Origin of the sequence: Nocardioides sp. 31GB23 (assembly GCF_040012395.1) — a bacterium.
Classification (GTDB): domain Bacteria; phylum Actinomycetota; class Actinomycetes; order Propionibacteriales; family Nocardioidaceae; genus Nocardioides; species Nocardioides salarius.
This window is the reverse complement of sequence record NZ_JBDYKJ010000025.1, coordinates 1-56,135: the sequence shown is the minus strand read 5'-3', so window position 1 is coordinate 56,135 and position 56,135 is coordinate 1. Positions and strand designations below refer to the sequence as shown.

The window sequence follows — 56,135 nt, the reverse complement described above, 5'->3', positions numbered from 1 at the left end:
CCGCGGTCGCGCAGCGAGCGCACCCGGTAGGCGCAGGTCGACTCGGCAACCCCCAGCCGCGAGGCGAGCGCCTTGTTGGTCAGGCGGCCGTCGGCGCCCAGGGCGCGCAGGATGTCGAGGTCGAGGGAGTCCAGGCCGGCGGCGGCCCGGTCGACGGGTTGTGATCCAGGCAACGCGGAGTCCTCATCTGGGCGGTGATCCTGCTGCTTCTGCAAGAGATCATCACCCAGGCTACGTCTTCGACAACGGCGCATGGATCAAGGTGACTTCTCAGCGAGGATCACGGCATGCGCCTCGACTCCCTCGCCGTGCACAGCGGCCGTGACGACCTGACCGCCCTGGGCGTGCACGCCCTGCCGCTCGACCTCTCCTCGACGAACCCGCTGCCCGACCTCGACACCGGCGGCGAGTCCTACGAGTCGATGGCCACCGGCGGTCACCCCACCGAGGGCGGCCACGTCTACCAGCGGCTGTGGAACCCGACCGTGGCCCGCTTCGAGACCGCGCTCGCCACGCTGGAGCACGCCGAGTCGGCGGTGGCCTTCGCCTCCGGCATGGCCGCGATGTCGGCCGCGGTGCTCTCGCGCACGATGCTGACCGGCAAGCGCCACGTCGTCGCGGTCCGCCCGATGTACGGCGGCTCCGACCACCTGCTCTCGACCGGGCTGCTCGGCACCGAGGTCACCTGGTGCACCGAGGCCGAGATCGCCGCCTCCGTGCGCCCCGACACCGCGCTGGTGGTCGTGGAGACCCCGGCCAACCCGACGCTGGAGCTGCTCGACATCCGCGCCGCGGTGGCCGCCGCCGGCGACGTGCCGGTGCTGGTCGACAACACCTTCGCCACCCCGGTGCTCCAGAACCCGCTCGACCACGGCGCCGCGATGGCGCTGCACAGCGCCACCAAGTACCTCGGCGGGCACGGCGACGTCGTGGGCGGCGTCATCGCCTGCGACGAGGAGACCGCCAACGGGCTGCGCCAGGTGCGCGCGGTGACCGGCGGCATCCTGCACCCGCTGGGCGCCTACCTCCTGCACCGCGGCCTGGCCACCCTGCCGCTGCGGGTGCGCGCCCAGCAGGACGGCGCGCACCGCCTGGTCGAGTTCCTCCAGGGCCGCGACGAGGTCGCCACCGTGCACCACCCCGGCCTCGACGACCCCCGCGGGCTGGTCGGCACCCAGATGCGTGGCTCGGGCGCGATGGTCGCCATCACCCTGCACGACGGGTACGACGCCGCCGCGCGGCTGACCTCGGCGGTGCGGCTGTTCACCCACGCGGTCTCGCTGGGCGGGGTCGACTCGCTGGTCCAGCACCCCGCCGCGCTGACCCACCGCCCGGTCGCGCCCCACGCGCGGCCCGGCGCGGGCGTCGTACGGTTCTCGGTCGGGCTGGAGGACCCGCTCGACCTGCTCGACGACCTCGCCGCGGCGCTGGACGCCAGCCGGGTGGCCCCCTCGGGCAGCCCCTCGGTGGCACAGTGGCGCCCCAGCACCCAGGCGCCCCAGCCCGCCGGCGTCTGACCGACCCCCTCCGGAGGAGAACCGTGACCACGCCCGACCCCGCCCTGCTCCGCGAGGTCTCGCGCCGCGTGCTGTGGCTGGCGACCTCCATCGTCGACGCCGCCAACGCCGGACGCCCCAACGACAGCGGGGTCAAGGTCGGCGGCCACCAGGCCTCCTCGGCCTCGATGGTCGACATCATGGTGGCGCTGTGGTTCGCCGAGCTCGAGCGCGACGACCGGGTCTCGGTCAAGCCGCACGCCTCGCCGGTGCTGCACGCACTCAACTACCTGCTCGGCGACCTCGACGAGGCCTACCTGGCGACGCTGCGGGCCAAGGGCGGGCTGCAGTCCTACCCCTCGCGGCTCAAGGACCCCGACACCGTCGACTTCTCCACCGGATCGGTCGGCATCGGCGCGACCGCGGCGCTGTGGGCGGCGATGTCGCACCGCTACGTCACCTCCCGCTTCGCCGACGCTCCCCCGGCCGGCCGCTTCGTCAGCCTGCTCGGCGACGCCGAGCTCGACGAGGGCGCGATCTGGGAGGCCGTGGCCGACCCCGCGGTGGCCCGGCTCGGCGAGGTGCTGTGGGTGGTCGACGTCAACCGGCAGTCGCTCGACCGGGTCGTGCCCGAGCTGCAGATCGCCCGGCTGGCCGGCATGTTCGAGGCGGCCGGCTGGCAGGTCGTGACGATCAAGTGGGGTCGTCGCATCAGCGAGCTCTTCGAGCGCCCGGGCGGTGCCGAGCTGCGCGCCCGCCTGGAGCAGATGCCCAACGAGGAGTACCAGCGGATGCTGCGCGCCGGCAGCGACGAGCTCGCGACCCGGCTGCTCGCCGAGTCGGAGGCGTGGTCGCCCTCGACCGAGCTGCGCGGCCTCGTGGACTCCCTCGACGCCGACGACCTGGCCGGCCTGGTGCGCGACCTCGGCGGCCACGACCTCGGGCTGCTCGTCGACACCTTCGCCGACGTCGCCGACGACCGGCCCACCGTCGTGTTCGCCTACACGATCAAGGGCCGCGGGCTGCCCACCGAGGGCCACCCCAACAACCACTCCGCACTCCTGACCGGTGAGCAGATGGACGCCCTGGCCGAGCGGACCGGCGGCGACCGCTCCGCGCCGTGGTCACGCTTCCCCGCGGGCAGCGTCGCCGCCGAGCTGTGCGAGCAGCGCGCCGCGACCCTGCGTCGTACGCCGCAGCCGCCGACGACCCCGCTCCCGGTGCCCGTCGCGCTGGGCCACGCCCACAAGCGCCCGGTCTCGACCCAGGCGGCCCTGGGCCGGCTGCTGGCCGACCTGCACCGCGACGCGCCGGCGGTGGCCGCGCGGTTGGTCACCTGCAGCCCCGACGTGGCCTCCTCGACCAACCTCGGCGGGTGGATCAACAAGGCCGGGGTGTGGTCGGTGGAGGACCGGCGCGACTGGTTCGCCGACGACACCGAGCGGCTGCTGCGCTGGTCGGAGCGACAGAACGGCCAGCACATCGAGCTCGGCATCGCCGAGGTCAACCTGGTCTCGCTGCTCGGCGAGCTGGGCGCGACCTGGTCGCGGTGGGGAGAGCGGCTGATCCCGATCGCGACCATCTACGACCCGTTCGTCTCGCGTGCGCTGGAGCCGTGGTCCTACGGCATCTACTCCGGCGGCCAGTCGATCCTGGTCGGCACCCCGTCGGGCGTCACGCTGGCGCCCGAGGGCGGGGCGCACCAGTCGATCACCACGCCGTCGATCGGCCTCGAGCAGCCGGGCTGCACCGCCTGGGAGCCGGCGTTCGCGCAGGACCTGGAGTGGTGCTTCCTGGCCGCGATGGAGTCGGTCGGCGTGCCGGGCGGCACGTCGTCGTACTTCCGGCTCTCCACGCGACCGCTCGACCCCACTCTCGCCGAGCTGCCCGACGACCCGGCGCTCGTCGAGCGGCGCCGCCGACAGGCGGTGGCCGGCGGCTACCGGCTGCCCGCCGAGCACGCGCTCGACCAGGAGCAGGTGACGCTGGTCGGCGTCGGCGCGCTCATGCCCGAGGTGCTCGCGGCGGCCGAGAGCCTGCGCGGGCAGGGCGTGCGGGCCGGGGTGGTCTGCCTGACCAGCCCCGACCTGGTCTTCCGCTCGTTCCAGCAGCGCGGCCGCCGCGGCGGCGGCACCGGCGGCGACGTCCTCGCCGAGCTGCTCCCCGCCTCGGCACCGGCGCCCCTGGTGACCGTGCTCGACGGCCACCCGCACACGCTGTCGTTCCTCGCCGGCGCCCGCGGCGACCGCATCCGCTGCCTGGGCGTCGAGGAGTTCGGGCAGTCCTCCGGGCTCGCCGACGCCTACCGCCTGCACGGGCTCGACGTCGCCGCGATCGTCGACGCGGCGCTGGGCCTGGTGGAGTGACGACCCTCGGCCCGCTGGCGCTGGCTCCGCTCACCCGGGACCAGGCGGCCGACGTCCGCACCTGGCGCTACCCGGCGCCGTACGACGTCTACGACATGACCGACGCCGACCCCGGTGCCCTGGCCGACCCCGCGTCGGGCTTCCACGCGCTCACGGCGGGCGGGCGCCTGGTCGGCTTCCGCTCGTTCGGCCCTGACGGGCAGGTGCCGGGCTGGGCGTACGACGACGCCGCCCTCGACACCGGCGGCGGACTGCACCCCGAGCTGGTCGGCCAGGGCCTCGGCCGCGAGGCCGTCCGGGCCGGGCTGGCGCACGGCCGCGCGCGCTTCGCCCCGGCGGCGTACCGGATGACGGTCGCGAGCTTCAACACGCGCGCGCTGCGGGTGGTGGAGTCGCTCGGCTTCGAGCGGGTCGGGCACTTCCGGGCGCCGACCGGGGTGGACTACGAGGTCCTGGTGCGCCCCGAGCGCTGAGTCAGGTCGTGGTCCGGATCGTGGCTCGGGTCGTGGCTCGGGTCGTGGCTCGGGTCGTGGCTCGGGTCGTGGCTCGGGTCGTGTGCCTCAGGACGCGCCATGGAGCGTCCAGGGACCACGACCCGGACCACGACCCGGCGTGCGGCTGCGGGGCCGACGTGGCGACCACACGGACCTGCCCAGGAGACCCGGCTGCCCCTGGGGCGGAGAGGAGGCCTCAGCGGCGAGTGCCACGGGACAGCGACTCCACCAGGAGCCGGTAGGTGTCCTCCGGTGCCCCCTCGATGCTCGGGACGACCTGTGCCGACGGGCGTCGCGCCTGCAGCTCCTCGAGCGCCACCCAGCAACGCACCAAGGCGGTCTCACCACCCTGGCGCTCGACGATCACGCGCACCTGGTCGTGCCAGGGGTCCTCTGGACGAGAGGCGCCGCGCCGACCGAATCGCTGCACGCTGGCTTCCTGCTCGTCCATCAGGAACCGCTCGACGTACGTCGCCCCGGCCGCGACAGCGCGGCTCTCGAAGAGCTCCACCTGCGCAGGGTCGATCAGCATCTGGGGCAGGACCACGTCGTGACCGTGCCCCAGGTAGGCCTCGATCATCGCCAGGGCTGCGGGGCGGATCAGGGCACCAGCCCCGGCGAAGTCCTCTGACCACCCCCCGATGAGAGTGCGGAGCAGGTCGATGTCGCAGTTCAGCACTCCCGGGTGCTCAGCGACGTAGCGCCGGGCGATCGTCGACTTGCCGATGCCCGGCGGGCCGTTGAGGTGGATGAGGCGCGCCACGCGAGCACGGTAGCGCCACGGCGCCGACCACCCCGGGACCACGACCCGGGACCCCGCCTGGGGACGACCGACCAGGCACCCACGTCTGGGGAAGCCCCGTCCCAGGTCGCGGTCCGGGGTGTCTAGCTGCTCGGAGTCGCGCGCAGGTCGGTCTCGACCAGGATGTCACCGTGGCCGCGTCGCCAGCCGACGTCGTACGCCGCGCGATGACCACTGATGATGGTCCGACCCGGCCGCGTGGCCGTGATGCCGACCAGCAGCTCCCGGCGGACACCCGGCTCGGCGACCAGGCGCGCGCCCAGGGCCGGCGAGGTGGTGGCGCAGGAACGGCGTACGGCCATGTCCCGGAGCCCGTAGCCGAAGCTGCCGACCCCGTCCTCGGCCAGTGCTTCTTCGTCGAGGGCGCAGACCAGGTACTCCACGTCCACCGCAGCCCCGTCGCGCTCGATGACGGGCTCGAGCTCGGTGAAGGTGATCGCGGACGAGCCGATGCTCTGGGAGTCGGCCAACGTCGTCCACACCGTCTCGCCGACGGCCCGCTTCGACCCGATGCCGTAGCCGTAGTCGAAGGCGACGTCGGGGTGGCTCCGCTCCCACGCCAGCACGCCGGCCCCGACGACCAGGGCGAGCACCGCGGCGAGCAGTCCCCACCGCCGCCACCGCTGGGCGGGAGTCGCCGGGACCTCGTCGCTCTTCATGACGGCAAGCTATACCGACGCCAGGGCACTCGCGCCGCGAGCTCCACCACGCCGGGCTGGCTCAGGTCGTGGTTCCGGTCGTGGTTCGAGTCGTGGTCCGGGTCGTGTGCCCCTGGACGCGCCATGGCGCGTCCAGGAACCACGACCCAAGCCACGACCCAGACCACGACCCAGGCCACGACCCAGGCCACGACCCGGACGAACCTCAGAGCAGCGAGTTCGGCTCGAACGTCGGCCGCCGGTCGGCCGCACCAGCGACCGGCCGCACGAACTCGAACCCCGCGGTCAGCACCACCCGCCAGTCCGGCGAGCCGGCAGCCAGACCCCGAGCGCACTCCTCGTGCAGCGGCGGGGCGTGGAAGGCGTTGCGCGCGACCTCGTCGGCGTCGCCCACGAACGCGATCGGGCGACCCAGCGACTCGGCGCACGCCCCGCAGATCCGGCTCAGCGCGCACTGGGTGACCCGCGCCCCCATGAGCGCGGGTCGACCCTGCTCGTCGGGCTCCCACGCGAAGGGCGCCGTACGCGCGTCGACGTCGCGGCCCAGGCCGCGGATCACGAGGCCCGCCCGATGCCGGAGCGCGACCACCCGCCGAGCTCGGAGCGGCGCGGGGGCAGCTCGGCGTCGGACTTGCGGCCCTTGTCGACCGGCGGCGCCTCGACGGCGTCGGGGCGGTTCGGCGGCTCCGGCGGGGAGTCGGAGGAGGTGAAGCGGTTGGGCAGCGAGAGCTTCATGATCGTGCGCAGCGTCTGCCCGTACTGCCGGTGCAGCGGGCCGGTGGTGTACGGCAGGTCGTACTTGTCGCAGAGCGCGCGCACCCGCTCCGAGATCTCGGCGTAGCGGTTGCTGGGCAGGTCGGGGAAGAGGTGGTGCTCGATCTGGAAGCCGAGGTTGCCCGAGAGGACGTGCAGCAGCGGGCCGCCCTCGAAGTTGGCCGCACCCAGGATCTGGCGCAGGTACCACTCCGAGCGGGTCTCGTCCTCGAGCTCCTCCTCGGTGAAGTGCATCGCCCCGTCGGGGAAGTGCCCGCAGAAGATGATCATGTAGGACCACAGGTTGCGCGCCAGGTTGGCCGTGGCGTTGGCCTTGATGGTCGTGCGCCAGTGCGGCCCCGACAACGCCGGGTAGACGACGTAGTCCTTGAGCGCCTGGTTGCGGCCCTTGCGCCAGATCTGCTTGAGCTGGCGCTTCATCTCCTTCGGGTCCTTCTCGCCCTTGCGGATCTTCTCGAGGTCGAGGTCGTGCAGCGCCACGCCCCACTGGAACAGCGAGGCCAGCAGCGCGTTGTAGACCGGCTGGCCGAGGTTGGCGGGGTTCCAGCGCTGTTCGCGGGCCATCCGCAGGACGCCGTAGCCGATGTCGTTGTCGTAGCCGAGCACGTTGGTGAACTGGTGGTGGATGTAGTTGTGCGAGTGCTTCCACTGCTCGGCGGGCTGGGCGGTGTCCCACTCCCAGTTGGAGGAGTGGATCTCGGGGTCGTTCATCCAGTCCCACTGCCCGTGCATGACGTTGTGGCCGATCTCCATGTTCTCGAGGATCTTGGCCAGGCCGAGCATGGTCGCGCCGGCGACCGCGCCCGGCACCCGCGCCTTCCTCGAGTGGCAGGTCGTCATCAGGGTGACCCGGCCCGCCGCCGCGAGACCGCGCTGCACCTTGATCATCCGGTTGATGTACGCCGCGTCCGCGGCGCCGCGCGACTCCTCGACGTCGGCGCGGATGCGGTCGAGCTCGCGGCCGATCTGCTCGACCTCGTCGTCGGTGAGGTGGGTGTACTCCTGGACGTCGGCGATCGCCATGTCGTCTCCTCGGTGCTCGTGGATCGGTGCTCGTGGATCGTGCTCGTGGATCGGTGCTCGTGGGTCGTGCTCGTGGGTCGGTGCTGGGTGGTTCAGATGTCGATGACGCAGTCGCCGACGGCGGCGGTGACGCAGGTCTGCACCTGCTCGTTGGGCTGGGCGAACTCCTCGCCGTTGCGCAGGTCGCGCACGGTGCCCGAGACCAGCGTCAGCGTGCAGGTGTGGCAGATGCCCATCCGGCAGCCGTAGGGCATCCCGACGCCGGCCTGCTCGCCGGCCTCCAGGACGGTCGTGGCGCCGTCGACCTCGACCTGCTTGCCGGAGTTGCGGAAGCTGATCGCCCCGCCCTCGCCGCCGTCGCCGCCCAGCTGCAGGGTGAAGCGTTCGAGGTGCAGCCGGTCGTCGACGCCCTGGGCCTCGAAGTGCTCGGCGACCGCGTCGAGCATCGGGCCCGGACCGCAGGCCCAGGTCTCGCGCTCGCGCCAGTCGGGGCACACCGCGTCGAGCCCGCGCTCGCGGTCACCGACCTCGAGGAGCCCGTCGGTGTCGGTGTGGAGCCGGTGCACGGTGAGGCCCTCGTGCGCCTCCTCGAGCCGCGCCAGCTCGTCGCGGAAGATCATCCGCTCGGGCGTCGGCGAGGAGTAGTGCAGGACGACGTCGGGCATGCTGGCGCGCCGGTCGAGGGTGCGCAGCATCGCCATCACGGGGGTGATGCCCGAGCCGCCGACCAGGAAGAGCATCCGCGGCGGCGGCGGGTCGGGCAGCACGAAGTCGCCCTCGGGCTTGGCCAGCCGCACGATCGTGCCCGGCGCGAGCCCCTTGACCAGGTGGCTGGACAGCAGTCCCTCGGGCATCGCCCGCACCGTGATCGCGATGTGGCGTCCCGAGCGCCGCGGGGGCGAGCTGACGGAGTAGGAGCGCCACTGGAAGCGGCCCTCGACCTGCACCCCGATGCCGACGTACTGGCCGGGGCGGTGGTCGAAGCGCCAGCCCCAGCCGGGCCGGATCACCAGGGTCGCGGCGTCCTCGGTCTCCTGCACGACCTTCTCGACCCGCCCGCGCAGCTCGCGCTGGCTCCACAGCGGGTTGATCAGGGAGAGGTAGTCGTCAGGGTGCAGCGGTGTCGTCAGCTTCGCGCCTGCGCGGCGCACGCGCTCCCACGGGATCGTCGCGCTCAACCGGTGCCTCCTCGGACGGGGATCTTTACCGAGCACAGTGAACAGCCGTGCACCGACGCTCGTCAACGCCCTGGAGGGATGAGGTGGCCCACGTAGGCTGGAGGCATGGGCTACGACGTGGAGAAGACCGACGCCGAGTGGCGCGAGCAGCTCTCACCCGAGGAGTACGCCGTGCTGCGCCAGGCGGGCACCGAGCGCGCCGGCGTGGGGCGGCTGACCGACACCGAGACGACCGGCGTCTACCGCTGCAAGGCGTGCCAGGCCAAGCTGTTCGAGTCCGACACCAAGTTCCACTCGGGCTGCGGCTGGCCGTCGTTCTACCAGCCGATCAGCGAGACGATCGAGTACATCGAGGACACCTCGCACGGCATGAAGCGGGTCGAGGTCCGCTGCGCCGGGTGCGGCTCGCACCTGGGCCACGTCTTCCCCGACGGCTACGGCACCCCGACCGGTGACCGCTACTGCATCAACTCGGTCAGCATGACCCTCGAGCCGGCCGACGGCTCCGGGCCCGTCGCGGGCTGAGCCCGCCAGGGCGGCCGGGCTCTGGGTCGCTCAGCCCGCGTCGACGAGCTGCGGGACGACCAGCACCGCGTTGGCGCCGTGCTGCTCGTCGAGGCGCTGCTGCAGCGCGCCGTCGTCGTAGGCCACCTCGGCGACGACCTGGTTGTCCTCGACGTAGGTGCCGACCACGCCCGGCAGCCCGCTCACCTCGCGGGCGATCTCGTTGATCGAGGCCTCGTCGCGCTGGCGCAGCGGCGGGGGCGGGTCCTGCTCGTCCTCGCGCACCGGGCTGTAGAGCGCCGCGGGGATCGCGTCGGAGACGGTGAAGGTGGTGCCGTCCCAGTCGCCGGTGAGCGCGAAGTAGCCCCAGCGCACGTCGCCGGCCTTGTCGAAGGCCTGCTGGTCGCGCCAGCGCCAGCCCTCGATGGCGGGGCCGCTGCACTGCGGCGGGTAGGACTCCGCCACCGGGCCCAGGCACATCTCGGGCCCCTCACCGGTGTCCATCACCATCACCAGGTCGCGGGTGCGCACCGAGCCGGGCGTCGGCTGCGGCTCCAGGGGCGCCGGCGAGCTCGCCGCGCCGTCGTCGACGGCCACCTCGTCCTCTCCCCCGCCGCACGCGGAGACCAGCAGCAGCGGGGCGACGAGCAGGGCGAGACCGGTCGTACGCCGGCGGGCTGGGGTGCGCATGGGGGTGGGACGGTTCCTCTCGGGCGGGGGTTCCATCATCGCCGACCCGGCCCAGATCTCCCGCTGACCCGGCCCAGACTTCGCGCCGAGCCGGCCCGTTCTTCGCATCGAGCCGGCCCGGACCTGCACCTCTCGCACGGGCGTAGGTCCAGGCCGGGTCGACGCGAGATATGGGCCGGGTCAGCGTGAGATTCAGGCCGGGTCAGCGCGCGATTCGGGCCGGGTCAGGGCAGACGGTGCAGGAGGTCGGGGACGGGAGTCAGGGCGCCGGTGTAGAACGGCACCTCCTCGCGCACGTGGCGGCGGGCGGTGGAGCCGCGCAGGTGCCGCATCAGGTCGACGATGCGGTAGAGCTCGTCGGCCTCGAAGGCCAGCATCCACTCGTAGTCGCCGAGGGCGAAGCTGGCCACGGTGTTGGCGCGCACGTCCTTGTAGTCGCGCGCCATCTTGCCGTGCTCGGCGAGCATCGCGCGGCGCTCGTCGTCCTCGAGCAGGTACCACTCGTAGGAGCGCACGAAGGGGTAGACGCAGATGTGCTGCTTGGGCTCCTCGTCGGCGAGGAAGGCCGGCACGTGGCTCTTGTTGAACTCGGCCGGGCGGTGCAGCGCCATCTGCGACCACACCGGCTCGAGCCGGGCGCCGAAGGCGGTGCGGCGGAAGCGGTGGTAGGCGTCCTGCAGCTGCACCGAGTCGACCGCGTGGGTCCAGACCATCACGTCGGCGTCGGCGCGCAGCCCGCTGACGTCGTAGACGCCGCGCACCACCACGTCGTCGCCCGCGAGCGCCTCGAGGAGCTCCTCGACCTCGGCCGCCTCGGCGGCACGGTCGGCGCCGTCGCCGAGCACGTCGCGCAGGCGGAAGACCGACCACATCGTGTAGCGGATCGAGTCGTTGATCTCCCGGACCCGGGAGGCGTTGCTCTGGGTGTCGCTCATGGGCTCATTGTGCCAACTGCCCCGAACGACCCGTCAGCCGCTCACCCGATCGACCGCCAGGCGCGCCGAGCCGATCACCGCCGGGATCCCCACGCCGTCGTACGCCGCCCCGCAGACGGCGAGCCCCGGCACCTCGCCCACCGCGGCGCGCACCCGCGCGACCAGCGCCAGGTGGCCCACGGCGTACTGCGGCAGCCCGCCGCCCCACCGCTGCACGTGGGTGTCGACGGGCCGGGCCCGCAGCCCCACAGCGGCGCTCAGGTCGGCCAGCGAGAGCTCGACGAGCCGCTCGTCGGGGGCCTGCAGGGCGGCCTCGTCGCCGTGCCGGCCGATCGAGGTGCGCAGGTGCACGACACCCTGGGCGGCGCCGGCCTCGCGCACCCACGCCCACTTCGTGCACGAGAAGGTCGAGGCCTTGATCGCGCGCCCCTCCACCGGCGGCACCAGGAACCCCGACGAGCCGCTGGTGACTAGGTCGGGCACGTCGTCGACCGCGAAGGCGAGCGTGACGACCCCGACCGAGGCGGCCTCGACGCCGGCCAGCGCCTCGGCCGCGACCGGGGCCACCTCGCCCAGCAGGCGCGCGGTCGCGGCGGCCGGGGTGGCCAGCACGACGGCGTCGGCGGTGATGGTCTCCGGCGCGGTCGTGGGCCCCACGGTCAGCCGGAAGCCGGCGCCGTCGCGGGCCAGCACCCGCACGGTCGCGCCGGTGCGCACCTCGCCGCCGGCCGCGCGCACCGCCTCGACCAGCACGCCGGGCAGCCGGCCCATGCCGCCGGCGATGCCCGCGAAGACCGGGGCGGCGTACGTCGCACCCGCGGGCGCCATCGCCGCGCCCTGCTCGACCAGCGAGCCGCGCTCGGCCATCGCCACCAGCTGGGGCACGGCCGCGCGCGCGGAGATCCGCCGGGCGCGACCGGCGTACACCCCGCCCAGCAGCGGCTCGACGAGCAGGTCGGTGACCGCGGGACCCAGCCGCGCGTCGACGAGGTCGCCGACGCTGAGGTCGTCGCCGACGTCGGTGGGCGGCAGCGACGGCTCGGCCCGCACCCGGGCCAGGGCCTCGTCGTCGAGGACGCCCGAGGCCTCGAGCTGGTCGAGGTCGAGCGGCACACCCATCAGCGAGCGCGGCAGCGGCCGCAGCGACCCCCCGGTCCAGATCCGGGACGACACCACGGCGGGGTGCTCGACCTCGAGACCGACCGCCCGGGCCAGGTCGACGCCCTCGGGGCGCCGGTTGAGCATCGCCTCGGCCCCCACGTCGACGCCCACGCCGGCCACCTCGCGGACCCGCAGCTTGCCGCCGGTCTCGGGCGAGCCCTCGAGCAGGAGCACGTCACGCCCGGCCAGGGCCAGCTGGTGGGCGGCCGCCAGCCCGGCGATCCCGCCCCCGACGACCACGACGTCCCTGCGCACGCCCCCCATGCTGGCACGCCCACCCGCCCCGGGAACCGGGCGGTCACGGGCGGCGTCCCACCCCCATGGACGCCACCTCGCCCCGGCTGCTGCTCGCCGGCACCTGCCTCGCCCTGCTCACCACGCTGAGCGCCTGCTCGGGCTCCGGCGGCGGGTCCGACTCCTCCTCCGGCGAGGCGGCGCCGATGTCGGGCGCCGACTCCGCGGTCGAGGACCGCGCCGGGCGCAACGCCTTCTCCTCGGCGGGCGGCTCGACCGACGAGTCCGTCGCCGAGGCGGGGGGCGCCGAGGCGGGGGCCGTCGACGCGGTGGAGGCCCAGCAGCCGGCGCTCATCTCCACCGGCACCGTCTCGCTGCGCAGCGACGACGTCGCCGACACCCGCTTCGACGTGCAGAAGGTCGCCGACCGCTACCGCGGGCAGGTCACCGACAGCGAGACCCGCACCGACCAGGAGGGCGAGGTGCGCGACGCGCGGCTGGTGCTGCGGGTGCCCAGCGCGGAGTTCACCGAGGCGATGGACGAGCTCGAGAAGGTCGCCGACCTCGATGCCTCCACCTCGACCAGCGAGGACGTCACCACCCAGGTCGTCGACACCCGGGTGCGCATCCGGGTGCAGCGCGCGAGCATCGCCCGCATCGAGGAGCTGCTGCAGCGCGCCGGCTCGATCCGCGACGTGGTCGCCGTCGAGCAGCAGCTGACCCAGCGCCAGGAGCGGCTCAACTCGCTGCTGCGCCAGCAGGCCTACCTGGCCGACCAGACGTCGATGTCGACGATCACCGTGCACGTCGAGCCCGCCGACGCCGCGCGCACCGAGCCCGAGCCCGTCGAGGCCGGCTTCCTCTCCGGCCTGCGGGCCGGCTGGGACGGCCTGACCACGGTGCTGCTGGGCCTGGCCACCGTCACCGGGGCGGTGCTGCCCTTCGTGGCGCTGGGGCTGCTGCTCGGGGCGCCGGCCTGGCTGCTGCTGCGTCCGGTCGTACGCCGCCGCCGTGCGGCCGCCTGAGCTGCGGGCCCAGCGGGGTCAGCGCTGCTCGAGCGGGTAGCCCTGCACGAACTCGGTCAGGCGCGCCAGCTGGTCGGGGTCGGTGGCGGGGATGACGCCGTGGCCGAGGTTGAAGATGTGCCCGCGGGCGGCGCGGCCGGCCTCGATGACCTGGGCGGCCCGGGCGGTCATCACGTCGGTGGGGGCGAAGACCAGGGTCGGGTCGAGGTTGCCCTGCACCGCCCGGTCGCCGACCAGCGGGATCGCGCGCTCGAGCGGGGTGCGCCAGTCGACGCCGACGACGTCGGCGCCGGCCTCGCCCATCAGGTCGAGCAGGTTGGCGGTGCCGACCCCGAAGTGGATGCGGGGCACGCCCAGGGCGCCCGCGCGCTCGAGCACCGCGGTGGAGTGCGGCGCGACGTGCTCGGCGTAGTCGGCGGGGGTCAGCGCCCCGGCCCAGGAGTCGAAGAGCTGCACGGCCGAGGCGCCGGCCGCGACCTGCACCTCCAGGTAGGAGGCCGCCATCCCGGCTATCTTGCGCATCAGCGCGTCCCACACCTCGGGGGCACCGAACATCATCGCCTTGGTCTTGGCGTGCTCCTTCGAGGGCCCGCCCTCGACGAGGTAGGAGGCGACGGTGAAGGGGGCGCCGGCGAAGCCGATCAGGGGGGTCGAGCCCAGCTCGCCGACCAGCCCGCGCACGGCCTCGGTGATGAACCCGACGTGCTCGGGGGTCAGGTCGGGGATCCGCTCGACGTCGGCCAGGGTGCGCACCGGCTCGGCGACCACGGGCCCGACACCGGGCACGATGTCGAGGTCGACGCCGACCGCCTTGAGCGGCAGCACGATGTCGGAGAAGAAGATGGCGGCGTCGACGCCGTAGCGGCGCACCGGCTGCATCGTGATCTCCACGACCAGCTCGGGGTCCATGCAGGCGTCGAGCATCGCGACGCCCTCGCGCACGCGCAGGTACTCGGGCAGCGAGCGCCCGGCCTGGCGCATGAACCACACCGGCGTGTGCGGCACGTCCTGCCCCCGGGCGGCACGCAGGAACGCGCTGTCGTGGGCGGGGCTGGTCTGACCGGACGGGTCGGCGGCAGTGCTCACAGGGCAAGGGTCGCAGGTGCCACGGCGTGTTCGCACATCGGTTCGACGCCCTCGCGCCTACCCTGGGGGCATGGTCGTCCGCCAGGAGACGCACCCCGGCGCCGGGGTGCCCGCTGCCCCCGCCGAGTTCACCGCGGCCGTCGCCGGGCTGCGCACGGCGCGCCTGCGACCCGAGGTGCTGTGCGAGGAGATGCCCGCCCCGCAGCGCATCGCGCCCTGGTCCTCGGCCCTCAGCGCCGACGTCACCGTCGACGACACCGACGTGGCCACCGGGCGGATCATCCTGCTGCACGACCCCGAGGGCAACGACGCCTGGGGCGGCACCTTCCGCTGCGTGGCCTACGCCCGCGCCGAGATCGAGGTCGACCTGGTCAGCGACCCGCTGCTGGCCGGCGTCGGCTGGAGCTGGCTGACCGACGCGCTCGACGCGCACGGCGCGGCGTACTCGCACCAGTCCGGCACCGTCACCCGGGTGGCCACCGAGGCCTTCGGCTCGATGTCCGAGGAGGGCGGGACCGCCCAGATCGAGGTCCGCGCGTCGTGGACCCCGGCGCTCGGCGACGACGGGGTGCCCGACACCGCCCCGCACGTCGAGGCCTGGGGCGAGCTGCTGTGCACCGCCGCCGGTCTCGAGCCGGTGCCCGACGGGGTCGCGGTGCTGCCGAGCCGGCGCGGTCAGCGCGGCGCGCGCTGATGGCGACCCGCTCCGAGGAGGTCGGGCCCACCGGCTCGGCCGAGCCCACCGACACCACCGAGACCACCGCCCCCACCCCGTCTGTCGAGCAGACCGAGCCGGTCGAGCCCGTCGAGGAGGTCGAGCCGGCCCCGCTGCTGACCCTGCGCGACGGGCTCGGCGAGGTCGTCGACACCGAGGCGGGGCTGCTGGCGCTGTGCGAGGCGATCGCCGGCGGCCAGGGGCCGGTGGCCATCGACGCCGAGCGGGCCTCGGGCTACCGCTACTCCAACCGGGCCTACCTGATCCAGCTGCGCCGCGAGGGCTCGGGCACCCACCTGCTCGACCCGATCGCCTTCGAGGGCCTGGCCCCGCTGCAGGAGGCCATCGGCGAGGCCGAGTGGATCCTGCACGCGGCCACCCAGGACCTGCCCTGCCTGCGCGCCGAGGGCCTGTGGCCCACCGAGCTCTTCGACACCGAGCTGGCCGGCCGGCTGCTGGGCTACCCCCGCGTCGGCCTGGCCACCCTCGTCGAGACCCTCATCGGGCGCCGGATGAAGAAGGAGCACTCGGCCGTCGACTGGTCGACGCGTCCGCTGCCGCGGCCCTGGCTCGAGTACGCCGCCCTCGACGTCGAGGTCCTCATCGAGCTGCGCGACCTGATCGCGGACGAGCTGGTCGCGACCGGCAAGGACGACTGGGCGCGCCAGGAGTTCGACGCCCTGCGCGGCTTCGAGCAGCCGGTGCGTGTCGATGCCTGGCGGCGTACGTCGGGCCTGCACAAGGTCCGCGGTCGTCGGGCCCTGGGCGCGGTGAAGGCGATGTGGGAGCTGCGCGACGAGATCGCCGAGCAGCGCGACGTGACCCCGGGCCGCATCGTGCCCGACTCCGCGTTGACCGCCGCCGCCACGGCTCCCACCCTGCCCACCGACCGCGCGACCCTGATGGCGCTCAAGGGCTTCCACGGGCGTGGCGCCGACCGCTACTCCGCGCGCTTCGCCGCCGTGCTGCGCGAGGTGGCCGAGCTGCCCGAGGCCGAGCTGCCGGCGCGCAACCCGCGCACCGACGGCCCCCCTCCCCCGCGCGCCTGGGCCGACCGCGACCCGGTCGCCGCCCGCCGCCTGGTGCTGGCCCGCGAGGCGATGAGCGCGCTGGCCGAGGAGCACGGCATGCCGCTGGAGAACCTGCTGACCCCCGACTCGCTGCGCCGCGTGCTGTGGGCGCCGCCGTCGACCCGCGATCCGCAGGAGCTGGCCGAGGCCGTCGCCGAGGCGCTCGCCGCGATGGGCGCGCGCCCCTGGCAGGTCGGCCTCGTCGGCCCCGTGGTGGTCGACGCCGTGCTCGGCGGCGACGTCGAGCCCGAGCCGCCCGCCGACCCGATCGAGCCCGGGGCTGCCGAGCCCGCGGGCGGATAGTCCCAGACGTTCCGCACCGCCCACCCGCGCGTCGCGGTGAGCAGGGTCAGGGACTATCCCTCGGAGTCGGTCTCCCCCGAGTCGGACTCCTCGGTCTCGTCGGCCTCCGGCTCCAGCACCTGGCGCGACAGCTCGTCGATCACCTCGGTGGCGGTCTCGAGGTCGAGCACGCCCGGCGCGTTGACCAGCTCGGCGATCGGCCCGTCCACCAGGCGCTGCAGCTGGGTCCAGGTGTCGAGCAGCGGGGGCACCCGCATCGAGCGCACGGCCGAGGTGAAGACGTCGGAGCGGTCCGGCTGCAGGGCGGGCTGGGTGAAGTCCTCGGTGAGCGCGACCTGCTGGTTGGCCGGCACCAGGTAGCCGGTGCGGGTCAGCTCGCTGACCACCTCGTCGGAGATCATGTGCACCAGCAGGTCGGCGGCGTCGGCGATCGACTCGGTGGCGGGGTTGAGGCACAGGCCGGTCAGGTCGCCGATGGTCGCCGAGGAGTCGAGCGTCGGCATCGGCAGCACGTCGAACTCCAGGCCCTCGACGTCGCGCAGCTCGGGCACCAGGTCGCGGTAGCCCGCGATCATCCCGAGCCGGCCGCGCTCGAACCACTCCTGGGCCGTGGCCTTGTCGAGCTGCTCCTCGGTGAGGGTCAGGCTCGGGCGGCGCAGCAGCTCGAGGGTGCGCTCGAGGGCGTCGCGCGACTCGTCGCTCGAGAGCGCCAACGAGGTCGGCGTGTCACCGTCGTCGAAGATCTCGCCGCCGCCGGAGTAGACGAACGGTGCCAGGCCGCGCAGGGACGGCTCGATGTAGACGCCCTTGCTGCGCCGGCGCGGCTTGGTGGCGAACTCGGCCGCGGCCGCGAACTCGTCGAAGGTGAAGCGGTTCGACTCGGGCGAGGGCGTGTCGAGCTCGAGCTCGACCATCCGCTCGAAGTCGACGAGGTCGGTGTTGCGGTAGATCACCATCGGTGAGACACCGAAGGGCATGCACTGCAGCCGGGTGTCGGCCGAGAACGCCTCGAGGGCGTCGCGCGAGTAGCCGTCCCCGAACTCGACCGAGCGCTCGTCGAGCAGCTCGTCGACCGGGGTCGCGTAGCCCTCCTCGCGCAGGAAGGTCAGGTCGCGCCGCGAGGCGAGGTAGACGTCGGGGCTGGCCTCACCGGCGCGCAGGGCGTCGTCGAGCTCGTCGCGGTCGGCCCACGACTCGAGGGTCACCGTGCTGGTGGTGGAGGTCTGGTTGTACTCGTCGACGACGCGCTGGTAGCCCGCGACCTCCGCCTCCTTGCCCCACACGGCCAGGGTCAGCTCCGTCTTGGCCTGCGGCGCCGGCACCGGGTCGGGCCCGGGCAGCGGCTCGCCGTTGCCGGCGTCGCTGTCGCACGCGGTGGCCACGAGCCCGAGGGACAGCAGGGCGACGATCGTGGCCGCACCCCGCCGGGCCTGCCTGCGCTTGCTCTCCACTGCCACCTCGTCCGTCGGGGATCTGCCGCGCCACCCTATCCAGCACCGCCGCGAGGCCGGGGCCGAGCACGGTCACGATCGCGCAACGTGAGCAGCCTCTCCCTCACCCCAGGCGGTGGAAGCGCCGGGCCCGGGCGACGACCGCGTCGAAGACCGGCCGGTCCAGCGCCGCACCCTCGCGGCGCACGTGGGCGGGGTCCAGGCGCAGCAGCCGGTCGAGCCGCACCTCGCTCGGGCGTCGCTCGCGGTCCCAGCCGCCCGAGCCGACGTCCATCCAGTGCCGGCCCCAGCGGGCCTCGTCGGCGGCGTCGCGGTCGTGGTCCTGGCTGGTGAGCATCAGCCCGTAGACGTGGGTGCGGTCGGAGGCCAGCAGCAGCACCGGGCGGTCCTTGCCCTGCGAGGCGTCCTCCTCGTAGGGCACCCACGCCCACACCACCTCGCCCGGGTCGGGCCGCCCGTCGCTCAGCGGCGCGTAGCGCACGCGGGGGACGCGTCGCAGCAGCCGCCCGCCCGCGCGGGGGGCGCTCGATCGGCGGGCCTTGGCGAACGCCTTCGACACGATGCTCATGAGGCACGTGATGGTACGCCGGACCGGGAGCGCCTCACGGCGCGTGGCCGCTCGTAGCGGCTATATGTGGGACCCGGGGCTGCCGCGGTCCGGCGCACCGTGGTCCAGCATAAACGCTGAGCCGCACGACTCAAGTCCGGTCTGCACAGGTGCGCCCAGGCGCCCGGCCAGCGCTCGGGCCGGCGCTCAGGCCAGGCGCCCGGCCAGCTCGGCGTGGCCCGCGGCCTCGAGCTGCTCGGCGACCGCGAGCATGCGGCGTACGTCGTCGTGGACGGTGTCGGCGCGACCCGCGCGGCCGGCGCTGACGACCCGCGCGAAGGCGGCGCCGCGGAAGAGCACGTCGGCGAAGTCACCGCTCGCGATCCCGCGCAGCACCTCGTCGACCATCGCCTTGAGCTCCTCGGGGCCCGGCGGCTCCGCGACCCCGGCGACCACGCGGGCGACGGGTGCCCGGCTGCGGCCCTCCTCGAACTCCCCCGCGGCACGCACCGGCTCGGCGTGCACCCAGGCGCGCAGCAGGTAGAGCCGCCACAGGCAGCCGGCCAGCGAGTCGGCGGGCGAGCCCGCCCAGACCTCGGCCACGGCCTCGATCCCCTCGGTGTCGGCCAGGTGCAGCAGCCGCTCGGCGACCGCCTCGTCGTCGCTCTCGCGGGCCCCGCGCACCAGGAGCTGGGCGGCGCGGTCGGCGGCCTCGGTGACCAGGGCGGGATCGACCCCGCCCTCGACGTCGTCGAAGAAGGCGCTGGTCATCTGCATCGGGCGGTGGTGGGGCCGTGGCTGCTCGCTGCTCACCTGTTCCACGCTACGCCGGGGGTGGCCGGGGGTGGGCTCAGCCCAGCACCTTGCGGATCCGCTGGTCGGAGACCGGCCCGTCGGTGCCCAGCTGCTGGGCCCACAGCGAGACGCGGTACTCCTCCAGCATCCAGCGCACCCGGCGCAGCGCCTCGCCCGGTGGGCGGCCCTCGGGCAGCGCGGCCAGGCGGTGCAGGTAGGACTCCTGCAGCTCGGCCACCGCGTCCATCAGCCGCCGGTCCTGGCTCACCGCCAGGTGTCCGCCGTCGAGCTTCTCGCGCCGGGCCAGCAGCGCGGCGAGGTAGGTGGGGTAGCGGCGCAGCCGCGCCGGGCCGGCCTGGGCGACGAAGCCGCGGTGCACCAGCCGCTCGAGCTGGGCGCGCATGTCGGTCAGCGCCGGCAGCACCATCATCTCCGCGCGCCCCGACAGCGTCTTCTCGGCGCGCCGCCACACCTCCAGCACCCGCACCACGTCGGCCAGCACGCCGCGCAGCCGGGCCTCCAGGTCGCCGCCCACGACCCCCAGCAGCGCGTCGTACGCCGCCCGGGTGCGCACCGCTGGCCGCGCGTCGACGGCGTCCTGCACGACCGCGGCCCGGCAGTCCTCGAGCAGCTCGGCCACCGAGGAGTAGGGCGAGCCGGCGAGGCCGAGCTTCTGGGCGTTGTCGAGGCTGTCGAGCACCCGCTTGACCGAGGCGTCGCCGCCGCGGTCGAGGTCGAGCAGCAGCAGGCGGCGCACCCCGAGCCGGTGCCGGGCGTCGCGCTCGTCCTCGGAGCCGGCGACCTGCAGCCCCACGGTGGCGCCCTCGTCGACGAGGCCGGGGAAGGCGGTGACCTCGTGGCCGGCGCGCTTCTGGGTGAAGGAGGACTCGAGGTCGCCGAAGACCCAGGTGGTCTCGCCGGTGCGGGCCAGGCCGGAGTCGGTGGCCACGTCGGCGAGCGCCTGGGTGAACTGCCCGCGCAGCGGCGCCTTGAGCGCCTCGAGATCCTTGCCGCGGGCCTGCTCGCGGCCGTGGTCGTCGACGACGCGGTAGGTGGGGCGCAGGTGCTCGGGCACCTTGGCCCAGTCCCACGCCTCGCGCGGCACCACGACGCCGGCGGTGGCCCGGCACCAGCGCTCGAGCGCGTCGAGCAGCGTCTCCTCGCCCGGCGGCGTGTCGCGCAGGAAGTCGCGGGCCCGGTCGGGGGCGGGCACGAAGCTGACCCGCAGGTTCTTGGGCAGGCTGCGGATCAGGCTGGTGACCAGCTCCTCGCGCAGGCCGGGCACGTTCCAGGAGAAGTCGTCGGCGGCGACCCGGTTGAGGGTGGCGACCGGCACGTCGATGGTCAGGCCGTCGTCGGCGGCGCCCGGCTCGAAGTGGTAGGCGATCGAGAAGGTCAGCCCCTCGCCCTCCCACTGCTCGGGGTAGTCGTCGGCGCGGACCTCCTCGGCGGTGTCGTGGGTCAGCATCGAGGGGTCGAGGTCGAGGAGCCGGCCGTTGCGCTGGCGCTCCTTCTTCCACCACTGGTCGAAGTGAGCGCCGCTGACGACCTCGGGGCCGACCCGGGCGTCGTAGAAGTCGAAGAGGGTCTCCTCGTCGACGACGATGTCGCGCCGGCGGGCCCGGTGCTCGAGCTCGGCGGCCTCCTCGAGACGGGCGCGGTTGCGCTCGAGGAACTTCTGGTTGGTGCGCCACTCCCCCTGCACCAGGGCGTGGCGGATGAACAGCTCACGAGCGACCTCGCGGTCGACCTTGCCGTAGGAGACGAGCCGGTCGGCGACCAGCGGGACGCCGTACAGGGTGGCGCGCTCGTAGGCCATCACCGCGGCGCGCTTGGTGCTCCAGTGCGGCTCCGACCAGGTGCGCTTGACCAGGTCGCCGCCCAGCCGCTCGGCCCACGCGGGGTCGATCGCCGCCACCTGGCGCGCCCACAGCCGGCTGGTCTCGACGAGCTCGCCGGCCATCACGTACGCGGGGTTCTTCCGCGACAGCGCGCTGCCGGGGAAGATCGCGAAGCGGGCGCCGCGGGCGCCCTGGTACTCGCGCATCGGGCGGCGGCCCTTGGGCTTGGCCCCCGGCGGCGGCTTCTCGCGCTCCTCCAGCAGCCCGATCTGGCTGAGCAGTCCCGAGAGCAGGGCCTGGTGGATGCCGTCGGCGTCGTACGCCGCGCCGCCCGACGAGCCGCTCCCGCCCAGGTCGAGGCCCATCTCCTTGCAGACCTGGCGCAGCTGGGACTCGAAGTCCTGCCACTCGCGCACGCGCAGGTAGTTGAGGTGCTCGCGCTTGCACATCCGCCGGAACGCGCTCGAGCTCAGCTCCTTCTGCTGCTCCTTGACGTAGCGCCACAGGTTGAGCCAGGTGAGGAAGTCGGACTCCTCGGCGTTGAAGCGGGCGTGCTGCTGGTCGGCCTGTGCGCGCTGCTCGGCCGGCCGCTCGCGGGGGTCCTGCAGGCTCAGCGCAGCGGTGATGACCAGCACGTCGCGCAGGCAGCCCAGGCGCTCGGCCTCGAGCACCATCCGGCCCAGGCGCGGGTCGAGGGGCATCCGGGCCAGCCGCTGGCCCACCCGGGTCAGCCGCGGCTCCTTCTCGCCGCCCACCTGCAGGGCGCCGAGCTCCTCGAGCAGCTGCACGCCGGAGGCGACGTTGCGCCGGTCGGGCGGCTCGACGAACGGGAAGCCGGCAACGTCGCCGAGGCCCAGGCTGGTCATCTGCAGGATGACGCTGGCCAGGTTGGTGCGCAGGATCTCGGGGTCGGTGAACTCGGGGCGGCCCTCGAAGTCCTCCTCGGAGTAGAGCCGGATCGCGATGCCGGCCGCGACGCGGCCGCAGCGCCCGGAGCGCTGGTTGGCCGAGGCCTGGCTGATCGGCTCGATCGGCAGCCGCTGCACCTTGGTGCGTGCGGAGTAGCGCGAGATCCGCGCGACGCCGGTGTCGACGACGTACCGGATGCCCGGCACGGTCAGCGAGGTCTCGGCGACGTTGGTGGCCAGCACGATGCGGCGCCCGGTGTGGGAGGAGAAGACGCGGTGCTGCTCGGCGGCCGAGAGCCGCGAGTAGAGCGGCACCACCTCGGTGCCGCCACCGCGGGTCGAGGTGGTCAGCTCGGCCAGGGCGTCGGCGGTGTCGCGGATCTCGCGCTCGCCGGGCAGGAAGACCAGCACGTCGCCCGGACCCTCGGCGCTCAGCTCGCGCACCGCGTCGACGATCGCCTCGGTCTGGTCGCGCTGCACCGGCTCGCCCTCGTCGTCGTCCTCGCCGAGGTCGAGGAGGGGCCGGTAGCGGACCTCGACGGGATAGGTGCGACCCGAGACCTCGACGACCGGCGCCGGGTTGCCGTCGCGGTCGGCGAAGTGGGAGGCGAAGCGCTCGACGTCGATGGTGGCCGAGGTGATGACCAGCTTGAGGTCGGGCCGGCGCGGCAGCAGCCGCTTGAGGTAGCCGAGCAGGAAGTCGATGTTGAGGGAGCGCTCGTGGGCCTCGTCGATGATGATCGTGTCGTACTTCCACAGCATCCGGTCGCGCTGCAGCTCGGCGAGCAGGATGCCGTCGGTCATCAGCTTGACCCGGGTGGAGCGCGAGGTGCGGTCGGTGAAGCGCACCTGGTAGCCGACCACCGACTCCTCGCCCAGCGGCCGGCCGAGCTCGTCGGCGATCCGCTCGGCGACCGAGCGGGCCGCGATCCGCCGGGGCTGGGTGTGCCCGATGAGCCCGCCGCGCTTGCGGGTCTTCCCGTCACGCGCGGTGTGCTCGGTGGAGCGCCCCCGGCCCAGCTCGAGGCAGATCTTCGGCAGCTGGGTGGTCTTGCCCGACCCGGTCTCGCCGGCGACCACGACGACCTGGTGGTCGCGGATCGCCTCGGCGATGTCCTCACGGCGCTGGGTGACCGGCAGCTCGGGCGGGTACGAGATCTCGAACGGGCTGCTGCTCGGCTCGGGTGCCGTCGTACCTGCCGCGTCCATGACCCGCCGATCCTCTCAAACACCCCCACACCCGGCCGACTCGGCTGGTTCGAACGAGCCGGGTCGGCGCTCAGCCGGTGGCGACGTCCACCAGCTCGCGGTAGCGACCGCGCACCCGGTACTCGTCGACGTCGTAGCGGCTGCCCTGGGTCAGGCCGACGTGCCAGATGATGTAGGGCCGATCCGTCTTGCGGTCGTGCACCATGTCGTCGCCGACCTCGTCGAGGCGCCACTCCTTGTAGCGGCTGCCCAGCTGGGTGCGCTCGACGAGCCGACCCTTCCGGTCCTCGAGGTGGACGACGAGGTAGGGCAGCGCGCCGTTGCGGTGCCGCTTGGAGCGGCCGCCCCTGACGCGCAGCTGGACCTTCTCGTAGCGGCCGCCCGCGGAGGGCGGGAGGTAGACGCCGTTCGCGGTGACGGCGTGCTCCTGGTCCGCCTTGTCGCAACGCAGCCCCGAGAACAGGCCGATCGATCCGGGGACCCGGCGCGAGGACGGGCTCTTCACCCGCGCGCACCGGCCCACGTCGCGGTCGATCTCCACGTCGGTCGGGCGCAACCGCAGGTCGATCTTGCGCTCCGCCATGCGCTGGGCCACCACCGAGACCGTGGTCTCCACGGGCGCGCTCCGGTTGCCCGCCCGGTCGACCAGGGTCGTGCGCACGAGGTAGTCGCCCGTGGGCAGGCTCCTGCCGTTGCGCTCGCCGCGCCAGCTCGTGACCCAGAGCCGCTTGCCCGGACGCTTGCCGAGCCCGCCGCGCGCGACGACCTCGCCGGCGGCGTCCTCGGCCACGTAGCTGCCGCCGGCCACGTCGGCGGGGCCCGAGACCTTGATGGTGGTGGTGTCCTGGTACTCGTCACGCGGCGGGTAGACCGTGTCGCGGGACAGGCTCAGCGAGCCGATGACCGGGGCGGTCCGGTCCACCACGACGGTGCCGCTCACCTCGCCCTCCAGGTCGCCGTACGTCGTGGAGGTGTGGGAGAGGCGGGCCCGCAGCACGTGCGCGCCCTCGGGGAGCCCTGCGGGGACGACCGGGTAGAAGGTCAGCCTCGAGCCCGCCGTGAGCCGGCGCGCCTCGTACCCGGTCTGCCCGCTGGCCAGCGGAGCTGCCGAGGGGTCGGGGCCCAGGACCTCCCAGGCGACACTGCCCTCCCCGGCCGGGAACGGGCTGTCGATGGTGGCGCGGGCGACCACCTTGCCCTCAGCCACCCGGACGGTGCGGCCCCACGACGCGTGCAGCGCGCGCAGCACGACGAGGCGCGGCGAGCGCGCGATCTCGGTGCAGGACCGCTTCACGCAACCCTCGACGCGGACGACGCTCTTGCCGTCCACGGGAAGCCCGACCACGGTGGGGCCGTCCAGGGCCAGCTCGGTCCGGTGCCCCTGCCAGGAGGCTCGTAGCCGGTCGTAGTCGTTGTCGGCGACCTCGACGACGTACTCGTCCCGGTCGGGGTTGATCCCCCTGACGTCGGGGAAGACGACCGTGGCGGACCGGGAGCCGACGTCGACACCGGCGGCGTCCTCGGCGGAGACGGGGGCCGTGACCCCCAGGAGGAGGGCGGCGAGGAGGAGAGCGGAGAGCACGGAGGCGTGCGCGCGCGGGAGGAGCATGGAACGGTCCAGACGGTCGGGCGGAGCGGCACCAGACCGCGTGTCAGGCGGCAGGGTATGCCGCGACGGCGCCCCGACGGTCAACGCCCCGGCCGCGGGGGCGGCTGGCGCCGCCGTACGATCGCGCGCGATCTTGGTTTTCGGGCTCCGATCTGCTCCCCTGGGAGTCGTAGCACCGCACGATCTCCCACGACCTGCACGCCGATGCCGTGCCGGCCACCTTCGACGCAGCAGGAGGAAGCCATGACGGCGTCCGCGACCGAGTCCCGCTCCAGCAGCGAGCTGTTCCAGCGCAGCGAGGCCCGCACGGCCCGCAACTACAAGCCGCTGCCGGTCGTGGTCGAGCACGCCGAGGGCGCGTGGATGACCGACGTCGAGGGCAACCGCTTCCTCGACCTGCTGGCCGGCTACTCCGCGCTCAACTTCGGCCACAGCCACCCCGAGCTGCTGCGCGTCGCGCACGAGCAGCTCGACCGGCTCACGCTGACCAGCCGCGCGTTCGTGCACGACCAGTTCGCCGACTTCTGCGCCGAGCTCGGCGACCTGTGCGGCAAGGAGCTGGTGCTGCCGATGAACACCGGCGCCGAGGCCGTCGAGACGGCCATCAAGGTGATGCGCAAGTGGGGCTACGAGGTCAAGGGCGTCACCCCCGGCCAGGCCAAGATCATCGTGGCCACCGGCAACTTCCACGGCCGCACCAGCACCATCGTCGGCTTCTCCGACGACCCCGACGCCCGTGACGGCTTCGGCCCCTTCGCCCCCGGCTTCGAGATGGTGGCCTACGGCGACATCGCCGCCGTGGAGGCCGCGATCGACGAGAACACCGTCGGCGTGCTGATGGAGCCGATCCAGGGCGAGGGCGGCGTCGTGCTGCCCCCCGACGGCTTCCTGCGCGACCTGCGCGAGCTGTGCACCCGCACCGACGTGCTGATGGCCATGGACGAGATCCAGGCCGGCCTGGGCCGCACCGGCAAGACCTTCGCCTCCGACCACGAGGACGTCGTGCCCGACCTCTACGTGCTCGGCAAGGCGCTCGGCGGCGGCATCGTGCCGGTCTCGGCCGTCGTCGCCGACCGCGACGTGCTCGGCGTCCTGCAGCCCGGCCAGCACGGCTCCACCTTCGGCGGCAACCCGCTGGCCTGCGCCGTGGGCCTGGCCGTGGTGCGGATGCTGGCCACCGGCGAGCACCAGGCCCGCGCGGCCGAGCTCGGCACCATCCTGCGCGAGCGCCTCGAGGCCCTGGTGGGCCACGGCGTGCTGGCGGTGCGGGTGCGCGGGCTGTGGGCCGGCATCGACATCGACCCGGCCGTCGGCACCGGGCGCGAGGTGTGCGAGGCCCTGATGGCCCGCGGCGTGCTCGCCAAGGACACCCACGGCTCGACCATCCGCCTGGCCCCGCCGCTGGTCATCTCCGCCGAGGACCTCGCCTGGGGCCTCGACCAGCTCGCCGAGGTCGTGCGCGGAGCCTGAGGGCCCGCGCCGGTCCGCTCCCGCGCCGGCCCTACTGCTGCTCGGGCAGCAGCTGGGCCAGCGCCGGCAGCGAGCCGGCGATCAGCGCCAGCAGCTCGTCGCGGGAGACCCCGTCGGGCTGCACCTTCCAGCGCAGCACCAGCTCCTCCACCATCGCCGCCCAGCCGCGCGCCAGCAGCCGGGCGGCGGGGGTGTCGGGCACCAGGTTGCCGTTCGGGTCCTCCTCGAAGATCCGGTCGGTCAGGGCCCGCCGGGCGTCCTCGTAGATCTCGCGCAGCGTCTCGTTGCCGCTGGCGGCGCCGCGCACCAGCGACAGGTAGCCCTCGTAGTTGGCGTCCACGTAGTCGACGTAAGCCGTGACCGAGACCAGCAGCCGGTGCACCGGGTCACCCTCCACCGGCGGCGCGGTCTGGCTGACCAGGTCGTCGGCCGCACGGCGCACGACCGCCTCGTGGAAGGCGTGCTTGTTGCCGAAGTAGTGGTAGAGCAGGCCTCGCGAGATGCCCGCCTCCTCCGCGAGCAGGTCGATGCTCAGCTCGTCGACCGAGCGGGTGGCCAGCAGCCGCACGCCGAGGTCGAGCAGCTGGGAGCGGCGCTGCTCGGGGCTCAGCCGGGTGCGGGGTGCAGGCGTGTGGGGACTCACGAGCACCATTCTATTGACACTCATTCAATAGCCGCAATAGCGTGCACGCATGTCCACTGCCGCTCCCTCCCGCACCCGGACCGTCGACCACCTCGTCGTCGGCGCCGGCTTCGCCGGCCTGTGCGCCGCGATCAAGCTCGCCGAGGACGGCGAGCACGACCTGGTGGTCGTCGAGAAGGGAGGCGACGTGGGTGGCACCTGGCGCGACAACAGCTACCCCGGCGCCGCCTGCGACGTGCCCAGCCAGCTCTACTCCTTCTCCTTCGCGCCCAACCCCGACTGGTCGATGTCCTTCTCGCCCCAGCCGGAGATCCAGGCCTACCTGCAGCGGGTGGCGCGCGAGTCGGGGGTCCTCGACCGCGTCGAGCTGCACAGCGCGTTCGTCGACGCGGCGTGGGACGACGCGACCCAGCGCTGGAGCGTCGTCACCCAGGGCCCCGAGGGCCGCACCACCTGGACCTCGCGCACCCTGCTGATGGGCGCCGGCAGCCTCTCCGAGCCGCGGCTGCCCGACATCGAGGGCATCGACGACTTCGCCGGCGAGGTCTTCCACTCCGCACGCTGGGACCACTCGGTCGACCTGCGCGGCAAGCGGGTGGCCGTCATCGGCACCGGCGCCTCGGCGATCCAGATCGTGCCCGAGCTGCAGGAGGTCGTCTCCCACCTCGACCTCTACCAGCGCACCGCGCCCTACGTGCTGCCGCGCCACGACCGGCGCTACACCGCCCTCGAGAAGGCCGCGCTGCGCCACGTGCCCGGCCTGCAGCGCGCCTACCGCTCGGCCATCTACTGGGGCCGCGAGACCTACGTGCCGGCCTTCACCGTCGACGCCCGGATCGCGCTGCCGGCCAAGAAGGCCGCGCTGGCCAACCTGCGCAAGGCCGTGGCCGACCCCGACCTGCGCGAGCGCCTCACCCCGACCTTCGAGCTGGGCTGCAAGCGGGTGCTGATCTCCAACCGCTACTACCCCGCCGTGGCCTCCGACAACGTCGAGCTCGTCACCGACCCCATCGCCCGGGTCAGCGCCACCGGCGTCGTGAGCGCCGACGGCACCGAGCGCCCGGTCGACGTGCTGGTGGTGGCCACCGGCTTCACCGCCACCGATCTGCCCTTCGCACACCACACCACCGGTCGCACCGGCCGCACGCTGGCGCAGCGGTGGGACGAGACCGGGATGGCCGCCTACAAGGGCACCACGGTGCCGGAGTTCCCCAACCTGTTCATGCTGGTGGGCCCCAACACCGGGCTGGGCCACTCCAGCATGGTCTTCATGATCGAGTCGCAGGTCGCCTACGTGCGCGACGCGATCGCCACGCTGCGCCGCGACCGCTACGCCAGCGTCGAGCCCACCGAGCAGGCCACCACCACCTTCAACGACGACCTGCAGCGCCGGATGCGCCGCACCGTGTGGTCCACCGGCGGCTGCTCGAGCTGGTACCTCGACGAGCACGGGCGCAACACCACGCTGTGGCCGCGCTCCACCTTCGCCTTCCGCCGGCTGCTGGCGCGCTTCGACGTGTCGGCGTACGCCGTCACCGCCGAGCCCGGCTCCCCCGGCTCGCCCACGACACCCCCGCACCCCAGCAGCACCGACCGAGAGGCAGTGACCGCATGAAGAACCTCCGCGACAAGGTCGTCGTGATCACCGGAGCGGCGTCCGGCATCGGCCGCGCGCTCGCGCTAGACCTGGCCGGCAAGGGCGCCCTCCTGGCCCTCAGCGACGTCGACGAGACCGGGCTGGCCGGCACCGTCGAGCTGGCCCGCGCCGCCGGCGCGCGCGAGGTCCGCGGCGACCGGCTCGACGTGGCCGACCGGGCCGCCTTCGAGGCCTACGCCGAGGCCGTGGTCGCGCACTTCGGGCGCGTCAACGTCGTGGTCAACAACGCCGGCGTCGCGCTGGCCGGCGACCTGCTCGACCTCGAGTACGACGACATCGACTGGATCATCGGCATCAACTTCTGGGGCGTCGTGCACGGCACCAAGGCGTTCCTGCCCCACCTGATCGCCTCGGGCGAGGGCCACGTCGTCAACATCTCCTCGCTCTTCGGGCTGATCTCGATGCCCGGCCAGAGCATGTACAACGCCGCCAAGTACGCCGTGCGCGGCATGACCGAGGCGCTGCGCGAGGAGATGCTGGTCGCCGGGCACCCCGTCGGGGTGACCTCGGTGCACCCCGGTGGCATCAAGACCGCCATCGCCCGCAACGCGCGGGTCTCCGCGCGCGAGGACAAGACCAGGACCGCCGAGCTGTTCGACAAGAAGCTGGCCCGGATGACCCCCGAGAAGGCCGCGCAGATCATCGTGCGCGGCATCACCCGCAACCAGGCGCGGGTGCTGGTCGGCATCGACGCGCACGCCCTGCACCACCTGGCCAAGCTCACCGGCTCGCGCTACCAGGACATCATCGCCAGGAGCGCCAAGAAGGTGCTGCCGCAGGACGCGACGGTCGTCTGAGCCGGCCGGTCCCACGGCTAGGGTCGGGCGGGTGAGCCTGCCCGACCCCCGCCCGGTCCGCGTCGAGATGAGCAAGTGGGGCGAGCGCCCGCACTGGTCCTTCGACGGGCTGCTGCTCGGCGAGGACGAGTGGGGCGACTGGATCGGGGTGCCCGCCGGGGTGCTGCACGAGCGACCCGGCGCGCGCTTCCACTCCGCCGTCGACACCGTCACCCTCGCCCCGCGCGAGGGCTGGTACGCCGCGACCTTCCACGCCCCGGGCATCTGGGCCTCGGTCTACGTCGACCTGGCCACGCCCCCGGTCTGGGACGGTGACGTGCTGCGCTCGGTCGACCTCGACCTCGACGTGGTGCGCACGTCGAAGGGGCGGGTCTACGTCGACGACGAGGACGAGTTCGAGGAGCACCGGGTCGCGTTCGGCTACCCGGACGAGGTCCAAGCCGCGGCCCGCGAGTGGTGCGGACGCGTGCACCGGCAGGTCGTGGCCGGCGCGACGCCGTACGACGGGCACGCCCAGCGGTGGCTGGACCACCTCGCGGCCACCACCGGCGCCGGCTGCCGGGACCGGGCCCGCTAGGAGCCGTCGGTCTCCTCGGCCTCGCGGGCGGCCTCGGCGCGCTTGCGCCGGCGCCGACGGGTGCTGCTCATGACGTGCACCGGGCCGACCAGGCGCGGGCCGGCCAGGCGGGCCTCGACGCGCTGCGCCTCGCGCTTGAGCGGCTGGGCGACGTACTCGCCGAGGATCACGCCGCTGGCCAGCGCGATCGCGACCGAGATCGCCGCGACCATGGCCAGCAGGCCCGGCGAGGTCGCGCTGCCACCCTCGCTGAGCAGGGTCAGGCCGCGGTAGATCGACAGGCCGGGCAGCATCGGCACGATCGCCGGCACCACCACGACCAGGGGCGGCACCCGCATCCGCCCCGAGACGGTGAAGCTGACCAGGCCCACGAAGAGGGCCGCGATCGCCACCGACCAGGCGCGCCCGACCTCGGCGAGCTCGATGACCCGGCTGATCGTGATGGCGGTGCCCGCCACCAGCGCGATCGGGACGAGGATGCGCCGCGGCGCGTAGGTCGAGTAGGCGAAGGCGGAGGCGGCGATGGCCGAGCCGAGCGCCAGCATGCCGGCCGACTGCAGGTTGGCCACGCCCGGCTCGAGCTGCGGGATGCGCACCCCCAGCGAGCTGGCCACGCTCAGGCCGCCCGTCACCCCGGCGATGATCCCGGCGGTGGCCAGGAACGCCTCGAGCAGGCGGGCCGAGGCGGTGACGTAGAAGCCGGTGAGGGCGTCCTGGAGCGCTCCCATGAAGCCGATGCCGGCCAGCAGCATGATGATGTTGGCGGTCACGACCAGCGACACGTTGACCGAGAGCGGGGTGGCGCCCACGCCCAGCGCCAGCAGCGTGGCGACGCCGCCGCCCACGACCTGCTGGTAGAACGACGGCATCCGGCGGCGCTGCATCCGGTCCTGCACCTTGTCGATGAGGATCGCCGAGACCACCGCCAGCGCGATCACCAGCAGCCCGCCGCCCAGCTGGATCGCGACGCCGCCGCACATCAGGCCCCAGCCGCCGGTCACGGCCCAGCGCCGGCGGTCGTGGCCGGTGGAGACGATCTGGGCGAGCTCGCTGCGCGCCTCGTGCACGTCGACCAGGCCGTCGAGGACCCGGCGCACCAGGTGGTCGACCTGGGTCAGGTGGTCGTAGTCGATGGCGCGGCGGGTCACCTGGCGGGCCGACGCGAGCGCCGGCTCCTCCGGGTTGGCCTGGTAGGACATCGCCAGCGAGGTGAAGGTGATGTCGACGTCGGCGTTGCGCATGCCGAGCTCGCGCGCCACGCCCTGCATGGTCGCGGTGACGTCGGCCGCCCCGGCGCCCGAGGAGAGCAGCAGCTCACCGACCCGCAGGCACAGGTCGATGGTGAGGTTCGCCTCGCGCGCTTCGAGCATGCTGCGATGGTGGCAGGTCGCCGCACGCGACTCGAATCCCCCACGACGTGGAGTCGCTCACGTCGACCAGAGCCTCAGCCCGGCGGTGGCGGCAGCGTGTCGGTGGCCTCCAGCTGGCCCATCCCGGTGAGCATCAGCAGGTCGACCACGATGGAGCGCAGCTGGGCCAGCACCACGTCGCCGGTCATCTCCGGGGAGCGCTCGACGCGGCCCGAGTCGAGCCCGACGCGCACCAGGAACGAGCGCGCCGCGACCGGCACCCGGTCGGTCGCCAGCTCGGCCGCCACGACGTCGACGGCGTGCGCGAGGTCGCGGGCCAGCTCGGCGTACGACGACGGGACGGGGCGGCGGTGGTAGGCCGCCACCGCGACCTGGCGCATCAGCACCCGGGTGCTGCGGATCGCGCGGTCCAACGGCGAGACGACGTCGACCATCCGCCGGATCTCGGGCCGGTGCCGCACCCGGAACGGCGAGGACGCCACCACCGCCATGCCCTCGTCGGCCGCCGCCTTGAGCTCGCGCAGCAGCGGGTCGGTCGAGCGGGCCTCGGCGAGCAGCTCGAGGCCGCGCTCGGCGTCGCCGTCGACGATCACCTCGGCGGCGCCGCGCAGCAGGTCGGCCTGCTTGCGCAGCACCACCGCGGCCTGCTCGCGAGGTCGGCGCAGCGGGGCGGCCGGCACCACGGTCGCGGCCAGCAGCGCCACCGCGCCCCCCACCAGCGCGTCGCTCCACCGGGTCAGCGACTCGCCGGTGCCGGGCAGCAGGGCGACCACGAAGACCGACTGGATCGCGGCCTGGTTGACCAGCAGGGTGCCGCCGTCGAGGAGCACGGCCACGGTCATCGCCAGCCCGACGATCACGCCCAGCTGCCACCAGCCCGCCCCCAGCCAGGCGACCAGCAGGTCGGCCAGGCCGACGCCCACCGCCACGCCCACGGTGACCTCCGCGACGCGGCGCAGGCGCTGGCCGTAGGAGGTGCCGAGGCTGACCACCGCGGCGATCGGGGCGAAGACCGGCACGCTGTGCCCGAGCAGCTCGGAGGCCACCAGCCACGCGACCGCGGCGGCCACTGCGCACTGGGCGATGTGCCAGCGCTTGGTCTTCCACCGGGCCACGCGGCCGCGGTAGGACGAGCGTCCGCGCGCCAGGCCACGGTTCCAGAGCTCGTCGATCGGGGCCGCTGCCATGGCTCGATCCTGCCACCGCCGGGCGGCACGGGCTCAGCCGACGCGACGGGCGTACTTGATCGCCTGCTTGAGGTCGGCGAGGTCGCGGTACCAGACCTTGACCTCCTTGCGGCAGCGCACCCGCCCGATCTTCTTGGGGTACTCCTGGCACTCGGCCATCGCCTCGCTCGTCGTGGGCGGGAACTGGGTCGAGCCGTCGTAGTGCTGGATGCCGAAGCCACCGTCGGCGTTGCCGGTCACGCGCATGATCGTGTCGGGCGCGGGAGCGCGGGTGTCGCGCGCGGACTCGGTGGCCTGCGCGGCGCCCACCACCAGGCCGGTGCAGACCGCGCCGGCGCCGAGGGCCACCACCAGTCGGCGCCCCGCGCCGGCTCGCGGGCCCGGGCGGGACTGGTGGGCGGGGCGGTGCTGGGTGGAGGTGGTCATGTCTGCTCCCGAGGGGTCCGGCACCGGCGGTTCCGGTGCTCGTCGGGAACGCTAGGAGCCGCTGCACCCCGCCGTCGGTGGGCGACAGGCCCCTGGGGACGGCCCCGCCCCGGACCCGCCCTGTGCACGCTGACCGGCCCGTACGCCGGCGCTCAGCGCGCCAGGGTCACCGTGATGGTGCTGTCGCTGCACCCGGAGGCCACCGACGACAGCGCCGACCGCTCGGCGGCGTCGACGCTCAGGCGCCAGCGGTGCTTGACCGCCACCCACTCGCGAACGTAGCGGCAGACCCGCTGGGCGGGCAACCAGTCCGCCGGGTCCTGGTCGCTCTTGGACTGGTTCACGTTGTCGGTCACGCCGACCAGGCTGCGGTAGTCGTCCAGGTCGTTGGCGAAGGCCTCGCGGGTGGTCGAGGACCACCCCGAGGCGCCCGAGTCCCAGGCCTCGGCGAGCGGCACCATGTGGTCGATGTCGACGTCCGAGGTGTCGGTCCACGAGACGCCGTCGTAGTAGGAGAACCAGCGTCCGCCGGTCAGCGAGCAGCCCGAGCCCACGGTGACCGGGTCGTCGGCCTCGGCGATCAGCACCTCGTTGCGGGTCGAGCAGCCGTCGCCGTCGGCATCGGTCCAGTGCTTGAAGAGGGTCCGGCTGTAGCCGGTGCGCACCTCGGAGGCAGCCACCAGGTCGCCGATCGCCACGCTCAGCGGGGCGGAGTACTGCTGGGCCGCTGCGGCGGCAGGAGCGGCGCCCACCGCCGGCAGCACCACCGCCGACCCGCTGGTAAGGAGGGTGAGGACCAGGGCGGTCACGAGTCGGCGCAGCACAAGAGCTCCCGGTGGGACGAGCACCGGCTCCCGAGCGAGCCGACGCGGTGCGCCCGATGCTGGCAGCACCGACGGGCGGCTGGGAAGGATCGTGATGAACTCGAGGCGGCGTGCCCGTGACTTCTCCGCCCGACATAGGTTCTCCTTGTGGCCCCCGTCACGTCACGGGGGCACGACGCCGTACGGCGCCCCGAGCGAAAGGCACATCGTGGTCTCAGCCATCGACCCCACCGCCACCGGCTTCCTGCTGGCGGAGAACCGCAACATGCCGATGCACGTGGGTGGGCTGCAGCTCTTCGAGAAGCCCGAGGGGGCCGGCCCGGAGTACATCCGAGAGATGTACGAGGCGATGCGCGACGTCGACGAGATCGCGCCGCTGTTCCTCAAGCACCCGCACCGCTCGGTGCGCACCGCGGGCCAGCTGGTCTGGAAGCCCGACCTGCAGTTCGACGCCCACCACCACGTGCGGCACAGCGCACTGCCGGCCCCGGGGCGCTACCGCGAGCTCTTCGAGCTGTGCTCGCGGCTGCACTCCACCCGTCTGGCCTGGGAGCGCCCCCTGTGGGAGGCGCACGTGATCGAGGGCCTCGAGGACGGCCGCGTCGCGCTCTACACCAAGACCCACCACGCGCTGGTCGACGGCGTCTCGGCGATGCGGCTGCTGCAGAGCGTGCTCACCACCGACCCCGACCTGCGCGGCATGCCCGCGCCGTGGGCCGCCGGCCCGCCGCGCAGCCGGTCGGGTCGGGGGGTCGAGGCGCCGTCGCTGCCACAGATCCCGGCGGCCGCGCTGCGCAGCGCGCTCGCGCTGACCGCCGAGGCGGCGGCGATGCCCGCCGCGCTCGTGCGCACCCTCAGCAAGGGCGTGCGCAACGAGACCTCGGCGGTCTCCTTCCACGCCCCCCGCACCATCTTCAACCAGAGCATCACCGGGGCCCGCCGCTTCGCCGCCGAGGACTGGCCCATCGAGCGGCTGCGCGCCATCGGCAAGGCCACCGGCACCACCATCAACGACGTGGTGATGGCCATGTGCAGCGGCGCGATCCGCTCCTACCTGCTCGAGCTCGACGCCCTGCCCGACACCCCGCTGGTGGCGATGGTGCCGGTGGGCCTCAACGCCAAGCAGTCGCAGATCGCCTCGGCCGAGGGTGGCAACGCGGTGGGCGCGGTGATGGTGCAGCTGGCCACCGAGCGCCCCGACCCCGCCGACCGGCTGCGCGCCATCCACGACTCGATGCAGGCCGGCAAGGAGGCCCTGTCGTCGATGACGCAGATGCAGATCCTGGCGATGAGCGCGCTGGGCCAGGCCCCGATGATCCTGGCGCCGCTGCTGCGGATGCAGGGCATCGTGCGACCGCCGTACAACCTGATCATCAGCAACGTGCCCGGGCCGCGCACCACCCACTACTGGAACGGCGCGCGCCTGGTGGGCACCTACCCGCTCTCGATCCCGATCAACGGGATGGCGCTCAACATCACCTGCACGTCGTACGACGGGCGCATCGCCTTCGGGCTGACCGGCTGCCGCCGCACGGTGCCGCACCTGCAGCGGCTGCTGGTGCACCTCGAGGACGAGGTCGCCGCGCTGGAGAAGGCGGCCGGGGTCGGCTGAGGCGGCGCCTCAGGACGGAGGCGCCGGCTGGGCGAGCTCGACCAGCCCGCCGCCGTGGCGCTCGGCGACCGCGCGCAGCCGCGCCCGGGTGATGTCCGCGACCGTGGCCAGGCCGGCCTGGGCGGCGTTGGAGCCGGGCCGGGTGGGCTCGGCCCGGTTGACGCTGAGGCAGGTGCGGGTGCCTCCGTCCTCCTCGTTGAGCAGGGCGACGGCGTGGCCGGTGGTGCCGCTGCCGGCGAAGAAGTCGAGCACCGCGACGTCGTCGGGCATGGTCTGCAGGATCCGGCGCAGCAGCCCGGTCGGCTTGGGCGACTCGAAGACGTGGCCCACCAGCTCCTTCAGCTCGGCCACGGCGGTGTCGGTGGAGCCGACCTCCTCGGCGAGCCAGATGGTGGTCAGCTTCTTGCGCCGGCCCGGGTGCAGCCAGTCGCGCTGGAAGACGTCGACCCGCTCGCCGGTGCGCCCCCGCACGGTGCGGCAGACCAGGTCGTCGGCGCGCTGCTCGATGAGGGGACGGCTCCACCGCCACACGGCGGGGCGGCCGTCGCCGAAGACGGGGCTGACCTCGACGCCGCCCTCGAAGGGCAGCGTCGACACCCGACCGGTGCCCGGGTCGCCCCACACGCTGAAGTGCAGGGTGCGCGCGGTGACGGGGTTGAACTTCTTGTTGGTGTTGCGCAGCGGCAGCTCGCGGTAGCGCCGGCCGCTCTCCTCGTGCAGCAGCGCGAAGTCGCGCTCGTCGACGGTCTCCGCGCTGGTCGCGCTCAGCGCGCAGCGCGCCGGGTCGAGGGCGTAGACCAGCAGGTACTCGTGGCTGGTGGCGAAGCCGCGGCCGAGCTGGCGGCCCTTGGGGTTGAGGTTGACCACGACCTGGGCCACGAACGACGCCTCGCCGAAGACCTCGTCGAGGAGCAGCCGCAGGTGGGCGGCCTCGTGGTCGTCGATGCTCACGAAGAGCGCCGCCCTCGCCGACATCACACCGCGCGCCAGCTCCAGGCGCGGACGCATCATCGCCACCCACGCCTGGTGCCGCGAGGCGCCGGCACCGCCGCGGATGTCGTCGCTGTAGGCGAAGTCGTTGCCGGTGTTGTAGGGCGGGTCGATGTAGACCAGGTCGAAGACCTGCTCCCGGGCGGCCAGGTCGGTGAGCACGTCGAGGTTGTCGCCCTCGACGAGGGTGTTCCAGGTGCCCACCAGCCGACCCTAGCCGCACTCCCCGCGCTCCGGCCGTCACCAGCGGTCGGGGACCATGGGCACCATGGGGTTCTGGCAACGACGGGCGCAGGCGCGGGCCCAGCGGCGGTGGGTGCGCGACATGGAGCGCCGCCTGGCCGAGCTCGACGGTCTCGACCCCTCCCTCCTCGACGACGCCCGGGGCCCCACGCACGGTGAGCTCTACCGCGCCGGCGGCCTCGGCTCGACCCCCGACCCGTCGCCGGGACGACGCGGGCGGCGCTCGCGCGGGCCGGTGCTGCCGGGCCTGCTGGTCGCCGCGGTGCTCGCCGGGCTGATCGTGGCTCGCGACCCCGGCGCCACCGGCACCCGGGTGCGCGAGCTGCTCGGCAGCAACGAGCGGCTCGGCGAGATCGTCGGCATCGGCGACGGGGACGGCGAGTACGCCTTCGTGCGCACCCAGCGCGGCAGCGACGAGCCGGTGACCTGGTCGCCCTGCGAGGAGATCCCCTACGTCGTGAACCCCGACGGCGCCCCGGTCGGCTGGGAGGAGCTGGTCGAGGAGTCGGTCGAGACCGTCGCCGGGGCCTCCGGCTTCGTCTTCGACGACGAGGGGCTCACCGACGACCGCGACTTCGACCGGCGCTCGGTGGCCGCCGGCTCGGCCAGCCCGGTGCTCATCGGCTGGGCCGACGAGGACGAGGTCCCGGGCCTCGAGGGCGAGGTCGCCGGCCTCGGCGGCAGCGCCTGGGAGACCCGCCAGATCGGGCCCGAGCGCTTCGTGACCGGCATGGTCGCCCTCGACACCGACACCTTCGACCGGCTCGCCGGCCAGCGCGGCGGCGAGCAGGCGATGCGCGCGATCCTCGTGCACGAGCTGGGCCACGTGCTGGGCCTGGCCCACGTCGACGACGACACCCAGCTCATGTACGGCGGCAACCTGGTGCGCACGGACCTCGGCGACGGCGACCTCGAGGGGCTCGCCCGCCTCGGTGCCGTCGGCTGCTGAGGCCGGCCGAGCAGTCAGTTTTCGCACCACCGACCGGTCAGTTTCGCACCATCGACCAGTCGGTTTCGCACCGGACAGATCGTCTCGAAAAAAGTTTCGATCTGCCTGTGGAAAACGGCTTCTGACCTGGTGTTTTGTCGGTGGGCCCTGAGATACTTCACTCATGGCCACCACCGCGGCGCACCTCATCGGAGGTGCTGTCGCGCGGGTGCACTCGGCCCTCGATGACGTGGCTGGTACGCCGTTGTGGTCGATGAGCCAGGAGGCCACCGCGCAGACGTTGGTCGAGATCTCGCGGGCCGAGGCCCGGTTGGTGGAGGTGCGCTCGCAGCTGTTGTCGCACGCCGAGACGGTGGCGGTGGCGGAGACGAATGCGTCGCCGTCGGTGGCGGTGTGGCACTCCAACGCCACCCGGTCGACGAAGCGGGAGTCGTTTCGCCAGGTGCGCCTGGCCGAGGGGTTGGATCGGTACGACCTGGTGCGGGAAGCACTCGGTCGCGGCGATGTCATCGCCGAGCAGGCGTCGGTGATCTGCACGGCTCTGGACGAGCTGCCCGACGACCTCGACGCCGGCGTGTTGGAACAGGCGACCAAGGCGCTGGTGGCCTTCGCGGAGGTCCATGACGCGAAGGCGCTGCGGGTGCTGGGGCGCCGCATCCTCGAAGTCGTCGCACCCGAGGTGGCCGAGGCGTGGGAGGCCGCACAGCTCGAGCGCGAGGAGCGCGAGGCGGAGAAGTCGGCGGCGTTCCGGATGCGCGAGGACGGGCACGGGCGGATCAAGGGGTCCTTCACGGTGCCGCTGCTGGTGGGTCAGATGCTGGAGCGAGCACTGCTCGCATTCGCGGCACCTAGGCACCAGATCGCCACCCGCGCCGCCGACGAGGGCGAGCACGAGGAGCAGGCGCCGGTGCCGGTACGCCGTCCGACGGCGCAGCGGTTGGGAGCGGCGTTCGTGGAGCTCGTCGAGCGCCTGGACCCCAAGGGGCTGCCGAAGGCCGGTGGCGTGAACGCCACGGTTGTAGTGACGATGACCCTCGACTCCCTCAAGGACGGCCTGGCGGCCGCCACGCTCGACACCGGTGATCGGATCAGCGCCGCCACCGCGAGGCGTCTGGCCTGCGAGGCGGGCGTCGTGCCGGTGGTGCTGGGCGGGAAGAGCCAGCCGCTCGACGTGGGCCGCGCGACGAGGTACTTCACCCCGGGCCAGCGGATCGCGATGGGCATCCGTGACGGTGGCTGCACCGCGAAGGGCTGCGACGCCCCGCCGGCGACGTGCCACGCCCACCACGACGACCCCTGGTCGTGCCACGGGCAGACCGACCTCGACCGCGGGCGGTTGTTGTGTCCCTATCACCACCGCCGGATCCATGACCCGGAGTACGAGGCCGATGTCAGTGCTGACAACCAAGTCAGCTTCCACCGACGAACCTAGGAGCACTCCGCTCCCGGCCTCGCTGCTCGACCAACCGCGCTGCCGCGCGCCCGTTGGTTGAGGAGGTTGCGCAGCAACCGTCTCGAAACCCGGCGAGCCCACGGCGTACGGCGAGTGGTTGCGGTGGGCCGGCCACTCACGGGGTCTCGGCGACGCTCGTCGCTGGCGCTCCTCCCTGCTCGACCAACGGCGGCCCGCCGTTGGTTGAGGAGGTTGCGCAGCAACCGTCTCGAAACCCGGCGACCCCACGGCGTACGGCGAGTGGTTGCGGCGGGCCGGCCACTCACGGGGTCTCGGCGTCGCTCGTCGCTGGCGCTCCTCCCTGCTCGACCAACGGGGCGGCGTACGCCGTGAACTGGTGCCGGGTCGCGTGACCCCGGGTCGGCGTGCTCGTTGTGCCGGGCGTCACCATCCACCCGGGAGCACACATGCGTCGAGTCACCGCCCTGGCCACCGCGGCCGCCACCCTGGCCACCCTGGGGCTCACCTCCCTGGGCCTCGGACCGGGCGGGACGGTCACCCCGTCGGCGTACGCCGCGCCGGCCGCGAAGCAGGTGCGGGTCAGCGACGGCTGCGTCAGCAGCGTGCCCGAGCCGGGCGAGAGCGACGCGGTCGACATCTGCTACTCGCTGTTCCGCCCGCCGGGCGCGAGCCGCAAGCGCCCCGTGCCCATGATCGTGCACAGCCACGGATGGGGCGGCTCGCGCACCACCGACCCGGCCGCGTTCGACACCTTCCTCGACGCGGGCTACGGCGTGCTCTCCTTCGACCAGCGCGGCTGGGGCGAGTCCGGCGGCCACGCGCACGTCGAGGACCCCGCCTTCGAGGGCCACGACGTACGCCGCCTGGTGCGGCTGGTCGGCCGGCTCCGGTGGGTGCAGCAGGACCGGCCCGGCGACCCGCGCCTGGGCGCGATCGGCGGGTCCTACGGCGGCGGCTACCAGCTCCTCGGCGCGTTCGAGTCGCTGCGCACCCAGGGCCGGCCCGTCTTCGACGCGCTCGCCCCGCAGATCACCTGGAACGACCTGTCCTCGAGCCTGGCTCCCGAGGGCGTGGTGCGCACCGAGTGGGCGCTGCTGCTGGCGGCCGCCTCGGTGCCTGCCGACGCCCTGCCCCCGACCGTCTACAAGGCCCTCCTCGAGGGTGCCGCGCTCGGCCAGTGGCCCGACGGCTCGGTGCCCGGCACCGAGGACATGGTCGCGTTCATGGAGAAGAACGGGCCCGCCTGGCACGTCGCCAACGGCCGCCGCCTCGACATCCCGGTGCTGCTCGGCCAGGGCACCACCGACGGGCTCTTCCCCCTGCAGGAGGGCCTGGAGAACTGGCGCACGGCCCTGACGAAGCGAGCCCGCCGCGACAGCATCTTCGTCGGCTACAACGGCGGTCACGTGCTGCCGGCGGTGCTGCCGATGGGGGTCTCCATCACCTCCGACCCGTGCAGCGCCGAGCTGGCCGGCGGCGACTTCGAGCAGCTCTCGCTGCGCTTCTTCGACGAGCAGCTGCGCGGGCGCCGCACCGGTCTGCGCGGCTACGGCCGCCTGCACATCGCGACCCCGACCGACGAGTGCCTCACCACCCGCACCGAGCGCACCAACCACCGGGTCGACATCGGCACCGTGGCCACCTCGACCGCCGCGGGCGTCCCGCTCGGGACCCTCGTCGCCGAGGGCCCCATCGAGGTGGCCGGCTCGGCGTACCTCACCGCCGACGTCACCGCGGCCGGCGTCGAGAACCGCGCCTTCTACGGCCTGGCCGTGGGCACCAGCCCGCTCGACGCCCGCCTGGTGCAGAACAACGTGCTGCCGCTGCGCGAGCCGCTGCCCGTCGTCGGGGAACGCCGCCGCATCCAGCTGCCGGCCGTCGGCGTGCGCGTGCCCGCGGGCCAGAACCTCTACCTGCTGGCCAGCCCCTTCAGCGAGACGTTCGTGGGGATGAGCAGCCGCACCCCGGGCGTGATCGTGCTCGAGGACACGGTGCTGCACCTGCGCCGGACGGGTCCCGGGCGCGCTTAACCTTGGGCGGTGCTTCCCCGCTCTCGGACCACCGCCCTCGCGCTCGCCGTCGTGCTCGCGGGCCTCGGCGCGCCCGCGCTCGCCGACGACTCCCCCACCGGCCCGACCGGCCCCACGGGTCCCGCCGGCCGCGTCGACCCGGGCCTGCCGGTGCACGCCGGCGTCGACGGTCCGCACAGCTCCGACGGGATGCGCGGACGGGTCGCGCCGCGCGCCGCGGCCTACGACGACGAGCCGACCACGCGCGTCGTGCTCGAGCAGCGCCGCATCGCCCCCGGCGTGCGGTTCTCGTCGTGGAGCGAGACCGACGCGCGCGGTCCGGTGCGCTCCCACCTGCTCGCGGTCGACCTCGACGAGAGCAGCCTGCGCCTCGACTACGCCGCGCCGACGAAGGTGGCCGCCACCGACGACGTCATGTCGCTGGCCCGGGCCCGCCAGGCGATCGCCGCGGTCAACGGCGACTTCTTCGACATCGGCCGCACCGGCGCCCCGCTCGGCGTGGGCCGCTCGGCGACCCGGGGGCTCTTCAACGCCCGCGCGAGCGGCTGGAACGCCGCGTTCTACCTGACCCGCAAGGGCCGCCCGCAGGTCGGCGAGGTGACCCTGCGCGGCGCCCTCAAGGAGCGCCCCCAGGCCAGCGTCACCAACTTCAACTCCCACTTCGTGGCCCCCGGCGGCATCGGTGTCTACACGCGGCGCTGGGGCACCTCGCCCGGCTACGCCGTCACCCAGGGCCAGGAGAAGAACGTGCGGATGGTCGAGGTCCGCGGCGGCAAGGTGGTCTCCAACCGGGCCAGGCTGCGCCCCGGCGCGAAGATCCGCGGGCTGGTGCTCCTCGGGCGCGGCGAGGGCGCACGCCAGCTGCGCAAGCTGCGCACCGGCAGCGCCACTGTGAACTGGTGGTTGGCCGGGCGGCCCTCCATGGTCGTCACCGGCAGCAAGGCGCTGATCGACGAGGGCGTGGTGCAGGTCGTCGACGACGCCGAGATGCACCCGCGCACCGCGGTCGGCATCGACCGCGACACCAACGAGGTGCTGCTGCTGGTCGTCGACGGGCGCTCCTCGACCAGCCGCGGGCAGACCCTCGTCGAGCTCGCCCGCACCATGGTCGAGCTCGGCGCCGACGAGGCGCTGAACCTCGACGGCGGCGGCTCGAGCACCATGGTCGCCCGCGAGTCGGGGTCGCTGCAGGTGCAGAACTCACCCTCCGACGGGACGCTGCGCCAGGTCGCCAACGGCCTGGTCGTCACCCAGCGCTGAGCCCGCCGGCCTCGAGCACCACGACCGCGACGGTCGTCATCGGCGCGAAGCACTGCCGCCCGGGGCTCGGCGCCTGCGCGGCCTCGAGCACCACCGCACCCTCCGGCGTACGCCGCGCGCGCACGCTGGTCGGCTCGTCGCAGCCGACCGCCACCACCTGGGCCGCCAGCTCCTCGTCACCCCCGGCCTCGAGCGCAGCGGCCGCCTCGGCCACCTCGCCCGCGAAACCGTCGCTGAGGTCGGCCGTGAACTCCGCCAGCGCCGCGTCGTCACCCACCGGCACGGCCACCTCGTCGGGCGCCTCCCCCGCGTCGGTGGCGGTCACCAGCCGCTCGCGCAGCACCACGGGCGTGCCTCGGCCGCCGCCACCCGTGCCGGCGCCGGCGTCGCCCTCGGCGCGCTCGTCGCCCGCACCGCCGCCGCACGCCGCCAGGGTGGCGGTCAGCAGCACGGCGGCAGGCAGGTGCAGGAGGGCTCCGAGAGGTCGCATGAGGGTGCGACGGTACCCACGCCGCCGCGGTTCCACGCCGAGCCGGCCGGTTCGAACGGGCCGGCTCGGCGCTGGGGCTGCGGGGCGTGGGAGGCTCGGGCCGTGGGTCGATCGTTCTCTCGCGCCGAGCTGGAGTCCTTCCGTGACGCGGAGGTGCCCGACCTGGTGGGCCCCGACGTGCGGCTGCTCTTCGTGGGCATCAACCCCGGGCTGTGGACCGCCGCGACCGGCACCCACTTCGCCCACCCCGGCAACCGCTTCTACCCCGCGCTGCTGCGCGCGGGGGTGATCGAGGAGCCGATCGACCCGGCGGCCGGGATGAGCGAGGCGGAGCGCGACGTGCTGCGCCGGCGCGGCATCGCCATCACGAACCTGGCGCGACGCGCCACCGCCAAGGCCTCCGAGCTCTCACGCGCCGAGCTGGTCGAGGGCGGCGAGCGCCTGCGCGCGCTGGTCGCCGAGGTGCGCCCGCGCGTGGTCGCGGTGGCCGGCGTGACGGCGTACCGCAGCGCGTTCGGCGTGCCCAGGGCCGAGGTCGGGCCCCAACCCGAGACGATGGCCGGCAGCGCCCTGTGGGTGGTGCCCAACCCCTCGGGCCTCAACGCGCACGAGACCGTCGCCACCCTCGCCGAGGCGTACGCCGAGGTGGGGCGCGCCGCGGGCGTCCTGCCGCCCCTGCCGGGCTCAGGCACGATGCCTTCATGACCTCGATCGACATCGCCCGCGTCGACGAGCGCGACTCCTCCTGGGAACGGCCCGCATGGCGCTACCGCGTCTACGTCCAGGGCGGCGCCAGCGTGGGCGGCACGGAGGCGCCCGGCGGCACGACCGCGACCTACGACGTCACCGGGGCCGACGTCCTGCAGGTGCTCGACTGGGCACAGCGGCGGGCGGGGGCGTCGGCGACGTACTCGATCGCCCTGGTCGTCGACGAGCCCCACGACGGACGGGGGCTCGTGTGGCTCGTCGGGATGGACGGCAACGACTGGACCGACGAGCCGCACGACCGCCTGGTGCAGGAGCGGATGCTGGCACGGCGCACCGACCCCGTCGTTGTCCCGGAGGCCGATCGCATGCCCGTCGAGGTCCGGGTGCGTCCCTGGGCTGGCTGACGCCCGGGCTGACGCCCGGCCCGCGGGCAGGAGACCTCAGCGCGGCAGCTGCTGGTCCTTGCCCATCACGGTCAGCCCGTCCTGCACGATCAGTCCGCGAGCCAGGTCCTCCTCGGGGTCGACGCCGATGCGCGCACCCGCGGGCACGACCACGTTCTTGTCGAGGATGGCGTCACACACCACCGCGCCGGCCCCGATGATCACGCCGTTGAGCAGCACCGAGCCGCTCACGTCGGCGCCGCTGTCGACCCAGCAGGCCGGCGAGAGCACCGAGCGGCGTACCTGCCCGCCGGTCACCACCACCCCCGGCGAGAGCACCGCCTCGTCGGTCACGCCCGGGGTGCCGTCGGAGCCCTGCACGACCTTGACGGGCGGCTGGGGGCCGTAGGAGGTGTAGATCGGCCAGTCGAAGTTGTAGAGGTTGAAGACCGGCAGCGGTGAGACGACGTCCATGTGGGCGGCGTAGTAGGAGCCCAGGGTCCCGACGTCGCGCCAGTAGCCCTTGTCTCGGTCGGTGGCGCCGGGCACCACGTTGTCCTTGTAGTCGTAGACGCCCGCCTGCGAGCGGCGCACGAAGGCCGGCACGATGTCGCCGCCCATGTCGTGCTTGGAGCCGGTGGTCGTCGCGTCGCGGGTCACCGCGTCGACCAGGGCGTCGGCGTCGAAGACGTAGTTGCCCATCGAGGCCAGCACCTCGCCCGGGCTGTCGGGCAGTCCGACGGGGTCGGTCGGCTTCTCCAGGAAGTCGCGGATGCGCGAGGGCGCGTCGGGGTGCACGTCGATGACCCCGAACTGGTCGGCCATCTCGATCGGCTGGCGGATCGCCGCCACGGTGCAGGCCGCGCCGCTCTCGACGTGCTGGTCGACCATCTGCGCGAAGTCCATGCGGTAGACGTGGTCGGCGCTGCCGAGGTACCAGTGCTTGCCCACCCGCTGCTGCGCCGGGACCGGGGTGACGTAGTTGCCCAGCAGCGTCGACATCCGCCAGGTCTGCGAGACGTGGCGGTCGAGGCTGTGCGACTTGTACTGCGTCAGCACGACCACCTTGAGGTAGCCGGAGTTCACGACGTTGCTCAGCGCGAAGTCGATGAGCCGGTAGATCCCGGCGAAGGGCACCGCCGGTTTGGCGCGGTCGGCGGTCAGCGGCATCAGCCGCTTGCCCTCCCCGCCGGCCAGCACGATCGCCAGGACCTTCTTGCGCGCCGAGGAGCTCATGGCGACACCGTACTGCCCGTGACGCCCGACACGCTGGGGCTGCACAGCACCGGCGCGGGACGAGTAGGTTCGTGGTGTGCGAGTCGATGTGCTGTCCAAGGAGTACCCGCCCGAGGTGTACGGCGGCGCCGGCGTTCACGTGGCCGAGCTGGTGCGCGCGCTGCGGGCGCGCGACGACCTCACCGCCCGGGTGCACGCCTTCGGCGCGCCGCGCGAGGAGCCGCTGACCTCCTCCTACGCCGATCTCCCCGATCTCACGGGCGCCAACGCCGCGCTGCGCACGATGGGCGTCGACCTGGCCATCGCGGCCGGCTGCGCCGGCACCGACCTGGTGCACTCCCACACCTGGTACGCCAACTTCGCCGGGCACCTGGCCGGCCTGCTGCACGACGTGCCGCACGTGGTCTCGGCGCACTCCCTGGAGCCGCTGCGGCCCTGGAAGGCCGAGCAGCTCGGCGGCGGCTACCGGCTCTCCTCGTGGGTCGAGCGGACGGCGTACGAGTCGGCGGCCGCGGTGATCGCGGTGTCGGCGGCGATGCGCGACGACGTGCTGCGCTCCTACCCCGCCGTCGACCCGGCCCGGGTGCACACGGTGCACAACGGCATCGACACCGCGCTGTGGACCCCCGTCGACGACCCCGAGCGCGTACGCCGCCTCGGCGTCGACCCCGACCGGCCCTCGGTGGTCTTCGTCGGGCGGATCACCCGCCAGAAGGGACTGCCGCTCTTCCTGCGCGCCGTGGCCGCCCTGCCCCCCGACGTGCAGGTGGTGCTCTGCGCGGGGGCCCCGGACACCCCCGAGATCATGGCCGAGGTCGAGGCGCTGGTCGCCGACCTGCGCGCCGGGCGCGACGGTGTCGTGTGGATCGCCGACATGCTGCCGCGCGCCGACGTGGTCGCCCTGCTCAGCGCCGCGACCGTCTTCGCCTGCCCGTCGGTCTACGAGCCGCTCGGCATCGTCAACCTCGAGGCGATGGCCTGCGAGACGGCCGTGGTGGCCACCGCCACCGGCGGCATCCCCGAGGTGGTCGTCGCACCCGGCGGCGCTGCGGAGCCCACCGGGCTGCTGGTGCCGATCGAGCAGGCCGACGACGGCAGCGGCACGCCACTCGACCCCGAGCGCTACGTCGCCGACTTCGCCGAGGCGCTGACCTCGCTGGTCACCGACCCCGACCGGGCCGCGACCATGGGCCGGGCCGGGCGGCAGCGCGCCGTGGAGTCCTTCGGGTGGCCGGCCATCGCGGAGCGGACCATGGAGGTCTACCGCTCGGTGCTGTGAGGCCGCACTCCGGCGCCGCTGCGTCAAGCCCTGCCGTGCTCACCTGTGGACCGCCGACGGCCGCCGGCCGGCTGGCCCGGCACCCTGTGGAGAGCCGGTCGCGGGCGGCGGCGAGAGGGGGCAGCGTGCTCGCCATGGACACCACACCCGACCCCACGCCCCTCTCCCACGACCCCGCCCCCGTGCGCAGCCAGAGCGACCTGCTGCGGCTGTGGCAGGCGCTGATGGGCGAGCTCGGCTTCACCCGCACCTCCACCTGGGTGCTGCACATCGGCGACGACGACCGGCCCACCCGGCGCCTGCTCGAGATCGATGACTGCGCCGGCGAGCCGGTCCGCGACGACCTCGACTCGTTGACGACCATGCTGCTGCGCGTCGGCGGCACGCCGCCGGGCCGCTGGGTCTTCCTGCGCAGCCGGCCCGGGCGCCACGGCCCCGACGACATCGACCGGGCGTGGGCCCGCGAGCTGGGCCGGGCCTGCCGGCGCGCCGGGGTGGCCTCCGACGTGGTGCACCTGGCCACCGACCAGCGGCTGGTGCCCCTGCCCGCCGACGACCTGCCCGCGACGGGCCTGCCCGCCTCGGCCTGAGCCCGACCTGGGTACGGTCAGCACGTGCAGACATCCGACGTGCTGACCCTGCTCCGGACCGTGGGCGAGGAGGTCGTCGAGCCCCGCTTCCGCAGCCTCGGCGACGCCGAGGTCGAGGAGAAGAACCCCGGTGACCTCGTCACCGTCGCCGACCGCGAGGCCGAGGTCCGGCTCACCGAGGTGCTCCAGGACGCCTACCCGGGCGCGGTCGTCCTGGGCGAGGAGGCCGCCGAGGACGACGACTCCGTGCTCGCCCGCTTCGCCGACGCCGACCACGCGTTCACCATCGACCCGGTCGACGGCACCAAGAACTTCGTCAAGGGCTCCCCCGACCACGCGATGATGATCGCCGAGCTGCGCGGCGGCGAGGTCGAGCGCAGCTGGATCTGGCAGCCCCAGCACCGCACGGCGTACGTCGCCGAGCGCGGGCGGGGCGCCTGGCGCGACGGGCAGCGGATCACCCGGCCACCGGTCGGTGAGCGGCTGCGCGGCGTGACCTCGCGCCGCGGCTGGATCGGACGGGCGCTGGGCACGCTGGACGCACTGGAGCTGACCTGGGTCTGCTGCGGCGTCGACTACCCGCGCGTGGTCGAGGGCGGCGACGCCGGCGCCGACTACGCGCTCTACCGCAAGACCAAGCCGTGGGACCACGCGCCCGGGTCGCTGCTGCTCAGCGAGGCCGGTGGTGTGCTGGGGACCTTCGAGGGCGGGCCCTACCGTCCCCAGGACCCCGCCCCGGCGGGCCTGGTCGCGGCGGCCGACCGGGCGACGTACGACCTGGTGCGCGGGCTCGTGCACGCGCTCCCCGGCGCCTGACGAGCCGCCCCTCTAGGCTCGCGCGCATGACCACCTGGCTGCCGCCCGGCACGACCAAGACCATGTTCGTGGTGCGCGCCGACCCGGCGCCGCTGGGCGCGGCCGGGCTGCGCGCGGGGCTGGCCGGCGCCGGTGCGCTGCGGGTGCAGCTCAACGTCGACGACGAGCACGTCGCACCGGCGCTGCGGCTGGCCACCGCGGCCCCGGTGAGCGCGGTGCTCAGCGTCTGGGTCGACCCGGCCCGCGACCCGGCCGGCGTGGGCGCGCTGGTCACCGCCGCGGTCGGGGCGGCCTCGGGCTGGGTGGTCGACGAACGACGTCGCCTCGACCCTGCCGAGCGCTACGACGGCACCCGGGCCGAGGAGCTGGCCAACGTGGCGGTGCTGCGTCGTCCCGCCGAGCTCGACCGGGAGACCTGGCTGCACCGGTGGCTGGTGGAGCACACCGGCGTGGCGATCCGCACCCAGGCCACCTCCGGCTACGTGCAGAACATCTGCACCGCCCCGCTGGGCGCACCGGACCCGGCGGACGAGCGCGTCGAGGCGCTGGTCGAGGAGCTGTTCCCCGCGGCCGCCGTGCACGACGTGCACGCGTTCTACGGCAGCGGCGGCGACGACGCCGAGCTCGGTCGGCGCCTCGAGCAGCTGATGACCAGCGTGGCCCGCATCGGCGCCGACCGCGACCTCGACCTGGTGCCGAGCAGCCGGCACCTGTGGGACCTCGCGGACCCCCCGGGGCTCAGCCGCGAGCGCCCAGCGACTGCCAGTAGTCGTTGATCGCGCCGTTGGTCTTGACGAACCAGATGATCGGGCCGACGAGGATGAACATGCCCGGGAAGTACCAGAGCCCGGTCGCGCCGCTCACCGTGCGCCGGCGCCCGGCCCGCTCCTGCATCGTGCCGACCTCGGCGGAGGTCAGGTAGGGCATCACGATGCCGACGAAGATCGCCAGCACCAGGGCGACCACGCCACCGATGCCCTGACCGGTGTGGCGCTTCATCTCCTCGTGCACCTTGAACCACCAGTACCACCCGTAGATGCCGAAGGTGACCACGAAGAGCAGCATCGCCACACCGGTGCTGCGCACCTCGCCCACCGGGCCCGGCCCCTGTCCTGCGAGCTGGGCCTGGCCGTAGGCCTGCGGCGCGTTGCCGTAGGCCTGCGGCGCGTTGCCGTAGGCCTGCGGCGGCTGGTGGCCCGCCACCGGCTCGCCCGAGGGCGGCGGAGGAGGCGGGAAGGGGTTCTGCTCGGACACGGATGGCCTCCAGAGGTCGGGGTGGGATCAGGACGGGTGGGCCGACCCTACCGACCCTCGGCTGCGACCGACGTAGTCCGTTCGGGCCATGCCGGGCACCGGTCGGCCAGATCTCGGCGACGAGCGGCCGGATCGGGCCCGCAGACCTGCCGAGACGACGTCCGGCACCCCAGAGTGGACCCGCGTCGTCCCCCGGCGACGCCCCGCCGTCCCCTCACCCCCGCCGAGAAGAGGCCCGCCCGTGCCGTCGCCGTACGCACCCGGTCGCTACCGGAGCACCCCCACCCTCGGGGGCGGTGCCCGGCACCTGGCGCTGCGCTTCTCCTACGGGCTGACCCCCGAGCTCGTCAGCTCGGTCAAGCGCGCCGGCGGCGGGCTCGCCTGGTTCGACGCCCAGCTCGACCGGCCCTACGACGCCGCCGCCGACGCCCGGCTGTGCGACTGGTGGCCCGACCTGCACCTCGACGCCGCCACCATCTGGAAGCGCCAGGTCGACGGCGGGCGCGGCACCTGGGAGGTGATGGCCGACTACGCCCGGCGCCTGCTGGTGCGCCGGATGACCTCGAGCCACCAGGTGCACGAGGTGATGACCGACTTCTGGGAGTCCCACCTGCACGTGCCGGCCAACGGCGACGCCCAGGGCGTGTGGCGCTCGTCGTACGGCGACGTCGTGCGTCGCCACGCCCTCGGGCGCTTCGACGAGCTGCTCGTCGAGGCGATCACGCACCCGGCGATGCTGATCTTCCTCGACAACGCCACCTCGACGAAGGCGCACCCCAACGAGAACCTGGGCCGCGAGCTGCTCGAGCTGCACACCCTCGGCGTCGGGGCGCACACCGAGGACGACGTCAAGGCCTCCGCGCGCATCCTCACCGGCTGGCGCGTCGACCTGTGGCGCACCTGGGAGGCCTCCTACTCGCAGAAGGACCACTGGACCGGCCCGGTCGCGGTCGGCGACTTCCGCGACGCCAACGCCGACCCCGACGGTCGTGCCCTGACCCGCCGCTACCTCCGCCACCTGGCCCGGCACCCCGCCACCGCGCGACGCATCGCACGCAAGCTGGCGGTCAAGTTCATCAGCGACACGCCCTCCGAGCAGGTCGTCGACGAGCTGGCCGAGGTCTACCTGGCGCACGACACCGCCGTGGTGCCGGTGCTGCGCGCCCTCGTGCGCACGCAGGAGTTCCGCCAGGCCAAGGGCCAGAAGCTGCGCGACCCCGCCGAGGACGTCGTGGCCTCCTACCGCGCGCTCGGCGCCCGGGTGGTGGCCCCGAAGGGTGGCGACCACGCCGCCAACGCCGTGCTGTGGCAGAGCGACGCCGTCGGGATGCGCCCGGCCGCCTGGCCGCGCCCCGACGGCCCGCCCCTGCACGGCGACCCGTGGGCCTCGCCCAGCCGGGCCCTCGCCTCGATGGACGTGCACTGGTCGCTGGCCGGTGGCTGGTGGCCCAAGGAGGGCGTCACCTGGCAGTCCCCCCAGCAGTGGACCCCCGAGCTGCCCATCGAGTTCCGCGACCTCGTCGACCACCTCTCCCGCGCCGTGCACGGGCGCCGCTCCAGCCGGCAGCTGCTCCGCGCGGCCTGCGAGGCGGTCGAGGCCCGCCCCGGCGAGAGGATCACCCGCGACCACCGGCTGATCGCCTGGCAGTTCAACCGGCTGCTCGGCGTGCTGCTCGACCATCCACACCACTACCACCGCTGAGGTTCCCCGTGAGCACCCCCGAGCTCATCACCCCCGGCAGCCCGTCCCCCTGCGGCTGCCCCGAGTACGCCGCCCTGTCGCGGCGCGGTCTGCTGCGCGGTCTCGGCGCCGCCGGTCTGACCTGGAGCGTCGGCTCCGCCGTGGTCAGCGCCGCCGGCCCGGCCGCCGCGGGCGCGCCCACCGCGGCGGCGACGTCGACGGCCGGCGCCGGCTCGGTGCTGGTCGTGCTGTCCCTGCGGGGGGCGGCCGACGGGCTCTCCCTCGTCGTGCCCCACGGCGACCCGGCCTACTACGCGGCGCGCCCCCGGATCGCCGTACCGGCCGAGAAGCTGCTGGTGCCCGACGGCTTCTTCGGCCTGCATCCCTCTCTCGAGCCGCTGCTGCCCCTGTGGCGCTCGGGCCGGCTGGCCACGGTGCACGGCACCGGGCTGCCGGTGGTGAACCGGTCGCACTTCGCTGCGATGGAGGCCGTCGAGGACGCCGCCCCGGGCTCCACCGAGCGGGTCGGCTGGCTCAACCGGCTGCTCGGCGAGCTGCCCGGCTCGTCCCCGCTGCAGGGCCTCGCGGCGGGACGGGCCGAGGTGCCCACCTCGCTCTTCGGCCCCGAGCCGGTGATGGGTTTCCGCTCCCTGGACAAGACCGGCATCGCCGGCGACGACAAGTGGGACCCCCACGGCACCCGGGTGCGCTCGCTGGAGCGGATGTGGAAGAAGTCGCCGACCCCGATGGGCCGGTCCTTCCGCTCGGCCATGCAGGCGGTGGGCGACCTCGAGCCGGCGCGCGCGCAGGCCGACCGGAGCGCGGCGTACCCCGACGACGACCTGGGCCGGGCCCTGGCCTCGGTCTCACGCACGCTGCGCGGCGACGTCGGCGTCTCGCTGGTCACCGTCGACCACGGCGACTGGGACATGCACACCGACCTCGGCACCCTGGCCTGGGGCCGGATGCGCCGCGAGGGCGACTCCCTGGCCCGCGGCATCGCCGCCTTCTTCGCCGACCTGGGCCCGGTCGCCGAGCGGGTCACGCTGGTGACGGTCTCGGAGTTCGGGCGCCGGGTCGCCGAGAACGCCAACCACGGCCTCGACCACGGCTGGGGCACCGTGATGCTCCTGGCCGGCGCCGGGGTGCGCGGCGGCTACCACGGCTCCTGGACGCCGCTGGGCTCCGGCCTCGACGCCGACGTGCCCGTCACCACCGACTACCGCTCCGTGCTCGCCGAGGTCGTCGCCGCCCGCACCACTGCCTCCCCCGCCGTCGTCTTCCCCGGCTTCCAGCGCCAGCGCGTCGGGGCGATGCTCGGCCAGTGAGCCCCACGTTGGTTGAGGAGGTTGCGCAGCAACGCCCCACGTTGGTTGAGGAGGTTGCGCAGCAACGCCCCACGTTGGTTGAGGAGGTTGCGCAGCAACCGTCTGATACGGAAGTACGACACTCCTGAGACGCCGTTGGCCTGGAGTGACCGATGTGTCGAATTCCCCGCGCCATGGCGCGGCCCGGGGTTGGCCGCTGGGTTGCTCGAAACCACCGTGACGTCACGTGCCCCTGCGCTGCTGCTGCGCCCACCAGCTCCGGCTCGCCAGCTCGGGCAACGCCGCGAAGTCCCCTCGGACGAGCGCCTCGCGCTTCTCGCGGCGCCACCCCTGGATGCGCTTCTCGTAGGCGAAGGCGTCGGCGATGGAGTCGAACTGCGCGTTCCAGACCAGACGGACGGGCCTGCGTCGCCTGGTGAACTCGGCGCCGGTCCCGGCGTTGTGCTCGGCGAGGCGACGATCGAGGTCCCAGGTGCTTCCGACGTAGTAGCGGCCATCGGAGCACTGGACCATGTAGGTGTAGGGCATGCCGGGGCTCCTGCCCGGGCGGGCGGCGTCGTACGCAGGACGACGTGATGCCTGTGGACGACGGTGGTTTCGAGACGGTTGCTGCGCAACCTCCTCAACCAACGTCGACCGACGTCGAGGCGCTTGAGGGATCAGTCGACCTGACGGGGCTCCTGCGAAGAGGCCTCGGCGACCCGCTGGTGCAGGCGGGCCCGCACCTCGTCGGGGCTCAACCGCGCCCGCCGCCGCTGGTCGCGGGCGACCACCGCCCCGGTCGCGGCCACCCCGGCCAGCCCGGCCACGCCCAGCACCTTCCACACCCTGCTCGCCCTCATGCCCCAGACTCTCCCACCATGGAGCACCCACGACACCGCGGCCCGGGCCGGCACCGCGCGGGGGGACCGATCGGCCTCGACGAGGCCGTCGAGCTGACCCGCACCGGCGACCTGTGGCTCTTCCGCGGCCGCTCGGTCGCCGACCAGGCGATCCGGGTGCTGACCAACGCCCCGGTCAACCACGTCGGGATGGCCGTGGTCGTCGACGACCTGCCGCCGCTGATGTGGCACGCCGAGCTGGGCAAGGGCCTGGTCGACGTGTGGAGCGGCAAGCACCAGCGCGGGGTCCAGCTGCACGACCTGCGCGAGGCCGTGGGCCAGTGGACGGGACGCTACGAGCAGCGGGCGTGGCTGCGCCAGCTCGAGGCCGAGGTCACGCCGGCGATGGAGGACGCGCTGCTGAGCAGCATCGCCCGCCTCGACGGCACCCCCTTCCCCAGCACGGCCGCGCTCGTGGGCCGCTGGGCCCGGGGTCGCGTACGCCGCGCGGCACGGGCCGAGCTGACCTACTGCGCCGAGGTGGTCGCCACGGCGTACGTCGCGATGGGGCTGCTGCCCGACGACCTGCCCAGCAACTACTACGACCCGGGCCGGTTCTGGTCGGGCGACGACCTCGAGCTGCGCCACGGGGCACGTCTCGGCGAGGAGGTCGCGGTCGACGTGTGAGGCGCGGGACGGGTCTTTGGGCGCCGGCCACAACCCCGACTGGTCGGCCCGCCACGGGCTGCACGGCAGCAGCGGTGCGGGTGCCCCACGCGTTGCCCGCAGGGGCCATGATGGACACGACCGCTCCTCGTCCCACGAGGCGCCACCCGATCCGAGAGAGGCCCGGATGCAGCTTGCCCTGTCCGCCGAGGACCAGAAGTTCCGCGAGGAGATGCGCACCTTCTTCACCACCGAGGTGTCCGAGGACATCCGGCGCGCGGTGATCGAGGGACGTGAGCTCACCAAGGAGCAGATCGTCGAGAGCCAGCAGACCCTCAACAAGGCCGGGCTCGCCGTGCCGCACTGGCCCACCGAGTGGGGCGGCCAGGACTGGAGCGACCTGCAGCGCCACATCTGGAACGAGGAGATGCAGCGCGCCGGTGTGCCCACGCCGCTGGCCTTCAACGCCAGCATGATCGGCCCGGTGATCGCCCAGTTCGGCAGCCAGGAGATCAAGGAGCGGTTCCTGCCCAAGACCGCCAACCTCGACATCTGGTGGAGCCAGGGCTTCTCCGAGCCCGACGCCGGCTCCGACCTCGCCAGCCTGCGCACCACCGCGGTCAAGGACGGCGACGACTGGATCGTCAACGGCCAGAAGACCTGGACCACGCTCGGCCAGCACGGCGACTGGATCTTCACGCTCGTGCGCACCGACCCCGACGTCAAGAAGCAGGCCGGCATCTCGATGCTGCTCATCGACATGACCAGCCCCGGCCTGACGGTGCGCCCCATCGAGCTGATCGACGGCGGCCACGAGGTCAACGAGGTCTGGTTCGAGGACGTGCGCGTGCCGGCCGACAACCTGGTCGGCGAGCTCAACAGCGGCTGGACGATCGCGAAGTTCCTGCTCGGCAACGAGCGGGTCGGCGTCGCACCGGTCGGCACCACCAAGCGCATCCTGGCCCGGGCCAAGTCGCTGGCCGGCGAGCGGGCCTCCGAGCCGCTGCTCGCGGCGCGCATCGCCGAGCTCGAGAACGACCTGCTGGCCCTCGAGCTGACCGCGCTGCGCGTGGTCGCCCACTCCGCCGACGGCGAGCCGCACCCGGCCTCGTCGGTGCTCAAGCTGCGCGGCACCGAGCTGCAGCAGGCGGTCAGCGAGCTGATGGTCGACCTCGCGGGCCCCGCGAGCATCGCCTCCGGCGCGGGTGCCGACAGCGCGCTCGAGGAGTGGACGCACCACACCACGCCGACGTACCTCAACCTGCGCAAGGCCTCGATCTACGGCGGGTCCAACGAGATCCAGCGCCAGATCATCGCCCGCACGATCCTGGGACTCTGAGGAGCAGACATGGACTTCACCTACGACGACGAGCAGAACGCCCTCCGCGACGCGGTGCGCGGGCTGCTGACCAAGGCGTACGGCGACTTCGAGCAGCGTCGCCAGACCACCAAGGCCGACCCGGGCTTCTCCGAGAAGACCTGGACCCAGATGGCCGAGATGGGCCTGCTGGGCCTGCCGTTCTCGGAGGACGACGGCGGCGTGGGCGCCGGCCCGGTCGAGATCGCGATCGTGTGCCAGGAGCTGGGGCGCGTGGTGGCCCCCGAGCCCTACGTGACCGCGGTGGTGCTCGCCGGCGGCCTGGTGCAGGCCTGCGGCAGCGCCGAGCAGCGCAGCGAGCTCCTCGGCTCGCTGGCCGCCGGCGAGCGGCTGCTGGCCTTCGCCCACGACGAGCCGGGCTCGCGCTGGGCACCGACCGCCTCCGCGGTCACCGCCACCGACGACGGCGGCTCGTGGAGCCTGAGCGGCACCAAGGAACCGGTCGTCCAGGGCGCGCGGGCCGAGACCCTCGTGGTCAGCGCCCGGCTGCCCGACGGCGGCACCGGCCTCTTCGTCGTCGACGGCGAGGCGGCCACCCGCAGCGCCTACCCGACGTACGACGGGGGCCGCGCGGCCAAGGTCGTGCTCGACGCCACCCCGGCCACGCCGCTGGGCGAGCCGGGCCGCGACCTGACCGGCAGCATCGCCACCATCCTCGACCTGGGCCGGATCATGGCCGGCAACCAGGCGATCGGGGCGATGGAGGTCGCGCTCGCGCAGACCACGTCGTACCTCAAGAGCCGCAAGCAGTTCGGGGTGCCGCTCAGCACCTTCCAGGCGCTGACCTTCCGGGCCGCCGACATGTACGTCTCGCTCGAGCTGGCCACCAGTCTCGTGCAGTGGGCCACCATGGTCGTCGAGAGCGGCGACCCGGTCGCCGTGCGCGACGCGGCGGCCCGCGCCGGGCTGCAGGTCAGCCGGGCCGGGCGGCACGTGGGCCAGGAGGCCATCCAGCTGCACGGCGGCATCGGCATGACCGCGGAGTACGCCGTGGGGTCCTACATGTCGGTGCTGACGATGCTCGAGCACCTGCTCGGCGACGGCAGCCACCACCTCGGTGGGCTCGCGGAGCGCGTCACCGACCACGAGGACCTCGACCCGCTGGCGATCGCCTGACCCTGGTCCGACCTGGTCCGACCTGACCGACGGCCACGGCCGGGGGGGGGGGGGGGGGGGGGGCG

53 protein-coding genes (1 of these 53 running past the window's edge) are annotated in these 56,135 nt (G+C 73.8%); 27 read left to right on the top strand and 26 right to left on the bottom strand.

Features of this window, described 5'->3' with window-relative positions:
• Positions 1-173, bottom strand: partial view of an Lrp/AsnC family transcriptional regulator gene (locus ABKW28_RS10110; RefSeq protein WP_193666944.1) — the start only. 313 nt of this gene lie to the left of the window's left edge; only the first 173 of its 486 coding nucleotides appear in the window; its start codon is at positions 171-173; the stop codon falls past the left edge of the window.
• A gap of 114 nt (positions 174-287) precedes the next feature.
• Here ABKW28_RS10110 and ABKW28_RS10105 point away from each other — a divergent pair, with 114 nt between their 5' ends.
• Genes ABKW28_RS10105 through ABKW28_RS10095 form a run of 3 tightly spaced genes read left to right on the top strand, consistent with a single transcriptional unit; the run spans position 288 to position 4,335 of the window.
• Entirely contained in the window at positions 288-1,517 is a 1,230-nt protein-coding gene (locus ABKW28_RS10105; RefSeq protein WP_348608947.1) for a PLP-dependent transferase, read from the top strand.
• 23 nt (positions 1,518-1,540) lie between these two features.
• Positions 1,541-3,862: a pyruvate dehydrogenase gene (locus tag ABKW28_RS10100; protein WP_348608944.1), complete on the top strand. Its 2,322-nt coding sequence runs from the start codon at positions 1,541-1,543 to the stop codon at positions 3,860-3,862.
• Positions 3,859-4,335: a GNAT family protein gene (locus ABKW28_RS10095; protein WP_193666942.1), complete on the top strand. Its 477-nt coding sequence runs from the start codon at positions 3,859-3,861 to the stop codon at positions 4,333-4,335. Before ABKW28_RS10100 ends, ABKW28_RS10095 begins: the two co-directional genes overlap by 4 nt.
• Before the next feature lie 217 nt (positions 4,336-4,552).
• Here the strand turns inward: ABKW28_RS10095 and ABKW28_RS10090 are convergent, their stop codons facing one another.
• From ABKW28_RS10090 to ABKW28_RS10070, 5 genes are all read right to left on the bottom strand, one after another.
• Positions 4,553-5,119, bottom strand: a complete 567-nt coding sequence (locus tag ABKW28_RS10090) for an AAA family ATPase (RefSeq protein ID WP_193666941.1) — start codon at positions 5,117-5,119, stop codon at positions 4,553-4,555.
• A 122-nt stretch (positions 5,120-5,241) separates the two neighbouring features.
• Entirely contained in the window at positions 5,242-5,817 is a 576-nt protein-coding gene (locus tag ABKW28_RS10085) for a hypothetical protein (RefSeq protein WP_348608942.1), read from the bottom strand.
• 205 nt (positions 5,818-6,022) lie between these two features.
• Positions 6,023-6,376 (bottom strand): hypothetical protein, encoded by a 354-nt coding sequence (locus tag ABKW28_RS10080; protein WP_348608939.1) that lies wholly within the window; start codon positions 6,374-6,376, stop codon positions 6,023-6,025.
• Positions 6,373-7,614 (bottom strand): acyl-CoA desaturase, encoded by a 1,242-nt coding sequence (locus tag ABKW28_RS10075; RefSeq protein WP_348608937.1) that lies wholly within the window; start codon positions 7,612-7,614, stop codon positions 6,373-6,375. Before ABKW28_RS10075 ends, ABKW28_RS10080 begins: the two co-directional genes overlap by 4 nt.
• A gap of 92 nt (positions 7,615-7,706) precedes the next feature.
• Positions 7,707-8,792 (bottom strand): ferredoxin reductase, encoded by a 1,086-nt coding sequence (locus ABKW28_RS10070; RefSeq protein WP_193666937.1) that lies wholly within the window; start codon positions 8,790-8,792, stop codon positions 7,707-7,709.
• A gap of 105 nt (positions 8,793-8,897) precedes the next feature.
• Between ABKW28_RS10070 and msrB the strand changes: the two genes are divergently transcribed.
• The gene (gene msrB / locus ABKW28_RS10065) at positions 8,898-9,317 is read left to right on the top strand and encodes a peptide-methionine (R)-S-oxide reductase MsrB (RefSeq protein ID WP_193666936.1); all 420 of its coding nucleotides are present in this window, start codon (positions 8,898-8,900) and stop codon (positions 9,315-9,317) included.
• A gap of 30 nt (positions 9,318-9,347) precedes the next feature.
• Here msrB and ABKW28_RS10060 read toward each other — a convergent pair whose 3' ends face one another.
• From ABKW28_RS10060 to hemG, 3 genes are all read right to left on the bottom strand, one after another.
• Positions 9,348-9,986: a hypothetical protein gene (locus ABKW28_RS10060; protein ID WP_348608935.1), complete on the bottom strand. Its 639-nt coding sequence runs from the start codon at positions 9,984-9,986 to the stop codon at positions 9,348-9,350.
• Positions 9,987-10,210: 224 nt separating this feature from the next.
• Positions 10,211-10,921 carry a hydrogen peroxide-dependent heme synthase gene (gene hemQ / locus ABKW28_RS10055; RefSeq protein ID WP_193666934.1) on the bottom strand — a complete coding sequence of 237 codons (711 nt, stop codon included), beginning with the start codon at positions 10,919-10,921 and terminating at the stop codon, positions 10,211-10,213.
• A gap of 33 nt (positions 10,922-10,954) precedes the next feature.
• Entirely contained in the window at positions 10,955-12,337 is a 1,383-nt protein-coding gene (gene hemG, locus ABKW28_RS10050) for a protoporphyrinogen oxidase (protein WP_348608932.1), read from the bottom strand.
• Positions 12,338-12,402: 65 nt separating this feature from the next.
• Here hemG and ABKW28_RS10045 point away from each other — a divergent pair, with 65 nt between their 5' ends.
• On the top strand, positions 12,403-13,341 hold the full coding sequence (locus ABKW28_RS10045) for a DUF4349 domain-containing protein (RefSeq protein ID WP_348608929.1): 939 nt from the start codon (positions 12,403-12,405) through the stop codon (positions 13,339-13,341).
• An 18-nt stretch (positions 13,342-13,359) separates the two neighbouring features.
• Here ABKW28_RS10045 and hemE read toward each other — a convergent pair whose 3' ends face one another.
• The gene (gene hemE, locus ABKW28_RS10040) at positions 13,360-14,427 is read right to left on the bottom strand and encodes a uroporphyrinogen decarboxylase (RefSeq protein ID WP_348608927.1); all 1,068 of its coding nucleotides are present in this window, start codon (positions 14,425-14,427) and stop codon (positions 13,360-13,362) included.
• Positions 14,428-14,497: 70 nt separating this feature from the next.
• Here hemE and ABKW28_RS10035 point away from each other — a divergent pair, with 70 nt between their 5' ends.
• Both ABKW28_RS10035 and ABKW28_RS10030 read left to right on the top strand, forming a co-directional pair.
• Complete coding sequence (locus tag ABKW28_RS10035; protein WP_341231602.1) at positions 14,498-15,121, top strand: DUF3000 domain-containing protein; 624 nt, start codon at positions 14,498-14,500, stop codon at positions 15,119-15,121.
• Complete coding sequence (locus tag ABKW28_RS10030; protein WP_348608924.1) at positions 15,121-16,515, top strand: HRDC domain-containing protein; 1,395 nt, start codon at positions 15,121-15,123, stop codon at positions 16,513-16,515. Before ABKW28_RS10035 ends, ABKW28_RS10030 begins: the two co-directional genes overlap by 1 nt.
• 53 nt (positions 16,516-16,568) lie before the next feature.
• Here the strand turns inward: ABKW28_RS10030 and ABKW28_RS10025 are convergent, their stop codons facing one another.
• The 5 genes from ABKW28_RS10025 to ABKW28_RS10005 form a co-directional block, all read right to left on the bottom strand.
• Entirely contained in the window at positions 16,569-17,966 is a 1,398-nt protein-coding gene (locus ABKW28_RS10025; RefSeq protein WP_348608921.1) for an extracellular solute-binding protein, read from the bottom strand.
• Positions 17,967-18,069: 103 nt separating this feature from the next.
• Positions 18,070-18,534, bottom strand: a complete 465-nt coding sequence (locus tag ABKW28_RS10020) for a type II toxin-antitoxin system PemK/MazF family toxin (protein ID WP_348608919.1) — start codon at positions 18,532-18,534, stop codon at positions 18,070-18,072.
• A 186-nt stretch (positions 18,535-18,720) separates the two neighbouring features.
• Positions 18,721-19,326, bottom strand: a complete 606-nt coding sequence (locus ABKW28_RS10015) for a hypothetical protein (RefSeq protein ID WP_307823033.1) — start codon at positions 19,324-19,326, stop codon at positions 18,721-18,723.
• 37 nt (positions 19,327-19,363) lie between these two features.
• The gene (gene hrpA / locus ABKW28_RS10010; protein ID WP_348608916.1) at positions 19,364-23,266 is read right to left on the bottom strand and encodes an ATP-dependent RNA helicase HrpA; all 3,903 of its coding nucleotides are present in this window, start codon (positions 23,264-23,266) and stop codon (positions 19,364-19,366) included.
• 70 nt (positions 23,267-23,336) lie between these two features.
• On the bottom strand, positions 23,337-24,875 hold the full coding sequence (locus tag ABKW28_RS10005) for a hypothetical protein (protein WP_348608914.1): 1,539 nt from the start codon (positions 24,873-24,875) through the stop codon (positions 23,337-23,339).
• A 243-nt stretch (positions 24,876-25,118) separates the two neighbouring features.
• On the opposite strand from ABKW28_RS10005, the gene rocD reads away from it, so the two are divergent.
• Positions 25,119-26,345, top strand: coding sequence for an ornithine--oxo-acid transaminase (gene rocD / locus ABKW28_RS10000; RefSeq protein WP_341229749.1), 1,227 nt, complete (start codon positions 25,119-25,121; stop codon positions 26,343-26,345).
• Between the two features lie 31 nt (positions 26,346-26,376).
• On the opposite strand, the gene ABKW28_RS09995 is transcribed toward rocD, so the two are convergent.
• Positions 26,377-26,988, bottom strand: coding sequence for a TetR/AcrR family transcriptional regulator (locus ABKW28_RS09995; protein WP_307823032.1), 612 nt, complete (start codon positions 26,986-26,988; stop codon positions 26,377-26,379).
• A 49-nt stretch (positions 26,989-27,037) separates the two neighbouring features.
• Between ABKW28_RS09995 and ABKW28_RS09990 the strand changes: the two genes are divergently transcribed.
• From ABKW28_RS09990 to ABKW28_RS09980, 3 genes are read left to right on the top strand one after another with little or no spacing between them, the layout of a single operon-like run.
• Positions 27,038-28,603, top strand: a complete 1,566-nt coding sequence (locus ABKW28_RS09990) for an NAD(P)/FAD-dependent oxidoreductase (protein WP_348608911.1) — start codon at positions 27,038-27,040, stop codon at positions 28,601-28,603.
• Positions 28,600-29,442, top strand: coding sequence for an SDR family NAD(P)-dependent oxidoreductase (locus ABKW28_RS09985; protein ID WP_348608909.1), 843 nt, complete (start codon positions 28,600-28,602; stop codon positions 29,440-29,442). The genes ABKW28_RS09990 and ABKW28_RS09985 overlap by 4 nt, the downstream gene beginning before the upstream one ends.
• A gap of 31 nt (positions 29,443-29,473) precedes the next feature.
• Positions 29,474-30,019 carry a DUF402 domain-containing protein gene (locus ABKW28_RS09980; protein WP_348608906.1) on the top strand — a complete coding sequence of 182 codons (546 nt, stop codon included), beginning with the start codon at positions 29,474-29,476 and terminating at the stop codon, positions 30,017-30,019.
• Here the strand turns inward: ABKW28_RS09980 and ABKW28_RS09975 are convergent.
• The 4 genes from ABKW28_RS09975 to ABKW28_RS09960 all read right to left on the bottom strand — a co-directional run bounded on the left by ABKW28_RS09975 (position 30,016) and on the right by ABKW28_RS09960 (position 33,826).
• Positions 30,016-31,389: a threonine/serine exporter family protein gene (locus ABKW28_RS09975; protein ID WP_348608904.1), complete on the bottom strand. Its 1,374-nt coding sequence runs from the start codon at positions 31,387-31,389 to the stop codon at positions 30,016-30,018. The two genes, ABKW28_RS09980 and ABKW28_RS09975, sit on opposite strands and share 4 nt — an antisense overlap.
• 74 nt (positions 31,390-31,463) lie before the next feature.
• Positions 31,464-32,576 (bottom strand): FUSC family protein, encoded by a 1,113-nt coding sequence (locus ABKW28_RS09970; RefSeq protein ID WP_348608901.1) that lies wholly within the window; start codon positions 32,574-32,576, stop codon positions 31,464-31,466.
• 33 nt (positions 32,577-32,609) lie between these two features.
• Complete coding sequence (locus ABKW28_RS09965; protein WP_348608899.1) at positions 32,610-33,002, bottom strand: hypothetical protein; 393 nt, start codon at positions 33,000-33,002, stop codon at positions 32,610-32,612.
• Between the two features lie 152 nt (positions 33,003-33,154).
• Complete coding sequence (locus ABKW28_RS09960; RefSeq protein ID WP_348608896.1) at positions 33,155-33,826, bottom strand: HNH endonuclease family protein; 672 nt, start codon at positions 33,824-33,826, stop codon at positions 33,155-33,157.
• Positions 33,827-34,034: 208 nt separating this feature from the next.
• Between ABKW28_RS09960 and ABKW28_RS09955 the strand changes: the two genes are divergently transcribed.
• On the top strand, positions 34,035-35,438 hold the full coding sequence (locus ABKW28_RS09955; protein WP_348608894.1) for a wax ester/triacylglycerol synthase family O-acyltransferase: 1,404 nt from the start codon (positions 34,035-34,037) through the stop codon (positions 35,436-35,438).
• 9 nt (positions 35,439-35,447) lie between these two features.
• On the opposite strand, the gene ABKW28_RS09950 is transcribed toward ABKW28_RS09955, so the two are convergent.
• The gene (locus tag ABKW28_RS09950) at positions 35,448-36,632 is read right to left on the bottom strand and encodes a site-specific DNA-methyltransferase (RefSeq protein WP_348608892.1); all 1,185 of its coding nucleotides are present in this window, start codon (positions 36,630-36,632) and stop codon (positions 35,448-35,450) included.
• Between the two features lie 64 nt (positions 36,633-36,696).
• Between ABKW28_RS09950 and ABKW28_RS09945 the strand changes: the two genes are divergently transcribed.
• The 4 genes from ABKW28_RS09945 (at position 36,697) to ABKW28_RS09930 (ending at position 42,324) form a co-directional block, all read left to right on the top strand.
• Positions 36,697-37,620: a matrixin family metalloprotease gene (locus tag ABKW28_RS09945; protein WP_348608889.1), complete on the top strand. Its 924-nt coding sequence runs from the start codon at positions 36,697-36,699 to the stop codon at positions 37,618-37,620.
• Positions 37,621-37,783: 163 nt separating this feature from the next.
• Positions 37,784-39,052: a DUF222 domain-containing protein gene (locus ABKW28_RS09940; protein ID WP_348608886.1), complete on the top strand. Its 1,269-nt coding sequence runs from the start codon at positions 37,784-37,786 to the stop codon at positions 39,050-39,052.
• A gap of 428 nt (positions 39,053-39,480) precedes the next feature.
• A complete protein-coding gene (locus ABKW28_RS09935; protein ID WP_348608883.1) occupies positions 39,481-41,064 on the top strand; it encodes an alpha/beta fold hydrolase in 1,584 nt (527 codons plus the stop codon).
• 9 nt (positions 41,065-41,073) lie between these two features.
• Complete coding sequence (locus ABKW28_RS09930; protein WP_348608880.1) at positions 41,074-42,324, top strand: phosphodiester glycosidase family protein; 1,251 nt, start codon at positions 41,074-41,076, stop codon at positions 42,322-42,324.
• On the opposite strand, the gene ABKW28_RS09925 is transcribed toward ABKW28_RS09930, so the two are convergent.
• Entirely contained in the window at positions 42,311-42,814 is a 504-nt protein-coding gene (locus ABKW28_RS09925; protein WP_348608877.1) for a hypothetical protein, read from the bottom strand. The genes ABKW28_RS09930 and ABKW28_RS09925 overlap by 14 nt on opposite strands.
• A 102-nt stretch (positions 42,815-42,916) precedes the next feature.
• Between ABKW28_RS09925 and ABKW28_RS09920 the strand changes: the two genes are divergently transcribed.
• Positions 42,917-43,519 (top strand): mismatch-specific DNA-glycosylase, encoded by a 603-nt coding sequence (locus ABKW28_RS09920; RefSeq protein ID WP_348608874.1) that lies wholly within the window; start codon positions 42,917-42,919, stop codon positions 43,517-43,519.
• Complete coding sequence (locus ABKW28_RS09915; RefSeq protein ID WP_348608871.1) at positions 43,516-43,926, top strand: hypothetical protein; 411 nt, start codon at positions 43,516-43,518, stop codon at positions 43,924-43,926. Before ABKW28_RS09920 ends, ABKW28_RS09915 begins: the two co-directional genes overlap by 4 nt.
• Before the next feature lie 36 nt (positions 43,927-43,962).
• On the opposite strand, the gene ABKW28_RS09910 is transcribed toward ABKW28_RS09915, so the two are convergent.
• Positions 43,963-45,141, bottom strand: coding sequence for a glucose-1-phosphate adenylyltransferase (locus ABKW28_RS09910; RefSeq protein WP_348608868.1), 1,179 nt, complete (start codon positions 45,139-45,141; stop codon positions 43,963-43,965).
• A 76-nt stretch (positions 45,142-45,217) separates the two neighbouring features.
• Between ABKW28_RS09910 and glgA the strand changes: the two genes are divergently transcribed.
• The 4 genes from glgA to ABKW28_RS09890 all read left to right on the top strand — a co-directional run bounded on the left by glgA (position 45,218) and on the right by ABKW28_RS09890 (position 48,602).
• Positions 45,218-46,420 carry a glycogen synthase gene (gene glgA, locus ABKW28_RS09905; protein WP_348608865.1) on the top strand — a complete coding sequence of 401 codons (1,203 nt, stop codon included), beginning with the start codon at positions 45,218-45,220 and terminating at the stop codon, positions 46,418-46,420.
• A 134-nt stretch (positions 46,421-46,554) separates the two neighbouring features.
• Positions 46,555-47,010 carry a hypothetical protein gene (locus ABKW28_RS09900; protein WP_348608862.1) on the top strand — a complete coding sequence of 152 codons (456 nt, stop codon included), beginning with the start codon at positions 46,555-46,557 and terminating at the stop codon, positions 47,008-47,010.
• Positions 47,011-47,034: 24 nt separating this feature from the next.
• Entirely contained in the window at positions 47,035-47,826 is a 792-nt protein-coding gene (locus ABKW28_RS09895; RefSeq protein ID WP_193668451.1) for an inositol monophosphatase, read from the top strand.
• A 26-nt stretch (positions 47,827-47,852) separates the two neighbouring features.
• On the top strand, positions 47,853-48,602 hold the full coding sequence (locus ABKW28_RS09890; protein WP_348608860.1) for a hypothetical protein: 750 nt from the start codon (positions 47,853-47,855) through the stop codon (positions 48,600-48,602).
• On the opposite strand, the gene ABKW28_RS09885 is transcribed toward ABKW28_RS09890, so the two are convergent.
• The gene (locus tag ABKW28_RS09885; protein WP_348608857.1) at positions 48,565-49,080 is read right to left on the bottom strand and encodes a DUF4234 domain-containing protein; all 516 of its coding nucleotides are present in this window, start codon (positions 49,078-49,080) and stop codon (positions 48,565-48,567) included. The two genes, ABKW28_RS09890 and ABKW28_RS09885, sit on opposite strands and share 38 nt — an antisense overlap.
• A gap of 241 nt (positions 49,081-49,321) precedes the next feature.
• Between ABKW28_RS09885 and ABKW28_RS09880 the strand changes: the two genes are divergently transcribed.
• Both ABKW28_RS09880 and ABKW28_RS09875 read left to right on the top strand, forming a co-directional pair.
• Complete coding sequence (locus ABKW28_RS09880; RefSeq protein ID WP_348608854.1) at positions 49,322-50,782, top strand: DUF1800 domain-containing protein; 1,461 nt, start codon at positions 49,322-49,324, stop codon at positions 50,780-50,782.
• An 8-nt stretch (positions 50,783-50,790) separates the two neighbouring features.
• A complete protein-coding gene (locus ABKW28_RS09875; RefSeq protein ID WP_348608851.1) occupies positions 50,791-52,089 on the top strand; it encodes a DUF1501 domain-containing protein in 1,299 nt (432 codons plus the stop codon).
• A gap of 222 nt (positions 52,090-52,311) precedes the next feature.
• Here ABKW28_RS09875 and ABKW28_RS09870 read toward each other — a convergent pair whose 3' ends face one another.
• Together ABKW28_RS09870 and ABKW28_RS09865 are read right to left on the bottom strand one after the other, a co-directional pair.
• On the bottom strand, positions 52,312-52,617 hold the full coding sequence (locus ABKW28_RS09870; RefSeq protein ID WP_193668454.1) for a GIY-YIG nuclease family protein: 306 nt from the start codon (positions 52,615-52,617) through the stop codon (positions 52,312-52,314).
• Positions 52,618-52,748: 131 nt separating this feature from the next.
• Positions 52,749-52,931 (bottom strand): hypothetical protein, encoded by a 183-nt coding sequence (locus ABKW28_RS09865; RefSeq protein WP_193668455.1) that lies wholly within the window; start codon positions 52,929-52,931, stop codon positions 52,749-52,751.
• A gap of 18 nt (positions 52,932-52,949) precedes the next feature.
• On the opposite strand from ABKW28_RS09865, the gene ABKW28_RS09860 reads away from it, so the two are divergent.
• The 3 genes from ABKW28_RS09860 (at position 52,950) to ABKW28_RS09850 (ending at position 56,070) form a co-directional block, all read left to right on the top strand.
• On the top strand, positions 52,950-53,597 hold the full coding sequence (locus ABKW28_RS09860; RefSeq protein ID WP_348608848.1) for a hypothetical protein: 648 nt from the start codon (positions 52,950-52,952) through the stop codon (positions 53,595-53,597).
• Between the two features lie 166 nt (positions 53,598-53,763).
• Entirely contained in the window at positions 53,764-54,915 is a 1,152-nt protein-coding gene (locus ABKW28_RS09855) for an acyl-CoA dehydrogenase family protein (protein WP_341231322.1), read from the top strand.
• Between the two features lie 9 nt (positions 54,916-54,924).
• Positions 54,925-56,070: an acyl-CoA dehydrogenase family protein gene (locus ABKW28_RS09850; RefSeq protein WP_348608844.1), complete on the top strand. Its 1,146-nt coding sequence runs from the start codon at positions 54,925-54,927 to the stop codon at positions 56,068-56,070.
• Positions 56,071-56,135 lie beyond the last annotated feature (65 nt).

Bases quoted from the DNA above. Each gene is read 5' to 3' on its own strand.
- ABKW28_RS10105 (WP_348608947.1), top strand. From the start codon at position 288: ATGCGCCTCGACTCCCTCGCCGTGCACAGCGGCCGTGACGACCTGACC.
- ABKW28_RS10085 (WP_348608942.1), bottom strand. From the start codon at position 5,817: ATGAAGAGCGACGAGGTCCCGGCGACTCCCGCCCAGCGGTGGCGGCGG.
- ABKW28_RS10075 (WP_348608937.1), bottom strand. From the start codon at position 7,614: ATGGCGATCGCCGACGTCCAGGAGTACACCCACCTCACCGACGACGAG.
- msrB (WP_193666936.1), top strand. From the start codon at position 8,898: ATGGGCTACGACGTGGAGAAGACCGACGCCGAGTGGCGCGAGCAGCTC.
- ABKW28_RS10060 (WP_348608935.1), bottom strand. From the start codon at position 9,986: ATGCGCACCCCAGCCCGCCGGCGTACGACCGGTCTCGCCCTGCTCGTC.
- hemQ (WP_193666934.1), bottom strand. From the start codon at position 10,921: ATGAGCGACACCCAGAGCAACGCCTCCCGGGTCCGGGAGATCAACGAC.
- ABKW28_RS10045 (WP_348608929.1), top strand. From the start codon at position 12,403: ATGGACGCCACCTCGCCCCGGCTGCTGCTCGCCGGCACCTGCCTCGCC.
- ABKW28_RS10035 (WP_341231602.1), top strand. From the start codon at position 14,498: ATGGTCGTCCGCCAGGAGACGCACCCCGGCGCCGGGGTGCCCGCTGCC.
- ABKW28_RS10030 (WP_348608924.1), top strand. From the start codon at position 15,121: ATGGCGACCCGCTCCGAGGAGGTCGGGCCCACCGGCTCGGCCGAGCCC.
- ABKW28_RS10020 (WP_348608919.1), bottom strand. From the start codon at position 18,534: ATGAGCATCGTGTCGAAGGCGTTCGCCAAGGCCCGCCGATCGAGCGCC.
- hrpA (WP_348608916.1), bottom strand. From the start codon at position 23,266: ATGGACGCGGCAGGTACGACGGCACCCGAGCCGAGCAGCAGCCCGTTC.
- ABKW28_RS10005 (WP_348608914.1), bottom strand. From the start codon at position 24,875: ATGCTCCTCCCGCGCGCGCACGCCTCCGTGCTCTCCGCTCTCCTCCTC.
- rocD (WP_341229749.1), top strand. From the start codon at position 25,119: ATGACGGCGTCCGCGACCGAGTCCCGCTCCAGCAGCGAGCTGTTCCAG.
- ABKW28_RS09990 (WP_348608911.1), top strand. From the start codon at position 27,038: ATGTCCACTGCCGCTCCCTCCCGCACCCGGACCGTCGACCACCTCGTC.
- ABKW28_RS09985 (WP_348608909.1), top strand. From the start codon at position 28,600: ATGAAGAACCTCCGCGACAAGGTCGTCGTGATCACCGGAGCGGCGTCC.
- ABKW28_RS09975 (WP_348608904.1), bottom strand. From the start codon at position 31,389: ATGCTCGAAGCGCGCGAGGCGAACCTCACCATCGACCTGTGCCTGCGG.
- ABKW28_RS09970 (WP_348608901.1), bottom strand. From the start codon at position 32,576: ATGGCAGCGGCCCCGATCGACGAGCTCTGGAACCGTGGCCTGGCGCGC.
- ABKW28_RS09965 (WP_348608899.1), bottom strand. From the start codon at position 33,002: ATGACCACCTCCACCCAGCACCGCCCCGCCCACCAGTCCCGCCCGGGC.
- ABKW28_RS09945 (WP_348608889.1), top strand. From the start codon at position 36,697: ATGGGGTTCTGGCAACGACGGGCGCAGGCGCGGGCCCAGCGGCGGTGG.
- ABKW28_RS09940 (WP_348608886.1), top strand. From the start codon at position 37,784: ATGGCCACCACCGCGGCGCACCTCATCGGAGGTGCTGTCGCGCGGGTG.
- ABKW28_RS09935 (WP_348608883.1), top strand. From the start codon at position 39,481: ATGCGTCGAGTCACCGCCCTGGCCACCGCGGCCGCCACCCTGGCCACC.
- ABKW28_RS09925 (WP_348608877.1), bottom strand. From the start codon at position 42,814: ATGCGACCTCTCGGAGCCCTCCTGCACCTGCCTGCCGCCGTGCTGCTG.
- ABKW28_RS09915 (WP_348608871.1), top strand. From the start codon at position 43,516: ATGACCTCGATCGACATCGCCCGCGTCGACGAGCGCGACTCCTCCTGG.
- ABKW28_RS09910 (WP_348608868.1), bottom strand. From the start codon at position 45,141: ATGAGCTCCTCGGCGCGCAAGAAGGTCCTGGCGATCGTGCTGGCCGGC.
- ABKW28_RS09900 (WP_348608862.1), top strand. From the start codon at position 46,555: ATGGACACCACACCCGACCCCACGCCCCTCTCCCACGACCCCGCCCCC.
- ABKW28_RS09890 (WP_348608860.1), top strand. From the start codon at position 47,853: ATGACCACCTGGCTGCCGCCCGGCACGACCAAGACCATGTTCGTGGTG.
- ABKW28_RS09870 (WP_193668454.1), bottom strand. From the start codon at position 52,617: ATGCCCTACACCTACATGGTCCAGTGCTCCGATGGCCGCTACTACGTC.
- ABKW28_RS09865 (WP_193668455.1), bottom strand. From the start codon at position 52,931: ATGAGGGCGAGCAGGGTGTGGAAGGTGCTGGGCGTGGCCGGGCTGGCC.
- ABKW28_RS09860 (WP_348608848.1), top strand. From the start codon at position 52,950: ATGGAGCACCCACGACACCGCGGCCCGGGCCGGCACCGCGCGGGGGGA.
- ABKW28_RS09855 (WP_341231322.1), top strand. From the start codon at position 53,764: ATGCAGCTTGCCCTGTCCGCCGAGGACCAGAAGTTCCGCGAGGAGATG.
- ABKW28_RS09850 (WP_348608844.1), top strand. From the start codon at position 54,925: ATGGACTTCACCTACGACGACGAGCAGAACGCCCTCCGCGACGCGGTG.